39 protein-coding genes and 2 pseudogenes (1 of these 41 running past the window's edge) are annotated in these 57,671 nt (G+C 69.2%); 15 read left to right on the plus strand and 26 right to left on the minus strand.

Annotated features, from left to right (window positions below):
* Nucleotides 1-134: 134 nt before the first annotated feature.
* Together AC1DYP_RS10755 and AC1DYP_RS10760 are read left to right on the plus strand one after the other, a co-directional pair.
* A complete protein-coding gene (locus tag AC1DYP_RS10755) occupies nt 135-920 on the plus strand; it encodes a DUF1295 domain-containing protein (protein ID WP_477046320.1) in 786 nt (261 codons plus the stop codon).
* Between the two features lie 63 nt (nt 921-983).
* The gene (locus AC1DYP_RS10760) at nt 984-1,892 is read left to right on the plus strand and encodes a hypothetical protein (RefSeq protein ID WP_477046321.1); all 909 of its coding nucleotides are present in this window, start codon (nt 984-986) and stop codon (nt 1,890-1,892) included.
* Between the two features lie 159 nt (nt 1,893-2,051).
* On the opposite strand, the gene AC1DYP_RS10765 is transcribed toward AC1DYP_RS10760, so the two are convergent.
* Nucleotides 2,052-3,509, minus strand: coding sequence for a carotenoid oxygenase family protein (locus tag AC1DYP_RS10765; RefSeq protein ID WP_477046322.1), 1,458 nt, complete (start codon nt 3,507-3,509; stop codon nt 2,052-2,054).
* A gap of 166 nt (nt 3,510-3,675) precedes the next feature.
* On the opposite strand from AC1DYP_RS10765, the gene AC1DYP_RS10770 reads away from it, so the two are divergent.
* Complete coding sequence (locus tag AC1DYP_RS10770; protein WP_477046323.1) at nt 3,676-5,688, plus strand: TonB-dependent receptor; 2,013 nt, start codon at nt 3,676-3,678, stop codon at nt 5,686-5,688.
* Nucleotides 5,689-5,825: 137 nt separating this feature from the next.
* On the opposite strand, the gene AC1DYP_RS10775 is transcribed toward AC1DYP_RS10770, so the two are convergent.
* Nucleotides 5,826-6,923, minus strand: a complete 1,098-nt coding sequence (locus AC1DYP_RS10775) for a L,D-transpeptidase family protein (protein WP_477046324.1) — start codon at nt 6,921-6,923, stop codon at nt 5,826-5,828.
* A gap of 92 nt (nt 6,924-7,015) precedes the next feature.
* Here AC1DYP_RS10775 and AC1DYP_RS10780 point away from each other — a divergent pair, with 92 nt between their 5' ends.
* A complete protein-coding gene (locus tag AC1DYP_RS10780) occupies nt 7,016-8,143 on the plus strand; it encodes a D-alanyl-D-alanine carboxypeptidase family protein (protein WP_477046325.1) in 1,128 nt (375 codons plus the stop codon).
* A 55-nt stretch (nt 8,144-8,198) separates the two neighbouring features.
* On the plus strand, nt 8,199-8,870 hold the full coding sequence (locus tag AC1DYP_RS10785; protein ID WP_477046326.1) for an arylesterase: 672 nt from the start codon (nt 8,199-8,201) through the stop codon (nt 8,868-8,870).
* On the opposite strand, the gene AC1DYP_RS10790 is transcribed toward AC1DYP_RS10785, so the two are convergent.
* The 14 genes and pseudogenes from AC1DYP_RS10790 to AC1DYP_RS10855 all read right to left on the minus strand — a co-directional run bounded on the left by AC1DYP_RS10790 (nt 8,863) and on the right by AC1DYP_RS10855 (nt 24,478).
* Nucleotides 8,863-9,972 (minus strand): YeiH family protein, encoded by a 1,110-nt coding sequence (locus AC1DYP_RS10790; RefSeq protein ID WP_477046327.1) that lies wholly within the window; start codon nt 9,970-9,972, stop codon nt 8,863-8,865. The genes AC1DYP_RS10785 and AC1DYP_RS10790 overlap by 8 nt on opposite strands.
* Before the next feature lie 136 nt (nt 9,973-10,108).
* Nucleotides 10,109-13,240 carry an efflux RND transporter permease subunit gene (locus AC1DYP_RS10795; protein ID WP_477046328.1) on the minus strand — a complete coding sequence of 1,044 codons (3,132 nt, stop codon included), beginning with the start codon at nt 13,238-13,240 and terminating at the stop codon, nt 10,109-10,111.
* A gap of 9 nt (nt 13,241-13,249) precedes the next feature.
* Nucleotides 13,250-14,353: an efflux RND transporter periplasmic adaptor subunit gene (locus AC1DYP_RS10800; RefSeq protein WP_477046329.1), complete on the minus strand. Its 1,104-nt coding sequence runs from the start codon at nt 14,351-14,353 to the stop codon at nt 13,250-13,252.
* 142 nt (nt 14,354-14,495) lie between these two features.
* Nucleotides 14,496-14,933, minus strand: coding sequence for a hypothetical protein (locus AC1DYP_RS10805; RefSeq protein ID WP_477046330.1), 438 nt, complete (start codon nt 14,931-14,933; stop codon nt 14,496-14,498).
* Nucleotides 14,934-15,071: 138 nt separating this feature from the next.
* Nucleotides 15,072-15,428, minus strand: a complete 357-nt coding sequence (locus AC1DYP_RS10810) for a hypothetical protein (RefSeq protein WP_477032019.1) — start codon at nt 15,426-15,428, stop codon at nt 15,072-15,074.
* A gap of 188 nt (nt 15,429-15,616) precedes the next feature.
* Nucleotides 15,617-15,958 carry a hypothetical protein gene (locus AC1DYP_RS10815; protein WP_477046331.1) on the minus strand — a complete coding sequence of 114 codons (342 nt, stop codon included), beginning with the start codon at nt 15,956-15,958 and terminating at the stop codon, nt 15,617-15,619.
* Between the two features lie 184 nt (nt 15,959-16,142).
* Nucleotides 16,143-16,343, minus strand: a pseudogene (locus AC1DYP_RS10820) (helix-turn-helix domain-containing protein); the annotation flags it as partial.
* A gap of 41 nt (nt 16,344-16,384) precedes the next feature.
* Nucleotides 16,385-17,401, minus strand: coding sequence for an L-glyceraldehyde 3-phosphate reductase (mgrA, locus tag AC1DYP_RS10825; protein WP_477046401.1), 1,017 nt, complete (start codon nt 17,399-17,401; stop codon nt 16,385-16,387).
* A gap of 115 nt (nt 17,402-17,516) precedes the next feature.
* A complete protein-coding gene (locus tag AC1DYP_RS10830; RefSeq protein WP_477046332.1) occupies nt 17,517-18,518 on the minus strand; it encodes a glycoside hydrolase family 5 protein in 1,002 nt (333 codons plus the stop codon).
* A gap of 99 nt (nt 18,519-18,617) precedes the next feature.
* Nucleotides 18,618-19,346 carry a FadR/GntR family transcriptional regulator gene (locus tag AC1DYP_RS10835; protein ID WP_477032264.1) on the minus strand — a complete coding sequence of 243 codons (729 nt, stop codon included), beginning with the start codon at nt 19,344-19,346 and terminating at the stop codon, nt 18,618-18,620.
* Between the two features lie 185 nt (nt 19,347-19,531).
* Nucleotides 19,532-21,088 carry a sodium/sugar symporter gene (locus AC1DYP_RS10840; protein WP_477046333.1) on the minus strand — a complete coding sequence of 519 codons (1,557 nt, stop codon included), beginning with the start codon at nt 21,086-21,088 and terminating at the stop codon, nt 19,532-19,534.
* Nucleotides 21,089-21,136: 48 nt separating this feature from the next.
* Nucleotides 21,137-21,763: a 2-dehydro-3-deoxy-6-phosphogalactonate aldolase gene (locus AC1DYP_RS10845; RefSeq protein WP_477032015.1), complete on the minus strand. Its 627-nt coding sequence runs from the start codon at nt 21,761-21,763 to the stop codon at nt 21,137-21,139.
* Nucleotides 21,750-22,682 carry a 2-dehydro-3-deoxygalactonokinase gene (locus tag AC1DYP_RS10850; RefSeq protein WP_477046402.1) on the minus strand — a complete coding sequence of 311 codons (933 nt, stop codon included), beginning with the start codon at nt 22,680-22,682 and terminating at the stop codon, nt 21,750-21,752. The genes AC1DYP_RS10845 and AC1DYP_RS10850 overlap by 14 nt, the downstream gene beginning before the upstream one ends.
* Before the next feature lie 8 nt (nt 22,683-22,690).
* On the minus strand, nt 22,691-24,478 hold the full coding sequence (locus tag AC1DYP_RS10855) for an IlvD/Edd family dehydratase (protein ID WP_477046334.1): 1,788 nt from the start codon (nt 24,476-24,478) through the stop codon (nt 22,691-22,693).
* 297 nt (nt 24,479-24,775) lie between these two features.
* On the opposite strand from AC1DYP_RS10855, the gene AC1DYP_RS10860 reads away from it, so the two are divergent.
* From AC1DYP_RS10860 to AC1DYP_RS10880, 5 genes are all read left to right on the plus strand, one after another.
* Entirely contained in the window at nt 24,776-27,673 is a 2,898-nt protein-coding gene (locus AC1DYP_RS10860; RefSeq protein WP_477046335.1) for a TonB-dependent receptor, read from the plus strand.
* Between the two features lie 183 nt (nt 27,674-27,856).
* Nucleotides 27,857-29,374: a tryptophan halogenase family protein gene (locus AC1DYP_RS10865; RefSeq protein ID WP_477046336.1), complete on the plus strand. Its 1,518-nt coding sequence runs from the start codon at nt 27,857-27,859 to the stop codon at nt 29,372-29,374.
* 7 nt (nt 29,375-29,381) lie between these two features.
* Nucleotides 29,382-30,914 carry a tryptophan halogenase family protein gene (locus tag AC1DYP_RS10870; RefSeq protein WP_477046337.1) on the plus strand — a complete coding sequence of 511 codons (1,533 nt, stop codon included), beginning with the start codon at nt 29,382-29,384 and terminating at the stop codon, nt 30,912-30,914.
* A gap of 86 nt (nt 30,915-31,000) precedes the next feature.
* Complete coding sequence (locus tag AC1DYP_RS10875; protein ID WP_477046338.1) at nt 31,001-32,647, plus strand: DUF5597 domain-containing protein; 1,647 nt, start codon at nt 31,001-31,003, stop codon at nt 32,645-32,647.
* A 178-nt stretch (nt 32,648-32,825) separates the two neighbouring features.
* The gene (locus AC1DYP_RS10880) at nt 32,826-35,669 is read left to right on the plus strand and encodes a TIM-barrel domain-containing protein (RefSeq protein WP_477046339.1); all 2,844 of its coding nucleotides are present in this window, start codon (nt 32,826-32,828) and stop codon (nt 35,667-35,669) included.
* A gap of 165 nt (nt 35,670-35,834) precedes the next feature.
* Here AC1DYP_RS10880 and AC1DYP_RS10885 read toward each other — a convergent pair whose 3' ends face one another.
* The 6 genes and pseudogenes from AC1DYP_RS10885 to hutI form a co-directional block, all read right to left on the minus strand.
* Nucleotides 35,835-36,500: a M23 family metallopeptidase gene (locus AC1DYP_RS10885; protein WP_477046340.1), complete on the minus strand. Its 666-nt coding sequence runs from the start codon at nt 36,498-36,500 to the stop codon at nt 35,835-35,837.
* A gap of 132 nt (nt 36,501-36,632) precedes the next feature.
* Nucleotides 36,633-37,217, minus strand: a complete 585-nt coding sequence (locus tag AC1DYP_RS10890) for a HutD/Ves family protein (RefSeq protein WP_477046341.1) — start codon at nt 37,215-37,217, stop codon at nt 36,633-36,635.
* Nucleotides 37,218-37,371: 154 nt separating this feature from the next.
* Complete coding sequence (hutU, locus tag AC1DYP_RS10895) at nt 37,372-39,048, minus strand: urocanate hydratase (RefSeq protein WP_477046342.1); 1,677 nt, start codon at nt 39,046-39,048, stop codon at nt 37,372-37,374.
* On the minus strand, nt 39,045-39,857 hold the full coding sequence (hutG, locus tag AC1DYP_RS10900) for an N-formylglutamate deformylase (protein ID WP_477046403.1): 813 nt from the start codon (nt 39,855-39,857) through the stop codon (nt 39,045-39,047). The genes hutU and hutG overlap by 4 nt, the downstream gene beginning before the upstream one ends.
* 82 nt (nt 39,858-39,939) lie before the next feature.
* Nucleotides 39,940-41,355 (minus strand): annotated as a pseudogene (gene hutH / locus AC1DYP_RS10905) (histidine ammonia-lyase); the annotation flags it as partial.
* Nucleotides 41,356-42,561 (minus strand): imidazolonepropionase, encoded by a 1,206-nt coding sequence (gene hutI, locus AC1DYP_RS10910; RefSeq protein WP_477046343.1) that lies wholly within the window; start codon nt 42,559-42,561, stop codon nt 41,356-41,358. It lies immediately after the preceding pseudogene.
* Nucleotides 42,562-42,647: 86 nt separating this feature from the next.
* On the opposite strand from hutI, the gene AC1DYP_RS10915 reads away from it, so the two are divergent.
* Both AC1DYP_RS10915 and hutC read left to right on the plus strand, forming a co-directional pair.
* Nucleotides 42,648-44,168, plus strand: coding sequence for a formimidoylglutamate deiminase (locus AC1DYP_RS10915; protein ID WP_477046344.1), 1,521 nt, complete (start codon nt 42,648-42,650; stop codon nt 44,166-44,168).
* Entirely contained in the window at nt 44,165-44,887 is a 723-nt protein-coding gene (gene hutC, locus AC1DYP_RS10920; protein ID WP_477046345.1) for a histidine utilization repressor, read from the plus strand. Before AC1DYP_RS10915 ends, hutC begins: the two co-directional genes overlap by 4 nt.
* 133 nt (nt 44,888-45,020) lie before the next feature.
* On the opposite strand, the gene AC1DYP_RS10925 is transcribed toward hutC, so the two are convergent.
* From AC1DYP_RS10925 to AC1DYP_RS10940, 4 genes are all read right to left on the minus strand, one after another.
* On the minus strand, nt 45,021-45,782 hold the full coding sequence (locus AC1DYP_RS10925; RefSeq protein WP_477046346.1) for an SDR family NAD(P)-dependent oxidoreductase: 762 nt from the start codon (nt 45,780-45,782) through the stop codon (nt 45,021-45,023).
* Nucleotides 45,783-46,003: 221 nt separating this feature from the next.
* Complete coding sequence (locus AC1DYP_RS10930; protein WP_477046347.1) at nt 46,004-47,629, minus strand: alpha-L-fucosidase; 1,626 nt, start codon at nt 47,627-47,629, stop codon at nt 46,004-46,006.
* 8 nt (nt 47,630-47,637) lie between these two features.
* Nucleotides 47,638-49,830, minus strand: a complete 2,193-nt coding sequence (locus AC1DYP_RS10935; RefSeq protein WP_477046348.1) for an exo-alpha-sialidase — start codon at nt 49,828-49,830, stop codon at nt 47,638-47,640.
* A gap of 12 nt (nt 49,831-49,842) precedes the next feature.
* The gene (locus AC1DYP_RS10940) at nt 49,843-51,792 is read right to left on the minus strand and encodes a glycoside hydrolase family 97 protein (protein WP_477046349.1); all 1,950 of its coding nucleotides are present in this window, start codon (nt 51,790-51,792) and stop codon (nt 49,843-49,845) included.
* A 187-nt stretch (nt 51,793-51,979) separates the two neighbouring features.
* On the opposite strand from AC1DYP_RS10940, the gene AC1DYP_RS10945 reads away from it, so the two are divergent.
* The 3 genes from AC1DYP_RS10945 to AC1DYP_RS10955 form a co-directional block, all read left to right on the plus strand.
* Nucleotides 51,980-54,460, plus strand: coding sequence for a glycoside hydrolase family 3 protein (locus tag AC1DYP_RS10945; RefSeq protein ID WP_477046350.1), 2,481 nt, complete (start codon nt 51,980-51,982; stop codon nt 54,458-54,460).
* 30 nt (nt 54,461-54,490) lie between these two features.
* On the plus strand, nt 54,491-56,425 hold the full coding sequence (locus AC1DYP_RS10950) for a sialate O-acetylesterase (protein WP_477046351.1): 1,935 nt from the start codon (nt 54,491-54,493) through the stop codon (nt 56,423-56,425).
* Between the two features lie 113 nt (nt 56,426-56,538).
* Nucleotides 56,539-57,671: the 5' portion of a DUF1254 domain-containing protein gene (locus tag AC1DYP_RS10955; protein WP_477046352.1), read on the plus strand. 220 nt of this gene lie beyond the right edge of the window; the window shows 1,133 of its 1,353 coding nt (coding positions 1-1,133); it begins with the start codon at nt 56,539-56,541; its stop codon lies off the right edge, out of view.

Consider the following 57,671-nt stretch of genomic DNA (forward strand, 5'->3'; position numbering starts at 1 on the left):
GTGGGGGAGGTGTCGGCGCAGCCGACGGAGGGGGGAGTAGCGGTGAGGTGGGACCACTCCCCCCACCGGCGCCTTCGCGCCGCCTCCCCCACAGGGGGAGGGCCTTCCTTCCGTCGTCTCCGAAAGTTTCGCCTGTGCCCCTGCTGACCCTCCTCCTGATCAACGCCGCCGTCTCCGCCGTCGCCTTCGTGGCCCTCTGGCTGGTCGGCCTCCGCCTGAGGGACGTCAGCTTCGTCGACGCCTGGTGGAGCGTGGGCATGGCGATGATCGCCTGGACCACGCTGATCCAGGTCGGCGCCACGCCGCACGGCGTGCTGCTGACCGGGCTCTGCACGGCCTGGGCCATCCGCTTGGGCGGCTACCTGCTGTGGCGCTGGCGCAAGCAGGGGCCGGACCGCCGCTACGTGACCATGATGGCCCACGCCGAGACGACGCGCGGCTGGAGCTTCGCCAAGGCCTCGGGACTGATCGTCTTCCTGCTGCAATACCTGCTGCAGGTCGTCGTGGCCCTGCCGGTGCAACTGGGTCAGGTGATCTCGGCGCCGCTGGGCTGGCTGGCGGTCGCTGGAACGGTCCTGACCTTGATCGGCCTCTGCTTCGAGAGCGTGGGCGACTGGCAGCTGGTGCGCTTCAAGGCCGATCCCGCCAACGCCGGCAAGGTGCTGGACACCGGCCTGTGGCGCTACACCCGCCATCCGAACTATTTCGGCGACGCCTGCGTGTGGTGGGGCCTGTACCTGATCGCCGCCGAGACGGGCCTGGGCGCCTGGGCCCTGCCGGGGCCGATCCTGATCACCTTCCTGCTGACCCGCTGGAGCGGCGTGCCGACCGTCGAGGGACGGATGCGCCGCAAACGCCCGGACTACGAGGCCTATGTCGCCCGCACCTCGGGCTTCGTGCCGTGGTTTCCCAAGGGCTGAGCCGCACTGTACTTTCAGGCGAACGCATGTAACCCTCGATTGAATAATCAGGGAGGTATCGTCATGCGTAAGCGTTCGATGGCTTTGGCGGTCGCGGCCGCCTCGATCCTGCTCGCGCCCCAGGCGCTCACCCCGCGGGCCCAGGCCTTCGGCACCATCCGCAGCCTGGGCCAGAACGCCGAGCACGAGCGCATCACCCGCTCGGGCCTGGCTACGTTCGGGTTCGGCGCGGACTCCATGAGCGAGATCGCCGGCAAGAACGGCACCTGGGGCGCGGTCGGCGCGCCCGACAACCCGACGCGGGGCCTGATGAGCAGCAAGGCGGCCCATTGCGACGGCGGCGACTTCTTCGCCCCCGGCGCCTATCCGCAGAGCGCGGCCACCGCCCAGAGCATCCTGACCTCGTGCCGCACCTACATCCTCAACAACATCAACGCCGCGGTGACCGACGCCGCCGGTCTGGTGAAGCCGAACCTGCAGCTGGACAGCACCAGCATCTGGGGCGGCTGCACCTTCAACGGCGCTAAGGGTCGGGCCAAGTGCAACGTCTTCGAGGACATGGGCATGGCCTTCCACGCCGCCCAGGACTTCTACTCGCACAGCAATTGGATCGACGCGCCGCGCGCCACGCCGTCGATCGCCAATCCGCAAGGGCTGAACAACACCGGACCGGCGCCCTGGCTTGGCCCCACGCCGGTGACGTTCCCGACCGGCCTGATCAGCGGCTGCTACGACGGCTTTCCGGAGTCGCTGTATTGCGGCGGGCGGATCAAGCACGCGACGCTGAACAAGGACACCGCCGGCGCCGCCCGCGGCGCGGGCGGGGCCTACACCCGCGCCATGAACGTCGCCGCCCTGGACACCCGCAACAAGTGGGCCTTCTTCGAGACCCGGCTGGTCGCCGTCTACGGTCCGGCGCGGGCCGCCAAGATGATCTGCGTGCTGAAGCGGGATAATCCGGGGAGCTGCTAGGAGCCAGGATCCTTCTCCCCTTGCGGGAGAAGGTGTCGGCATAGCCGACGAATGAAGGGGTTAAGGCGCCTGACGGCGTGCAGGCAGGGCGTTCGAAGAAAGCGTTGGCGGCGTAACCCCTCGCCCTCCCATCGCTTCGCGACGGGCCCCTCCCTCTCCCTATGGGAGAGGGTTCAGGAGATGCCGCCCGGCCCACACCGCGTGCGTCCCGCTGCTGATCTTGTGCGGCAGGGCGATCCGGCAGGTCGGGGTCATGGTCCGGGCGTCGACCACCAGGCACTCCGACGTCCCCCGGTTCTCGTCGATGATGAAGCTGACCAGATAGCCGTCGTCCTCGGTCGTCGCGCCGACGCGCGGCGCGAACGGAGCCTCGCTGGCGTAGCGGCCGGGCTCCAGCGGCAGGGACCAGCTCACGCCCGTCTCCAGGTCGTGCTTGACGAAGCCGTTGAACAGGAACCAGCCCGGCTTGGCGGTGGTGGAATAGGCGTAGCGGTAGGGCCGCCCCGCATAGGCCTGGTTGAACATCCCGAACTCCAGGATCCGCTCGTCCAGGTGCCGCTCGGTGGTCTCGCCGGTCGCCAAGTTGAACCGCCAGCGATGCAGCCGGGGCCGGAAGCTGTGCTCGTCCAGATAGGCCATCAGGTGGCCGTGGCCCTCGGGCGCGTCCTCCAGCGGGCGCGGGGTGGGGTTCTCCTGGAAGTAACCGTCGAGCACGATCTCGTCGCCGTCCTCATAGGCATTGAGCCAGTGCAGCACGTAGGTCGGGGCGGCTTCGAACCAGCGGACCTCGCCGCCGTGGCGGGGGACGATGCCGAACCGCGAGGGCACGCCCTTGTGCAGGCGCACGGCGTGGATGTCGCGCTCCAGCAGGCCGGCGTCCCAGAACACCGGCAGGTCGTTGAGGATCGACCAGTTGGCCGTGAACGCCATGTCGTGCGGCAGGCGCGGGCCGGGCAGGTCGATCGGCTGGTAGACCGTGCGCCGGCCCGAGGCGTCGACCACGCCGTAGTGCATGTAGGGCGCGTGCTTGGAGTAGTTGAAGAACAATAGCTCGCTGGTGGCCTCGTCGACCTTGGCGTGGGCCGAGACGCCGTCCAGCGGGGCCCAGGCCGCGACGCCCAGGTTCTCCAGGGTCAGGGGATCCAGGCGATAGGCCTCGCCGCACTGGTAGAAGGTGGCGATCGCCTCGCCGCGATGGACGACGATGTCGGTGCTGGCGGTGTCCTTCAGGCTTCCATGGGCGCCGAAGCCCGGCCGCTTGGACGTGCCCGGGCTGTCGGCCAGCCCGCCCCACAGGCTCTCGCCCGCCTCCTGCTCGGCCTCGAAGCCGCGGGTGCGGATGAAGCGGTTGCGGTAGCTGGCCGCGCCGTCCTTGAATTCGATCTGATGCACCATGCCGTCGCCGTCGAACGGGTGATAGCGGCCCAGCGGCTGGTGCACGGGGTTCTCGGTGTTGCGCAGGTAGACGCCGTCCAGGTCGGTCGGGATCGCGCCTTCCAGCACCTCCAGATCGACCGCGTCGACCTCCTCGTGCAGCGGCGTCCAGGCGCCGGTCATGTAGGGATGGTTGGTCGGCTGGAGCGAGGTGCGGACCGGCGGCAGGCGATCAATCTTCATGGCGTGCTCCAGCGTCCCAGCGTCGTTCCGCGCCTTGGTTCGAGCTTAGGAAGGTCAGTCTTACTGTGCAAGCGACAGAAAGAAGTTGCGCCGTCGCGCGCCGCCATTCTTTCGTCGCGCCAACGGTTCAGCTGGTGCCCAGCGTTCGCCCGAGTGAGAGTCTCGCATGCCCTTCGACAGCCCGCCTCCCGCCGAAGCGCCCTATGTCGAACAGGTGATCGTCACCGCCGCCCGCTTGCCGCCGGCCGCGTCCGAGGCGGCGTTCTCGGCGGTGCATCTGAGCGAGCGTGACCTGGCCAAATCCCAGCGGGTCGACGAGGCGGTCGGTCAGACGCCGGGGGTCTCGCTGTTCCGGCGCACTTCCAGCCTGTCGGCCAATCCGACCACGCAAGGGATCAGCCTGCGGGCCATCGCCCCGTCGGGCGCGGGCCGGACCCTGGTCACCCTGGACGGCGTGCCGCTGAACGATCCGTTCGGCGGCTGGGTGATCTGGTCGCAGCTGGCGCCGGAGTCGCTGAGCGGCGTCGACATCGTGCGCGGGGCGGGGGCGGGGCCCTACGGGGCCGGCGCCCTGACCGGCGTCATCGGCCTGAAGGAGCGCGACGCGGGCATCGCCGGCGACGTCTCGGTCGGCGAACTGGGCTCGCGACGCGCCTCGGCGGCGGCGGTCTCGACCCTGGGGCGGTTCGAATTCTTCGGCGCGGCCTCCTACGACAAGTCCGACGGCTACGTGCCGGTGCGAGGCGACGCCCAGGGCGCGGCCGACACCCGGACCGACCTCGAGGCCAAGAGCATCTCCGGCCGCGTCGACATGGCCACGGGCCTGGGCCTTCTGTCGCTGCGCGGCGGGTTCTTCGAGGAGGATCGCGGGGCGGGCCTGGCCGGCGCGCGCGCCAACGCCTCGGGCAACGTGTTCAGCGCCACCCTGGTGCGCACCCCGCGCGGCGACGCCCTGGGCTGGCGGCTGCAGGCCTGGCGACGGACCAGCGACCTGTTCAACAGCTCGGTCTCGGTGGCCGCCAACCGCTCGGCGACCACGCCGGCCAACAGCCAGGACAAGACGCCGGCCACCGGCTGGGGCCTGAACGGCGCCCTGCGCCAGAAGATCGGCGGCGTGGAGTGGGAACTGGGCGCCGACGCCCGCCTCAACGACGGCGAGGAGCGCGAGCGCTACAGCTATTCCGGCGGCGCCTACACCCGCAACCGCGTGGCGGGCGGCAAGACCTCGGTGGTCGGGGCCTATGCCGACGGTTCGTGGACGCAGGGTCCGTGGCTGGTGGCCGGCGGCCTGCGGCTCGACCATTGGGAAAACACCGACGGCTTCCGCGTCGAGCGCAACGTCCTGACCGGGGCGGTGCTGCTGGACCAGCGCCCGGCCGACCGCGACGGCGAGGTGGTCAGCGGCCGCCTGGGCGTCACCCGCGAGATCGGCGACGGGACCACTGCGCGGGCGGCCGGCTACACCGGCTTCCGGCCCGCCAGCCTCAACGAGCTCTACCGCCCGTTCCGGGTGGGCAACGACGTCACCGAGGCCAATGCGGGGCTGAAGCCCGAGCGGCTGCAGGGACTGGAGGCGGGCGTCTCGCACAAGGGCGCCAAGGGGCTGGTCGAGGCCACGGCGTTCTGGAACCGGATCGACGATCCGATCGTCAACGTCACCCTGGGCGCCGGTCCCGGGACCTTCCCGATCGGCGGCTTCGTCCCGGCCGGCGGCGTGCTGCGCCAGCGCCAGAACGCCGGGACGATCGACGCCTTCGGGCTGGAAGGCCGCGCCGAGCGCAAGGTCGGGGTCGTGACCCTCAGCTCGGCCCTGTCGGTCACCGACGCGCGGCTGGACGGCGGTTCGACCGCCCCGCAGCTGACCGGCAAACGCCCGGCTCAAGCCCCGATCTGGAGCGCCACGGCGGGGCTGTCGGCCGAGCTGACCGAAAAGCTGACCTTGGCCACCGACCTGACCTGGGAGGGCAAGCGGTTCGAGGACGATCTCAACAGCCGCGTGCTCGACCCGGCCTATCGGCTGGACGCGCGGCTGGACTGGCGCGTGCGGCCGCTGGTGACGGCCTATGTGGCGGGCGACAACCTGCTGGACGCGAACATCCAGACGTCACGGACGGCGGATGGGGTGGCGGGGTATGCCGCGCCGCGTGTGGTGCGGGTGGGGTTGCGGGTGGCGATCTAGCGGCTCACCCACTTGCCCCCACCTGACCGTTTCGCGGTCTGTCCGCCCCCAAAGGGGGCGGAGGGTTGCCGATGCACCGCGCCCTCTTCCCCCCGTGGGGGAAGACGACCGCGCAGCGGTCCGTAGGGGGCAAGTGCTCACCGCACCGGCTTGCCCCGGAACACCACCTTCGCCCCCTTCTGCACGGCCTTGCCCAGCTCCGCCGCGTCCCAGTTGGTCAGGCGCACGCAGCCATGCGAGGCCCGCTTGTTGACCAGCCTCGGATCGGGCGTGCCGTGGATGCCGAAAGTGTCCTTGGTCAGGTCGATCCAAGTCGAGCCCACCGGATTGTTTGGCCCGGCCTTGATGGTAAGCTTGCCGGTCGGCTTGCCGAACGTCAGGCGCGTGGGGTCGTAGGTGTAGGTCGGGTTCGGGGCCAGCGTGTTGACCGCCCATTCGCCGACCGGGGCCGGGCGCTCGGTGCTGCCCACCGTGGCCGGATAGACCGCCAGCAGCTTGTCGCCGTCGGCATAGGCCTTCAGCGTCCCCTTGGCGTTGTCGATCTCGATGCGGGTGACCTTGCCGTCCAGCCCGTCGGGGCCGAGCGCGGCGACGATGATCGTGGTCCCGGCCTTGGCGAAGTCGACGCCGGGATTGAGGGCCTGCAGCAGCGGCTCGTCCATGTGGAACTTCTCGGCCAGCAGCTCCATCGGCGTGCCGTAGTTCATGGCCGGCAGCTTGGCCATCGCCTCGTAGTCGTCCTTGGGGATGTCCGGGGTGAACGGGCCGGCGACGTCCTGCTCGGTGATCACGTAGTCGGTCAGGGCCGGAGCGGCGTCGGCGGCCAGGGCGTCCCAGGTCGCGGGGCTCAGCTTGCCGTCGACGGTCAGGCGATGGGCCTCCTGGAAGGCGCTGAGCGCCAGGGTCAGATTGTTGCCCTCCTGGCCGTCGATCACGCCGGGCGAGAAGTGGGCGCGGTCCAGCAGCACCTGGGCGCGGGTCAGATAGGCCTTCTTGGCCTCGGGCGTCGTGGCGGCGGGGTCGAAGGCGGCGGCGTTGACCGCCTGGGCCATCGGCGAGGGCGCGGCCGGAGCCGGGGCGGGCGGGGCGGCGACCAGGGGCGGCGCGGGCTGCGGCGCGGGAGCGGCGGGCTTCGACGCGGCCGGCTTGTCCTGCGGGGGCGCGGGGTCGGAACAGGCCGTGGTGGCCATCATGCAGCCGAGCAGCAGAACGACGGGACGCAGGGTCGAGGGCATGTAACAACTCCGAGGCGGGAACGCCTTGCCCCTCTCAAGCCTTCAGCCATGGCGAAGTTCCACGGCGGTCCTCAGGACCAAGGAGCCACCGGTTGAAGATCCTGCGTCGGCTGATCTGGGTTGTGGGGGTGCTGCTCGTCCTCGTCGCGGCGTTCCTCGCCTGGGTGATGTGGCCCAGCCGTCCCCCGCCGGCCATGCCGCCGCCGTCGGTCTCGGCGCCGCGCGAGCCGCTGGCCTACGAGCCGCCGACCTATCTGCCGTCGAACGATCCGCCGGCCAACCCGACCTTCGGGGCGGCGCCAAGCGGCTCGCCCGAGGACTGCAACGCCGGCGGGGCCTCGGCCAGCGCCGCGCCGGTCAACGCGGCCTCTCTGACCACCATGGTCTGGACGCCGTTCGGACGCCCCGAGACCGGGTGGGAGATCTACGCCCCCCGCGTCACCTACGAGATCCAGACGGCCTGCGCGCCGGGCACGCCCCGCTTCGCCGCCGCCCTGGCGCGCTGGCAGGGCGGGCATGGGCTGAAGTCGACCGGGACCTTTGATCCGGAGACCTTCAAGGTCATGCTGGTGCGCTGGCATAGGGCGCGGCCGTTCGTGAAGGTCAACGGCGAGGGGATCTGCCCCGGCGCGCCGTCGGTGGCGACCCTGTCGACCGCCAAGCCCGAGGAGAGCTACGGCGGCAAGACCATCCAGCTGCGCCCGGGCGCGATGGACGCCTATCGCCGGATGGTCGCCGAGGCCAAGGCGGCGGGGGTGGTGCGCGATCCGCGCGTGCTGACCCTGTTCTCCGGCTTCCGCGACCCGGCCGCCGACGCCGCCCGTTGCGCGCGGGACAACAACTGCCAGGGCGTGTCGCGCACCATCTGCTCGGCCCACCGCACGGGCCTGGCCATGGACCTGTTCATCGCCGCCGCGCCGGGCTTCGGGCCGGACTCCAGCGCCGATCCCAACCGGCTGGCGATGAGCCGCTCGGACGCCTATCGCTGGATGGTCGCCAACGCCGGGCGGTTCGGCTTCGTCAACTACGTGTTCGAGCCCTGGCACTGGGAGTGGACCGGCGAGCCGATGCTGCCGGGCGTGCCGATCAACAGCCTGCCGCTGTCCGGCTCGGGCCGTCCTGGCGACCCGCTGCTCGCGCCGCCTCCGACGCCGGCGCCGCCTGCCGCCACCAAGCCGTCGCCGCCGACGAAAGATCGTCCGCAACCGAAGCGGTCATGAAACTTCCTGATTTCGTGGACATTGTCTGCACGACAGCCACGTCACATAGGAAGCCATGAGCTTCGCCGCACCGCGCTTTCTCGACCGTCGCCGGATGCTCGCCGGCCTTCTGCTCGCCACCCAGGTCGCGGCCGGACCGCGCCCGGTCGCCAGGCCGCCGGTGATCACCGTGCTGGGCGATTCCATCACCTCGGGTCTCGGCCTTCCGGCGCGAGCCGCCATGCCCGCCCAGCTGCAGGCGGCCCTGATCCGGATGGGCGTCGCCGCCACGGTGCGGGCGGCTGGAGTGCCTGGCGAAACCAGCGGCGGCGGCTTGGCGCGGGTCAATTACAGCGTCGCGCGCGACACCGCCCTGTGCGTCGTCGCCCTGGGCGGCAACGACCTGCTGCAGGGGATCGAGCCCCGGGTGACCAAGGCCAATCTGCGCGCCATCCTGCAGAGCCTGCGCGACCGGCGGATCGGCGTGGTGCTGGTCGGGGTCGGCGCGCCGACGTTGTTCGGCCAGGCCTATGCGCGGGAGTTCAACGCCGTCTATCCGGCCCTGGCGCGCGAGTTCTCGGCGCCGCTCTATCCCAATATCCTGGCCGGGGTCGGCGGCTCGCGACAGCTGATGCAGGGCGACGGCATCCACCCCAACGCGGCGGGGGCGCGGGTGATCGGCGACCGCCTGGCGCCGCTGGTGGCCCAAGCGCTGCGGGCGATCCCCGCCCAGACGGCGGCTAGGTGAAGAACTCCACGGCGACCAGCACCACCCCGGCGATCCAGATCGTCTCGAAGACCATCAGCGCCACGGGCCGCCAGCCGGCGGTCATCAAGTCCTTGAACGAGGTCTTCATGCCCAGGCCCGCGATGGCCGTGACCAGGCACCAGCGCGACACCTCGTTGGCCGCGTCGGTGACCGGCTTGGCCAGCCAGCCCAGGCTGTTGACGATCACCAGCACCGCGAAGCCGATCAGGAACAGCGGCACGGTCGGCCTGGCGCCGCCGGTCGCGCCGGGACCCATGCGGGCCACGACGAAGGCGATGCCGAACACCACCGGCAGCAGCATGGTCACCCGCAGCAGCTTCACATAGGTCGCCACGTCGCCGGTGTGGGGCGAGATCATGTAGCCGGCGCCCACCACCTGGGCGACGTCGTGGATGGTGCCGCCCAGGAAAATCCCCGCCCGGGTGTGGTCCAGGTGCAGGGCCGCGGTCAGCAGCGGATAGGTGATCATGGCGATGGTCGACAGGGCCGTGACTGTGACGACGGCCAGGATGGTGTCGCGCTCGGCGTCCTTGCCGCGCGGCAGGACCGAGGCGATGGCCAGGGCCGCCGAGGCCCCGCAGATGCCGACCGCGCCGCCCGACAGCACGCCGAAGCTGGAGCGCAGGCCCATCCGTTTGGCCAGGAACGCGCCCAGGGCGATGGTCGAGCCGATGCCGACGATCACCGTGATGATCGGCGTCAGGCCCAGACCCAGGATCTGGCTGGCGGTGATGCGCGCGCCCAGCAGGGCGACGCCGAACCGCAGGATGGCCTTGGACGAGAACTCGATGCCCGGGATGCAGCGGCCTTCCTGGTGCAGGAAGTGGAAGGTCATGCCGAACAGCAGGGCGAACAGCATGACCGGCGCGCCGTAGTGCTGGGCCAGCCATTGCGAGGCCAGGGCGATGGTCACCGCCACCAGCACGCCGGGATAGAGCTTGATCAGGGCCGCCTGGCCGGGGAAGCGAGCCCGGGCCTTCGTCGCGACGGCGGGTTCGGGGCGCGACAGGCCTTCCATGCCCTCCAGCGACTGGAAGAGGGCCCGCGCGGCGGCGGTGTCGGTGTCGAGATCGGAGTTCATCGTAGGGCCCTGGGCCGGCGAGTCGCGCCGGCTGCTCCGATCGAGACCCGATGCCGGGGGCGGGGACAAGCCAAAAATAAACCCCTCGCCGCTGGGACGAGGGGTTTGACTTGGCGTCCGACGCTAGGGGCCGGGGTTAAAGCTCCCGGCCGCCGCCGCTGATGATCGGCTCGGGCTTGTGCCCGTGCGTGTGGCTGGGCGCGGCGTGCTGGTGCTTGAACATGTTGTCGACGATCTTGCCGGACCAGTTCTTCAGCATGTCCATGAACACGAACACCACCGGGATGTAGAGCAGCGACAGGAAGGTCGAGGTGATCAGGCCGCCGATGACCGCGATGGCCATCGGGGCGCGGAACTCGACGTCGGCGCCGAAGCCCAGGGCCACCGGCATCATGCCCGCGGCCATGGCGACCGTGGTCATGATGATCGGCCGGGCCCGCTTGTGGGCGGCGTCGAGCAGGGCCTCGCGGCGGGTCATGCCGCCCTTCATGGCCATGATCGCGTACTCGACCAGCAGGATCGAGTTCTTGGCCGCGATGCCCAGCAGCATCAGGATGCCGATCAGGGTCGCCATCGAGAAGCTGCTCTTGACCAGGACCAGCAGCCCGAAGGCGCCGCCGATCGCCAGGGGCAGGGCGGCCATGATGGTCACCGGGTGGGCGAAGCTGCGGAACAGCAGCACCAGCACGACGTACATCAGCAGGATGCCGGTGATCAGGGCGGCGGCGAAGCCGCTGACCATCTCCTGGATGAACTCGGCGTCGCCGGCCGCCACTTCCTTGACGCCGGCCGGCAGGGTCTTGACCGACGACAGCTCGTGGACCCGCTTGCTGGCCTCGCCGACCACGATGCCGTCGAGTTCGGCGGTGATCTCGGCCACCCGGGCCCGGTCCTGACGCGAGATCTGCGACGGGCCGGCGCCGTAGCGCACGTCGGCCACCGCGTTCAGCGGCACCGAACCGCCGTGGCTGGACGGGACCTTGAGGGTCTCGAGCACCGACATGTTCTCGCGCGCGTCGTCGGTCAGGCGCAGACGGATCGGCACCTGGCGGTCGCCCAGATTGTACTTGGGCAGGGACTGGTCGATATCGCCGATCGTGGCGACCCGCACGGCCTGCGAGATCGCGCCGGCCGAGACGCCGGCCCGCGCGGCCTGGTCGGGCTTGGGCGAGACGATGATCTCCGGACGGGCGATGGCCGCGGTGTTGACCACGTTGGCCAGGCCCGGGACGGTGCGCATCTGGGCCTCGACCGAGCGGGCGGCGGCTTCCAGTTGCTGGCCGTTGTCGCCGACCAGACGCAGGGTGTAGCTGGACCCGTCGCTGGGACCGCCGCCGTTGTTGCTGCCGGCCCCGATCCGCGCGCCGGGGATCGCCTTGAACTGGTCGACCATCAGGCGGCTGAAGTCGCGCTGGCTCATCCGTTCGCCCTTGGGCGTCAGGTCGGCGGTCAGCGAGGCCTTGTTGACGCCGTCGCTGCCGACCGCGGCGTAGACCCCGGTCACTTCGGGACGGGCCAGCAGGTCGCGGGTCATGCGCTGGGCGATGGCGTCGGTCTCGTTCAGCGTCGCGCCGGGCGGCAGTTCGACGCTGAACGGCGCGCGGCCGCGGTCGGCCGCCGGCTGGAACTCGAACGGCAGGCGCGTGGCCAGGAAGCCGGTGCCGATCAGCATCGGAATGGCCAGCAGGGCCACGACGACCTTGTGCGACAGCGACCAGTTCAGGCTCTTCAGATAGGGGCCCATCCACGCCGGATCCTTGTCCGGCTTGTGGTGGGCCTTGAGCATGTAGGCGCCCATCAACGGCGTCAGCATGCGGGCGACCACCAGGGAGAACAGCACCGAAACGCAAGCCGCCAGGGCGAAGGCCTTGAAGAACTGGCCGATGATCCCCGGCATGAAGCCGACCGGCGCGAACACCGCCACGATGGTGAAGGTGGTGGCCACGACCGCCAGACCGATCTCGTCGGCGGCCTCCATGGCCGCGTGGTAGGGCGATTTGCCCCCGCGCATGTGGCGGACGATGTTCTCGATCTCGACGATGGCGTCGTCGACCAGGATCCCGACGGTCAAGGACAGGGCCAGCAGGGTGACGCCGTTCAGCGACTGGCCCAGCGGCGCCATGACCGCGAAGGTCGGCAGCAGCGACAGCGGGATGGCCACGGCGGCGAGGAAGGTGGCGCGCCAGTCGCGCAGGAACAGCAGCACCACCAGCACCGCCAGCAGGGCGCCCAGGCCCAGCGCCTCGAGCGAAGCGTAGTAGCTGTCCTCGATGTATTTCACATTCGAGGTCAGTTCGACGATCTGCAGTTCGGGGTGCGCCTTGTCGAGCTTCTCGACCTCCTCGCGGACCTTCTCGGCGACCTTGACCTCGGAGGCGCCGCGCGAGCGGACCATGTTGAAGGTCACGACTTCCTGGTTGTTGAAGCGCGCCTGATCGCGCGGCTCGGCCCAGTGGTCGGTGACCTCGCCCAGGTCGCCCAGGCGCACGGTCTCGCCGTTGTTCAGCTGGACGCGGGTCTCGCGCAACTGGTCGACGGTGTTGGCCGCGCCCAGGGTGCGGATGGCGCGCTCGGAGCCCGAGACGGTCACCCGCCCGCCCGGCAGGTCGGCGTTGGCCGATTGCAGCGCCTGGCTGACCTCGGCCGCCGTGACCCCGCGCGCCGCCAGGCGATCTGGATCGAGCGCCACCTGGATCTCGCGGCTGACGCCGCCCTGGCGATTGACCTCGCCGATGCCCTTGATGGCCAGCAGGGCCCGGCTGACGTCGTGGTCGACGAACCAGCTGCGTTGTTCGGGCGTCAGCGTCGGGGCCTGGACCACGTAGGTGATCAGCGGATTGCCCGAGATGTCGATGCGCGTGACGTTGGGGATCTGCATGTCCTGCGGCAGCGAGCTCTGCAGGTTGGACATGGCGTTGCGGACGTCGTTGGTGACCCGCTCGTGGTCGACGCCCAGCTCGAACTCGATGAAGGTCGAGGAATAGCCGTCGCCGACCGTCGAGCTGATGTGGCGAACCTGGCCCAGGCCGGCGATCGAGTCCTCGATCAGCCGCGTGACCTGGGTCTCCAGCTCGGTCGGGGCCGCGCCGGGGCGCGAGGCGTTGACGATCACCAGCGGCAGGTCGACGTCCGGGTTGTCGTTGATGCGCATGCTGGTGAAGCCGGAGATCCCGGCCAGGGTGAGCAGCACGAACAGCAGGATGACGGGGATCGGGTTCTTGATCGCCCAGCGCGAGATGTTGTTGTGGTTAGGGCTCGGATTTTCCATCGCGATCCCCTAGCGCTTGGCGGCGACGGCGGGAGCCGCCCGGGCCGTCGGCGCGGCGGCGGCGATGCGCACCGCGTCGTTGTCGCCCAGGAAGCCCGCCCCGTCGACCACGACGCGCTCGCCGGCGTTCAGGCCTTCGGCCGACGTCATGTCGGCGTTGCGCGCCAGGATGTCGATGCGCCGGAAGCGGGCGTGGTTGTTGGCGCCGACCACGAACACGCCGGGCTGGTTCTGGCGGTAGAGGATGGCGGCGGTCGGGATGGTCGGGGCGGGGCGGTTGCCGGCCGCGATCTGGGCGCGGGCGAACATGCCCGAGCGGAAGCCGCCGCCGGGCGCCAGGCTGATGCGGGCCAGACCGACGCGGGTCTGGACGTTGACCTCGGACGTGACGATGCGGACCGTGCCGGTGGTCTGGCCGACCTGGTCGGAGGTTACCGTGGCGGGCATGCCGGCCTGGATGGCCAGCAGGTCGGCTTCGGGGACCTCGGCGTCCAGCTCCAGTCGGCCGTCGCGGACGATGCGGAACAGCTCGGTCCCGGCCGAGACGATCTGGCCCTTGGTGACGCTGCGGCGGCTGATCAGGCCCGAGACCGGCGCGCGGATGGCGGCCTGGCCGAGGCGGGCGGTGGTCTCGTTGCGCGAGGCGTCGGCGGCCGCCAGCTGGGCGAGGGCCGTCTGCTGGCGGGCGGTGGCGGTGTCGAGCGAGGCTTGCGACAGATAGCCCTTGGCCTGCAGCTCGCGCGAGCGGCCCAGCGCCGCCTGGGCCTCGGCCAGGGTGGCCTTGGCGCTGGCCACGGCGGCTTCCTGCTGGCGCAACTGGGCGCGCAGCATGGTGTCGTTCAGGGCGACCAGGATCTGGCCCTGGCGTACGGTCTGGCCTTCCTCGGCGTTGACCGACACGGCGGTCAGGCCGCCGGTCTCGGCGCCGACGGGCACCTCTTCCCAGGGCGTGACGGTGCCGGAGGCGTTGATGATCCGCGGCAGCGACTGGATGCTCACCACGGCGACGCTGACGGTCTGGCTGGCGGTCTGCGAGGGCTTGGGCGTCTTGGCCTTGGCCTTGTCGCCATGGTCGCAAGCGGCCAGCCCCAGGACGCCGATGCAGAGCACCACGGGTAACGCAGTCGAACGCAGGCCGCGTTGTTTGATCCGTTGATGCACGACCACCTCAGCTCCGATTATTTGAACAGCCAACGCCTTCTAGCCGAGAAACGCTGTTCACCGGATTAAATGATCGTAAGGAGGCGCGGCGAGATCAGGCCAGCCGGTCTGGACGAGGTCCGGAGCGCCGTCCGGCGTTCCAGGCGCCGATCAAAAGGGCGCCCATCACCAGGTAACTGAGCAGGCTGCCGGCCACGTAATAGGCGCGGGGGATGATCTGCCTGTCGATCGCGGCGGCCAGATGAACCAGGGCGCTGACGCCCTGGAAGGCCACGGCCGCCATGGTCCACCAGCGATCCGAGGTGAGGGCCAGGTAGAGCAGCACCAGCAGCAGCAGCATGTCGACCACCAGCACGCCGCTCTGGGCGCCGAGGGTCTGCTGGTCGTCCTGCACCAGGGGGCTGACGAACCAGGCCGCGACCATGGCCGTCGCAGCGACCCGCTCGACCCAGCGTCCGCGCCAGATGGCGAAGCCGCAACAGGTCAGCAGCACGGCGAGGCTGAACAGCTGGTCGGGGGTCTGGACGTACATCCGCGGTGTTTTCTGGGGGGCGAGGTTTCGGCAGGATAACCTGATCCGCGGCCGAAACCGATCCACCAAGTCGCGGGCCCGATCACATGTGGGGGTGCAGTGGTCGGGCCCGCGGCGCGAGGCCTGAGGGGGGAGGGTTCAGGCGACTTCGCGCGTGGTCGGCACGGCCCGCAGGCTGCCGATCAAGCTGGGGGGCGGCTTCTTGCCGCCGCCGCCGAAGGAAACGGCCGAGAGGCCGATGTCGTGCTGGGCCTTGCTGAGGCCCTGGTGGGTTTCGAGGATGTTCTGCCGGGCCACGCCCAGGGCGCGCATCGTCTCGATCGCGCTGATCAGGGCGTCCTGGCCGACCATCACCGACAGGTTGGCGGCTTCCCGCGAGGCCGGCATCAGGGTGGTCAGGGCGGCGGTGCTGGCGATGGCCGCGTCGATGGCCTTCTCGGCGGCGAACAGGGCTTCGGCGACGGCCTCGGCGGCCTGACGGCGTTCCTTGAGCATGACGGTTCTCCTCGCGCCGCCCATGTGTCTGGGGGAAGCGGCGCGTCATCGGGTGAAGTTGGAGAGCGTCCGGGACGCGACGGTCTAGAACAGGCCCCGAAGGGCGTGCAGGCCGGCGAGCAGGGATCCGAACGCGAAGGCGGTCGCGAGCATCACGGCGGCGATGAACGCCAGCCGTTGGCCGACGGTCAGGTCATTGGGGCCTCCCCAAGTTCCGAACGGCCTGGAGAGAGGAAGCTCTCGTCCATCAGGGCGCCGGCCACGCAGAGAATCTCCCGCAGCACCATTTCCGGCGGTTTGAAATTCGCCTGCTTGCGCGTCGCGCTGACCAGGTCCGACGCCATCATGGCGCTCTGGGCGGTCGCCGCCAGGCTGGCGAGCTGACGTTCCAGTTCGGTCCAGGTGAAGCCCGGAACCCGCTCGTCCTGCGAGTTGAGGGTCGGCCAGGTCTTGTGAAAGTTCAGGGCGTCGCGGCGCAGGCTGAGGGCCTGGTCGATCGCGTCCTTCTGGGAGTCCGTGAGTGGCGGCACGTGCTGTTCCTTCCTCGATATCGCGGCCTTCGACCTCGCGGTCGGTTCGCCGTGAAACCTCGACGGGGTCAAAAGACCTGGAGGGAGGATGAGCAGGGGCGGGAGGGGGGGCTAGTCCCGCCGCGTCGGACCCCGACGCGATCGGAGGGGGGGTCTGGTTGCGCGGCGAGACCAGGCGGGCGGCCTCGTAGCGGTCGGTGACGCCCAGGCGTCGCCGCGCCTTGTCCAGGTGCCAGTCGACGGTGTGCTTGGACAGGCCGAGCCGACGCGCGATCTCCTTCGAGCTGAGATGCTCGTCCACGAGACGCAGGCAATCACGCTCACGCGGCGTCAGTCGCTCCATACCGCTCACTGTCCGGTCCAAGCCGTCGGCCCCCACGTTCATGGGTTGATTGTATTCCGAAGGCGCTCCACCGCAAGGTGCGGTCAGCTCCTCGGCAAATCCGAGGCTGCCAGATTGGACGAAATCTTCCACAGGTCGATGGCGCCCTCGGTCGCGTGGCGGTCGATCTCGCCCAATTCCTCGGCGGTGAAGGCCAGGGTGTTCAGCGCCGCCAGCGAGTCCTCGAGCTGGGCCACGGTGCGCGCGCCGATCAGGGCCGAGGTGACGCGCGGGTCGCGCAGCACCCAGGCCAGGGCCATCTGGGCCAGGCTCTGGCCGCGGGCCTTGGCGATCTCGTTCAGCGCCTGGATGCGGGCGATGTTGTCGGCGCTCAGCAAGTGACCGCCCAGCGAGCCGGCCTTGGCCGCGCGGGAATCCTGGGGCACGCCGCCCAGGTACTTGTTGGTCAGCATGCCCTGGGCCAGCGGCGAGAAGGCGATGCAGCCGACGCCGAGATCTTCCAAGGTGTCGAGCAGGCTGTCCTCGATCCAGCGGTTCAGCATCGAATAGGACGGCTGGTGGATCAGCAGCGGCACGCCTTCCGACTTCAGGATGGCGGCGGCCTGGCGGGTCAGGTCGGGCGAATAGGACGAGATGCCGACGTACAGCGCCTTGCCCTGCCGGTGCAGGTGGGCCAGGGCGCCCATGGTCTCTTCCAGCGGCGTGGTCGGGTCGACGCGGTGCGAATAGAAGATGTCGACATAGTCCAGGCCCATGCGCTTGAGGCTCTGGTCGCAGCTGGCGATCAGGTATTTGCGCGAGCCGCCGACGCCGCCGTACGGGCCCGGCCACATGTCCCAGCCGGCCTTGGTCGAGATGACCAGTTCGTCGCGGTGGGCGGCGAAGTCGGCGGCCATGACCCTGCCGAAGTTCTCCTCGGCCGAGCCGTAGGGCGGGCCGTAGTTGTTGGCCAGGTCGAAGTGGGTGACGCCCAGGTCGAACGCCCGGCGCAGGATGGCGCGGCCGGTCTCGAACACGTCCGCGCCCCCGAAGTTCTGCCACAGGCCCAGCGAGATCGCCGGCAGGTCCAGGCCGCTGCGGCCGGTCCGGCGATAGGGCATGGCGTCATAGCGGGTCGGGGCGGCGACGTAGGGCTTCTGCACGGGAACATCCTGTGTGGGGAGAGCACGAGGGCGCGGATGGAATGGCCTGAAACGCGCGCCCTGTCATCCCGGATCAGCGCGGAACCAGCGCCCCGTGGATCGGCTCGACCCATGCATCCTTCTTGATGTCGTAGGCGATGAAGTCGCTGTCGAACTGCCAGTAGGCCCAAGCCCAGCCGCGGGCCTCGGCCTCGCGGGCGGCGGCGGCGGTGTAGGCGACGCGCGAGGCCGTGTCGCCCTTGTCGTAGGCGCCGAACTCGCCCAGCAGCATCGGGCGGTCGTGCGCCTTGGCCCAGGCCTGGACGCCGTCGAAGTCGGTCTTCATCCGCTGGCGCTCGGCCTCCGTGCCCCAGGTGACGCCCAGCTTGGGCGTGTCTGGATTCCACGATGCGCCCTGGTGGGTGAACTCCATGGGCAGATAGTAGTGGACGGTGGCGATCAGATGCCGGTCGGCCTCCGGCAGCTTCAGCTGGTCCAGGTGGCTGATATTGTTCCAGAAGGCCGGGCCGACCACGACGTTGCGGGTCGGGTTGGTGGCGCGGACCACCGGCAGCAGCTCGGCCACCCAGGCGTTCCACACCTCGTCGGTCAGGCCCTTGCAGGGCTCGTTCAGCAGCTCGAACACCACGCCGTCGGGGGCGTCCTTGTAGTGCTCGCCGATCTGCTTCCAGAAGGCGACCAGCTTGGGTTTGCAGGCGACGGGGTCCTCGCCGCAGACGTTGAAGTCGTGCTCGTCCAGGATGACGGTCAGCTTCTGGGCCAGGGCGGCCTGGACCACCTGGTCCAGCGTCTTCAGCCAGGTCGGGTCCAGCCGGTTGTCGGCGTCCATGTGCGAGAAGGCGTGCAGGTTCAGCCGCACAGTGTCGAACCCGCCGTCCTTGATGGTCTTGAAATGGCGCATCTGGAAGCGGGCCTTGGCCGGGTCCTTCCAGATCGGGTCGTAGCCCAGGACGTTGATCCCCCGGGTCATGGCCTTGACCTGGTCCCGCGCCGAGATCTCGCGCGCTGCGGCCGGCATGGCGACGAGGGACGACAGCACGGCGCAGGCGGCCAGAACCTTGAAGGCTTTGAGCATGGCGTTTCCTCGGGCGGCCTCTGGGGATCTTGAGCGTGACAACGCTGTCAGAATTACCCGGAAAACGCCGGCGCGCAACGCCCCATCCGGCGCCGGTCGTCAGGCGTCGCGGCGGGCGGAGGCGGACTCGGTGTCGGGCGAGGCAGCGCGGATCAGGTCCAGCACGTCGACCAGGATGATCTGCATGGCCTTCTGGGCGGCCTCGGCGTCGCGGGCGAAGATCGCGTCGGCCACGTCCTCGTGCGAGGGGATCGAGGCGGTGCGGCCCTTGATGCGGTTGGTGAAGCGGATCGAGATCCGCAGGGCGGTGTTCACCAGCTCGTGCAGGTCGCGATAGAACGGGTTCTTGGTGGCGTTGAGGATCGCCACGTGGAAGGCGATGTCGGCCGACAGCGGATCGTCCTCGCCCCCGGCGGCGGCCTTCATGCGGTTCAGCGCCTTGCGGATGCCTTCCAGCCCGGTCTCGTCGGCGTTGCGGGCGGCCAGGGCGGCGGCGGCGGGCTCGATGCCCAGTCGCATCTCGGTGAACTCGGCCAGCAGGCGCAGGGAGAACTTGCGCTCCAGCATCCAGCGCAGGACGTCGGGGTCCAGCAGGTTCCACTCGTTCTCGGGCTCGACCACGGTGCCGTGACGGGGGCGGGCGCTGAGCAGGCCCTTGGCGGTCAGCATCTTGACCGCTTCGCGGGTGACGGTGCGGCTGGCGCCGAACTGCTTGGACAGCTCGCCTTCGGTGGGGAAGCCGACCTGAGCGTATTCACCGGTGACGATGGCCTGCCCCAGGGACTCGACGAGTCCATAGGTCAGACTGAGGCCCGGCTGCGTACGGATCACCAAGTTCTCGCCCCCAAAAACGCTTCTCGAACTGTTGTCGTCGAAATAGGTCTGACCTTGTGTAGCGTGCTTCGTTCACGCCCGGAACAATCATGTCAAAGATGAAAGCCCCGCCACGGCGACCGTGACGGAGCTTTCGGTTCAGGCTTGGGCGATCATCGAGGAAAACGCCGCCCGCATCATCACCACCAGACGGCGTAGAGGGCGATCAGGATCAGGATCACGCCCAGGCCGGCGATGTTGAAGCCAGTGGTGGTCTTGTAGCTGACGCCTTCCAGCGACACGACGTTGACCACCTTCTTCTGGGGCGCGACCAGCGACACGACGATCGCGGCGGCCAGGGCCAGCAGGAACACCCAGCCGACGCGGTTCATGAACGGCATGTCCGGCATGCCGAACTTCAGGGCCAGCGACAGGATCACCGAGCCGGCCGTGGCCACCAGGGCGCTGGCGGTGGTGGCGCGCTTCCAGAACAGGCCCAGCATGAAGATCACCACGATGCCCGGGGTGAAGAAGCCGGTGTATTCCTGGATCAACTGGAACACCTGGTCGGCGCCGCCCAGCAGGGGCTTGGCGGCTATGATGCCGACAATCACCGCGACGACGGCGGCGATGCGGCCCACCAGGACGAGGTGCTGTTCCGACACGCCCGGCTTCTGCTTGGCGTAGATGTCGAGCGTGAAGATGGTGGCGATCGAATTGATCTTGGCCGCCAGCGACGCGATGATCGCCGCGACCAGGGCCGAGAACACCAGGCCCAGCAGGCCGGGCGGCAGCAGCTTCATCATCTCGGGATAGGCTTGGTCGGGCTTGAGCAGGTTCGGGGCCAGGACCAGGGCGGCCAGGCCCGGCACCACGACGATCACCGGCATCAGCAGCTTCAGATAGGCGGCGAAGGCGATGCCCTTCTGGGCCTCGGCGATGTCCTTGGCGCCGAGGGCGCGCTGGATGATGTACTGGTTGAAGCCCCAGTACGAGACGTTCATCACCCACAGGCCGCCCAGAAGCACCGACAGGCCCGGCAGCTCCTTGTAGTGCGGGCTGGTCTTGTCGAGGATCATCTTGAAGTGTTCGGGGAACTGGGCGGTCAGCTGGGTGAAGCCGCCGATCACGCCGCCGTCGCCGCCGATCTTGTCGAGCGACAGGTAGACGATGATCAGCCCGCCCATGACCAGCAGGGCCACCTGGACGATGTCGGTCAGGGCCACGGCCTTCAGGCCGCCCCACAGCTGATAGGCCAGGGCGAACACGCCGATGATGATCAGGGCGGTCATCTGGTCGACGCCGGTCACGGTGTGCACGGCGATCGAACCCAGCCACAGGATCGAGGTCAGGTTCACGAAGACGTACAGGCCCAGCCAGAACACGGCCATCAACGTGCGCACGCTGGGTCCGTACCGCTGCTCCAGGAACTGCGGCATGGTGCTGATGTTGTTCTTCAGGAAGATCGGCAGGAAGAACTTGCCGACGATCAGCAGGGTCAGGGCCGCCATCCACTCGTACGAGGCGATGGCCAGGCCGATGGCGTAGCCCGAGCCGCTCATGCCGATGATCTGCTCGGCCGAGATGTTGGCGGCGATCAGCGAGGCGCCGATGGCCCACCAGGGCAGGGCCTTGCCGGCCAGGAAGTAGTCGGTGGAGTCCTTCTTGTGCCCGCCCTTGTCGCGGGAAACCCACTGGGCCAAGCCGAAGATGGCGACGGCGTAGATCGCCAGGATGACGAAATCGATGGTTCTCACTGGGGTCCCCCCTTTAGGGCCGTATTCTTGTTCCGACGCGGACTGTTCTTACTGGGTGGTCTGTTCGGCCCAGGCCGCCACCAGGGTCCTGGCCCGCTGGCCGACCTCCTCGGCGGTGTAGCCCGGGCGATAGAGCTCGCCGCCGACGCCGATGCCGGACACCCCGGCCTCGATCCACGGCTTCAGATTGGCCGCGCCCACGCCGCCGACGGCGTAGACCGCGATGTCCTTGGGCAGGACGTCGCGCACGGCCTTGATGTGACCGAAGCCGTAGGTGCCGGCCGGATAGAGCTTCAGCGCCTTGGCCCCGGCCTTCACCGCGACGAAGGCCTCGGTGGGCGTGGCGAAGCCAGGCATGACGGTCAGGCCCAGGTTCACGGCGTGCGAGATCACCGAGGCGTCGATGTTGGGGGTGACGATCAGCTTGCCGCCGACGCCGGCCACCTGGTCGACGGCTTCCGGCGACAGGACGGTGCCCGCGCCGCAGAGAACCTTGTCGCCGAACGCGGCGCACAGCTTGCCGATGGTCACCAGCGGATCGGGCGAGTTCAGCGGCACTTCGATGGCTTCGATCCCGGCCTCGACCAGCGCCGCGGCGATGTCGAGAATCTCCTCGGACTTCACGCCTCGGAGGATGGCGACGATCGGCGGGGTGTTCGAGCTAGGCAAGGACATGAACTCCACTGTTCTGAGCTGACGACAACGTTGTCAATCCGGCCAGGACGGCGGAATCGCCGTCGACGGCCACGCTCGAGCCGCCCAGGGCGGCGATAGCTTGCGCATAGAGGGCGCTCAGGGCCGGGGCGCCGATCAGCGACACCTGGCCCAGATCCCCAAACCAGCTTGAGGTGGTTGCGGTATCACTGGCGATCAGCAAACCGGACAGGAAGCCCATGGCTTCGTCCTTGGGCAGGCCGTCCAATAATTGTCGGCTGCGGGTCTCGAAAATCAGGTGCGGCAGGCGCGCGGGGCCCTGTTCGACGATCCGGGCGACGCCGCGGGCGAATCCCTCGGGCGACTCGGGGCCGTCGCCGGGGGCGGCCTTGGCTAGGATCGAGTGCTCGCGCAGCAGGGCGTAGAGCTCGCCTACCGGGGCGGTGAGGAAACTGACGATCGCCCCGTCCTCGACCACCACCCACTTGGTGTGGGTGCCGGGCAGGGCCAGCAAGTGGCGGCCGCGCTTGAGGGCGGGGTCCAGTTCGAGGGCGCCCAGGATCTGGGTCTCCTCGCCGCGCATCACGTCAGGTCCGCCCAGGGCGTTGCGGCACGACAGGCCCGGGACGATGGCGACCGGCAGGCCGTCGGCGTCGATGTGCAGCAGCCGCTCGCGGATGTCGGCGGCGCCGGCCGGGCAGGGGGCGTAAGCCGCTTCCTGCCAGCCGTTGCGCGACCCGACCATGCCGCACAGCAGGGCCATCGAAGGGCCCGCCTCGCGCCAGTCGCCGACCAGGTCGAGGAAGGTGTCGCGCGGAGACTTGGTCAGGGCGCCGATGCCCGGCCCGTCGCGGCGGTCGAGCACGCTCTTGCCCTGGCGCAGATAGAGCCGCAGGCGCGAAGTGCCCCAGTCGCCGAAGATCGTGACCGAGCTGTCCATCGGATTCATCAGTGGGATTCTCGGGTGACGACGGAGCCGCTGGAGCCGACCAGGAAGTCCAGGTCCGCGCCCTTGTCCGCGCCCAGCACGTGGTCGATGTACAGCTTGGCGTAGCCGCGCGTCGCCTTGGGGGGCGGCGGGTTCTGACGCCAGGCGGCCAGACGGGACGCCAGCTCCTCGTCGGAGATCAGCAGGTTCAGCGACCGGGCCGGGCCGTCCAGCTCGATCACGTCGCCGGACCGGACAACGGCCAGCGGGCCGCCGGCGTCGGACTCGGGCGAGACGTGCAGGATGACGGTGCCGAAGGCCGTGCCGCTCATGCGGGCGTCGCTGATGCGGACCATGTCCTTGACGCCCTTCTCCAGCAGCTTGGTCGGCAGCGGCATGTTGCCCACTTCCGGCATGCCCGGATAGCCCTTGGGGCCGCAGCCCTTGAGCACCAGGATCGAGGTCTCGTCGACGTCCAGGTCCGGCGAGTCGATGCGGGCCTTGAAGTCCTCGATGGTTTCGAACACCACGGCCTTGCCCTTGTGGCTCAGCAGTTCGGGGCTGGCGGCGCTGGGCTTCATCACCGCCCCGCCGGGGGCCAGGTTGCCGCGCAGCACCCAGATGCCGCTGTCGGGCTTCACCGGGGCTTCGACGCTGCGGATGACCTCGGCGTTGAACACCTCGGCCTTCTCGTATTGTTCGCCGATCCGCACGCCCGAAACCGTCAGGGCCTCGGGGTTCAGGAACGGGGCCATCTGCTTCATCACCGCGGGCAGGCCGCCGGCGTAGTGCAGGTCTTCCATCAGGAAGCGCCCCGAAGGCTGCAGGTCGACCAGCAGCGGCACGTCGCGCGACAGGTTGTCGAAGTCTTCCAGGGTCAGTTCGACGCCCAGGCGGCCGGCCAGGGCCAGCAGGTGGACGACGGCGTTGGTCGAGCCGCCGATCGCGGCGTGGACGCGCAGGGCGTTCTCGAACGCGGCGCGGGTGGCGACCTGCGACATGGTCAGGCCGTCATGCACCATGCGCACGATGGTGCGGCCGGTATGGTGGGCCATCGCCGCGCGACGGGCGTCCACGGCGGGAATGGTGGCGTTGTAGGGCAGGCTCATGCCCATCGCCTCGACGATCGCGGCCATGGTCGAGGCGGTGCCCATGGTCATGCAGGTGCCGGGCGAACGGCTCATGCCGCTCTCGGCCGACATGAATTCCGGCAGGGTCATCTCGCCGGCCCGCACGGCCTCGGAGAACTTCCACACGTCGGTGCCCGAGCCTATGTCCTTGCCGCGGAACTTGCCGTTCAGCATCGGGCCGGTCGAGACGACGACGGTGGGCAGGTCGACGCTGGCCGCGCCCATCATCTGGCCCGGGGTGGTCTTGTCGCAGCCGCCCAGCAGCACGACGCCGTCGATCGGGTTGCCGCGGATCGACTCCTCGACGTCCATGGCCAGCAGGTTGCGGAACAGCATGGCGGTCGGCCGCATCTGGGTCTCGCCCAGCGACATGGCGGGGAACTCCAGCGGCAGGCCGCCGGCCTCCCAGACGCCGCGCTTCACGTGCTCGGCGATGTCGCGCAGGCCCGCGTTGCAGGGGGTGATTTCCGACCAGGTGTTGCAGATGCCGATGACCGGCCGCCCGTCGAACACGTCGTCCGGCAGGCCTTGGCTCTTCATCCAACTGCGATGGATAAACCCGTCGCGATCCAGCTTTCCGTAGCTGTGAGCGCTGCGGAATTTCCCGCCCCCGTTTCCCTGACCCATGTTCTTCCCTGACGCCACGGACCGCGGATACTCGCGCCCGATCCCTGGCATTTATAGTATAATAATGATGGTTGCAAACGTCGCGAATTCACGGGGATTTTGGTGACCGTGGCGCCAAAGCCGCGCCTTCCGGGGCAAATTGATAGCGCTATCAATTTGGTCTTGTAAGTATCACTTATATGACTAAAGGATCGGATCAGATCGTGTGACCGCCGTGTGCGGCGCACGTCACCGGCGCCTTGAGAGCGCTGGGACGGATCTCATCTGGGGGAAGGAAACCAAATGCTGCTTCGCAATTCTCGTCGCAACGTGATGCTCATGGGCGCATCGGCGTTGGCTATCGCTGTCTTGACGCCGGCCATCGCGCTGGCCCAGGACGCCGCCGCGCCGGCGGCCACCGCCGACACCGTCGACGAAGTCGTCGTCACCGGCATCCGCGCCAGCCTGACCTCGGCGCGTCAGATCAAACGCAACGCCGAGCAGATCGTCGACTCGATCTCCGCTCAGGACATCGGCGCCCTGCCAGACCGCAGCGTCTCGGAAGCCCTGCAGCGCATCCCGGGCGTGACGCTCCAGCGCACCAACGAAAACCGCGACCCCGCCCGTCTGGCCTCCGAAGGCGGCGGCGTGTTCATCCGCGGTCTGTCGTGGGTCCGCAGCGAGACCAACGGCCGCGACATCTTCTCGGCCAACAATGGCCGGGCCCTGTCGTTCGAAGACGTGTCCGCCGACCTGCTGGCCGGCGTCGACGTCTACAAGAACCCCTCGGCCGAGCAGATCGAAGGCGGCATCGGCGGCATCGTCAACCTGCGCACCCGCAAGCCGTTCGACTCGGCCAAGCGCCTGCTGGCCTTCTCGGCCGACTACAACTACGCCGACCTGCGCGACAAGGGCTACGTCTCGGGCAACCTGCTCTACAGCGACCGCTGGGACACCAACATCGGTGAGATCGGCCTGCTGCTCTCGGGCAGCATCGGCAACATTGGCAACCGCACCGACAGCGTCCAGACCGGACGCTTCGAAGAGCGCACGCTGGACGCCGCCCAGGCCGCGCAGGTCGGCAAGACGGTCGGCGACAAGGTCTACATCCCCAACTCGATCGGCTGGCGCCGGATCGACTGGCAGCAGAAGCGCACGGCCTTCGCCGGCGCCCTGCAATGGCGTCCGAACGAGCAGTGGGAAGCCACCTTCGAGGTCCTGACCGCCAAGGCCAACCCGCGTGACATCGAACGCGCCCTGGGCGACACCGACGGCGGCTATGCCGCCACCGGTCCGGGCTTCAAGTACGACGGCCAGGGCGCGATCACGGCCGGGACGATCAACAACTTCCACCTAACCGCCGACAGCCGTTACGGTGAGCAGCACAAGAAGACCGAAGACTACAGCTTCAACCTGAAGTATACGCCGAACGATCGGTGGTCGTTCAGCGCCGACGCGCAGTACATCAAGTCGCACGCCTCCGTGCTGAGCATGACCGCGTTCACCCAGATGGACCCGACGGTTCCGTCGAGCCTGACCTTCGACATCGGCGGCGACGAGCCGGTCCTGAAGCTGAGCCAGGCCACCGACACCACGCGCACCAAGTCCGCCTACTGGTGGGCGGCCGCGATGGACCACATCGAGGACAACAGCGCCGACTCCAAGGCGTTGCGCGCCGACGGCGAGTATCTCTTCGAGGAAGACAGCTGGCTGAAGTCGTTCCGCTTCGGCGTGCGCGGCACCGACAAGTCCTCGACCACCCGTCAGACGGGCTACAACTGGGGTCTGCTCAGCAACCAGTTCTGGAACGCCGGCCCGCCGGTCTATCTCAATCAAACGGGCTTCGACGCCACGCATCAAAGCCCCGGCCTGCCGCAGCAATCGGAGCTGTTCACCTACGACGACTTCTTCCGCGGCGACGTGCAACTGCCGGGCGTCGCCTGGTTCCCGACCGAAGGCCTGGTCGCCGGCGGAACGCAGCAGGCCTACGACCTCCTGAAGAACACCGAGAGCGCGGGCTGGGGCTGGGCTCCGCTGTCCGAGGCCAGCTACGCCAACTCGTCGCCGGCCGGCGACAACCCCAACGGCGGCACCAACAATCAGGGCGAGAAGACCCAGGCCATCTACGGCCTGCTGCGCTTCGGCCATGAGACCTCGCCCCTGGGCCGCATGGACGGCAACGTCGGCGTCCGCGTGGTGAAGACCAAGGTCGACGGCGGCGATGCGATCATCAAGGTCGCGGCCCTCAACGGCACGCCGGCGGCTTGCGCGGCCGTGGTCCCGGCCATTTCGTGCACGGCGTTCAACAACGCCTACGCCTTCACCCAGGGCGGCTCGATCAGCGGCGGACAGTCGTCGAACGACTACACTGACGTGCTGCCCAGCGCCAACGTGCGGTTCTTCCTGACCGACGACCTGCAATTCCGCCTGGCGGCGGCCAAGGCCGTGGTCCGCCCGACCTTCAGCCAGATGCAGTCGTACACCAACCTGGCGTTCAACTTCGAAGCCGACGGGTTCACGCCCCGGACCGTCGAGCCCTTGACCGGCAGCGGCGGCAACCCGCTGCTGAAGCCGACCAAGTCGAACCAGTTCGACGCCAGCCTGGAATGGTACTTCGGCTCGGCCAACAGCCTGACGTTCGCGGCGTTCTACAAGGACATCTCGAACTACATCTTCATGGGCAACGCCACCGAGAGCTACACCTCGGGCGGCCAGACCTATTCGTTCCTGGTCAGCCGCAACATGAACGGCTCGAGCGGCACGATCAAAGGCTTCGAACTGGCCTACACCCAGTTCTACGACTCGCTGCCGGGCCCGCTCAGCGGTCTGGGCGTGCAGGCCAACTTCACCTATGTCGACAGCAACGGCGGCAAGAACACCGCCATCAACCTCAACGAGTCGGCCCAGATCGCCGGCGCGGCGGACCAGACCCTGCCGCTCGAGGGCCTGTCCAAGACCAGCTACAACGTCGCGGTCCTGTACGAAAAGTACGGCATCTCGGCCCGCCTGGCCTACAACTGGCGTGAGCGTTACCTGCTGACCACCTCGGCCGCCAACATCCAGCGCCCGGTCTGGTCGGAAGACTACGGCCAGTTGGACGGCTCGATCCTGTACTCGATCACCGAGCAGTACAAAGTCGGCGTCCAGGCGACCAACATCCTCAACGCCCGGACCTATCTGGACGTGGGCGGCGCGAACTTCGCTCCGCGCTACAGCTGGACCGACACCGACCGCCGCATCGCGGTGATCCTGCGCGGCAGCTTCTAGTCGGAGCAAGCCCAGCTTCCGCGCCGGTCGATCCTTAGGATCGGCGGGCGCGGAGGGTCTCGCTCGAAGCTCGACCGAGGCGTCTCCGCGAGAGGGGCGCCTCGGTCGGACCTTCACACGCTCCGCGTGATTGCCGACACTGGCCGCATCGGTTCGCCGACGTGGACGGGCGGGGAGTAAGCAATGTCGCGTGAACGCATCTCCAAGGTGGTCGTCGTCGGCGGCGGTACGGCCGGCTGGATGGCCGCCTCGGTGCTGGCCCGGTTCCTGAAGAACACCCCGGCCACCGTCCAGCTGATCGAATCCGAAGAGATCGGCATCGTCGGGGTCGGCGAGGCCACGGTGCCCCTGATCCAGATCTTCAACGGCATCCTGGGCATCGACGAGCAGGACTTCGTCCGCCACACCCAGGGCACGTTCAAGCTGGGCATCGAGTTCCGCGACTGGTCGCGGCTGGGCAACGTCCATTTCCACGCGTTCGGCGACTATGGAGCCGCCATCGAGGGCGTGTCTCCGCACCATCACTGGCTGAAGCTGCGCGCCCTGGGCGACGCCACGCCGTTCGGCGACTATTCGCTGCCGGGCACGGCGGCCCGGCTCGGCCGGTTCGCGCCGCCGTCGCCCGACCCGCGCTCCGACGCCTCGTTCTACAAGTACGCCTATCATTTCGACGCCAGCCTCTATGCCCGCTACCTGCGCGGCTATGCCGAGCCGCGCGGCGTGCAGCGGATCGAGGGGCGGATCGTCGACGTCCATCTGCGGGGCGAGGACGGCTTCATCGAGGCGGTCAGCCTGGAGAACGGCCAGCGGGTCGAAGGCGACCTGTTCATCGACTGCTCGGGCTTCCGCGGCCTGCTGATCGAGCAGGCCCTGCAGACCGGCTATGTGGATTGGACGCGGTGGCTGCCGTGCGACCGGGCCATGGCGGTTCCGTGCGAGACCGGCGGCGACGGCCTGACCCCCTATACGCGGTCCACCGCCCGGGCGGCCGGCTGGCAATGGCGCATCCCGCTGCAGCACCGCACCGGCAACGGCTACGTCTATTGCAGCCAGTTCATCGGCGACGACGAGGCGGCCTCGACCCTGCTGGCCAATCTGGACGGCAAGGCCCTGGCCGATCCCCGGCCGCTGCGGTTCATCACCGGCCATCGCCGCAAGTTCTGGAACAAGAACTGCGTCGCCATCGGCCTGGCCGCCGGGTTCATGGAGCCGCTGGAGTCCAGCAGCATCCAGGTGATCCAGACGGGCCTGGCCCGACTGATCGAGATGTTCCCGGACAAGGCCTTCGATCCGGTGATGATCGACGAATACAACCGGGTGACCACCAACGAATACGAGCGGATCCGCGACTTCCTGGTGCTGCACTACCGCGCCACCGAGCGCGACGACGCCCCGTTGTGGGACTACTGCCGGACGATGAGCATCCCCGACACGCTGCGGCACAAGATCGAGGTGTTCAAAAGCCTGGGCCGCGTGCCGATGCTGACCGAGGAATCCTATGCCGAGCCCAGCTGGCTGGCGATCCTGCTGGGACAGCACGTCTATCCCGACCGCTACGATCCGCTGATCGACTCCATCCCGGACGACAAGCTGCGGATGGGCATGCGCCACCGCCTGGAGGGCGTGCGGCGCATCGCCCAGGCCATGCCGACCCACGGCGAGTTCATCGCCCGTCACTGCCCCGCCGTCGCAGGAGCTTGAGCTGGTCATGACCGACAACCGCATCCGCAAGGTCGTCATCGTGGGCGGCGGCACGGCCGGCTGGATGGCGGCGGCGGCCCTGGCGCGGGTGCTGCGCGAGCATCAGCCCGACCCGCTGAAGGTCGTCATCCAACTGGTCGAGTCCGAGGAGATCGGCACGGTCGGGGTGGGGGAGGCGACCATCCCGCCGCTCGTCCTGTTCAACCAGATGCTGGGCGTGAACGAGGACGAGTTCATCCGCGAGACCCAGGCGACCTTCAAGCTGGGCATCGAGTTCGTCGACTGGACCCGCGTGGGGCACCGCTACATCCACCCGTTCGGCCGCTACGGCGCCGACCTGGCCACCAGCGCCTTCCACCAGTACTGGCTGAAGTTGCGGTCGCTGGGCGACACCACCGACTTCGGCGACTATTCGCTGCCGACCCTGGCCGCCGGCATGCGTCGCTTCGACCGGCCGACCACGGCGTCGGGGTCGATCATGTCGACCTATTCCTACGCCTTCCATTTCGACGCCGGCCTCTACGCCAGGTTCCTGCGCCGCTACGCCGAGGCGCGGGGCGTCGAGCGGGTCGAGGGCAGGGTCGTCGACGTCGCCCTGGGCGGCGAGGACGGCTTCATCCGGTCGATCACCCTGGCCGACGGCCGGGTGGTGGAGGGCGACCTGTTCATCGACTGCTCGGGCTTCCGGGGGCTGCTGATCGAGGAGGCCCTGAAGAGCGGCTACGAGGACTGGTCCAGTTGGTTGCCCTGCGACCGGGCGATGGCCGTCCAGAGCCAGAGCGCCCCGGACCTGACGCCGTTCACCCGCTCCACCGCCCACGCCGCCGGCTGGCAGTGGCGCATTCCGCTGCAGCACCGCGTCGGCAACGGCTACGTCTATTCCAGCGCCTTCATCAGCGACGACGAGGCCCGCGCGACCCTGCTGGGGACGCTGGACGCCGAGCCCTGCACCGATCCGCGGATCCTGAAGTTCACCGCCGGCCGCCGGCGACGGTTCTGGAACAAGAACTGCATCGCCCTGGGCCTGGCCAGCGGGTTCATGGAGCCGCTGGAATCGACCAGCATCCACCTGGTCCAGACCGGGATCACCAAGCTGATCCAGCTGTTCCCGGATCGGACCTTCAGCCCCGTGCTGCTGGACGAGTACAACCGCCTCACCGACCAGGAATACGAGAAGATCCGCGACTTCCTGGTGCTGCACTACCACGCCAACGAGCGGACGGATCCGCTGTGGCGGCAGGTCCGCGAGATGGCGATCCCCGACAGCCTGGCGCACAAGATGGAGCTGTTCCGGCGCACCGGGCGGCTGGCCTCGATGGGCCAGGACCTGTTCCAGGAGCCCAGCTGGCTGGCCGTGCTGATCGGCCAGAACGTCATGCCGCGCGACTACGACCCGCTGGTGGACCTGATGGATGTCGGCGTGGTGGAGCGGAACCTGCGGGCCATGAGGACGGCGTTGCGGCAGGCGGCGGAGGCCATGCCCACGCACCGGGACTTCATCGCCGCCCACTGCGCGGCCCGCCCCGTGGAGCCGGCCTGAACGACGGCTTTCGAAGACTACTGGCGAATTGTCATACTTATAGTGATGATAGCGCTATCAAGAAAACAACGAAACGGGAGGCAGCCTTGACGACCGGAAAGACCGAGACCTTTCAACGCCTGCGCCTGGCGGCCGCCGGCGCGATCGCCGTCCTGGGCCTGGCCGCGACGCCGGTCGCCGCCGCCGATCTGCCCAAGCTGGTCGCCAAGGACGGTCGCCACGCGCTGATGGTCGACGGCGCGCCGTTCCTGATGCTGGGCGTCCAGGCCAACAACGCCGCCAACTATCCCTCGCAGCTGCCCAAGGTCTGGCCGTCCGTGAAGGCCATGCACGCCAACACCCTGGAGATCCCGGTCGCCTGGGAGCAGATCGAGCCGGTCGAGGGCCAGTTCGACTTCTCGTTCGTCGACGTGCTGCTGAAGCAGGCCCGCGACAATGACGTGAAGCTGGTGCTGCTGTGGTTCGGCGCCTGGAAGAACAACGGCCCGCAGTACGCGCCCGAATGGGTCAAGCTGGACGACAAGCGTTTCCCGCGGGTGGTCAACGCCAAGGGCGAGGTCAAGAACTCGCTGTCGCCGGTGTTCCGCTCGACGCTCGAGGCCGACAAGAAGGCCTTCGTCGCCCTGATGCGCCACCTGAAGGCGGCCGACCCGGACCACACCGTGATCATGGTCCAGCCCGAGAACGAGACCGGCACCTACGGCGCGATCCGCGACTATTCGCCGACCGCCCAGAAGCTGTTCGACGGCCCGGTTCCGGCGTCGCTGGTCAAGGCGATGAAGAAATCGCCGGGGACCTGGAGCCAGGTGTTCGGCAAGGACGCCGACGAGTTCTTCCACGCCTGGCACATCGGCCGGTTCGTCGACGAGGTCGCCGCCGCCGGCAAGCGCGAGCTCCCGCTGCCGATGTACGTCAACGCCGCCCTGCGCGACCCCTTCAAATGGCAGGACCCGTTCACCTATTCGTCGGGCGGGCCGACCTGGAACGTGCTGGACGTCTGGAAGGCGGCGGCCCCGTCGATCGACGCCCTGGCCCCCGACATCTACATGCGCGAGAGCGCCAGCGTCCGGAAGACGCTGGAGCAGTACGGCCGTCCCGACAACGTCCTGTTCGTGCCCGAGATCGGCAGCGACAAGGGCTTTGCGCGCTACATTTACGATGTGCTGGGCCATCAGGGCATCGGCTTTTCGCCCTTCGGCCTGGATCAGACCGGCTATTCCAACTACCCGCTGGGCGCCAAGACGGTCGACGCCCAGACACTGGAGAATTTCGGCGTCCACTACCGCCTGCTGGCCCCGATGGCCCGCGAGTGGGCCAGGCTGTCGTTCGAGAGCAAGGTCTGGGGCGCCGGCGAGGCCGACGACCGCAAGGCCGAGACCCTGAAGCTGGGCGACCGCTGGACCGCGACGGTGTCATACGGCGAATGGCAGTTCGGCTCGATCGACGCCCCGTGGATGGGCAAGGCCGAGAAACAGCCGGGCCGCGAAATCCCCGACGGCGGCGCCCTGATCGCCCAGCTGTCGCCCAACGAGTTCCTGATCACCGGCTATCGCGCCCGCGTCACCTTCGGCTCGGCCAAGGGCGAGCGGTTCATGCTCTCGCGCGTCGAGGAAGGCCACTTCGAGAACGGCAAGTGGGTGTTCGACCGCCTGTGGAACGGCGACCAGGTCGACTACGGCCTGAACCTGACGACCCTGCCGCAGGTGCTGAAGGTCAAGCTGGCCACTTACTAGAGCCTTTCAAAATCCGCTCATCCCGGCGAATGCCGGGACCCAGATGGAATGGCTTCGAGGCTGACGCCACGAGCTCCGAGGCCCTCCAATCAGCCGCTCCGCTATGGGATCTGGGTCCCGGCATTCGCCGGGATGAGCGGAGACAAAAACAAGATTCAAAGGGAAGAACCCAATGCGCATGCTGCCGAAAACCTTCGCCGCTGGCCTGGCCCTCGCCCTCCTGGCCTCGACCAGCGCTTTCGCGCTGCCGGGGGCCCTGGACGGCGCGTTCGAGAAGACCGCCGACGGCGTGATCGTCACCCCCGCCTCGGGACCGGCCAGGAAGGTGCGGCTGCAGGTGATGGGCGAGCGGATCATCCACGTCACGGCCACCCCGACCGACAGCCTCGATACGCCCGAGAGCCTGATGGTCACGGCCAAGCCCCAGGCCAGCGGCTTCACGGTGACCGAGGTCGGCGGCAAGCTGGTGCTCAAGACCGCCAAGGCCACTGCGGAAATCTCGCTGGCCGACGGCACGGTCGACTTCAAGGACGCCCAGGGCAGGACCGTCCTGGCCGAGCGCGACCGAGGCGCTTTCAAGCCGGTGAAGGTCGACGGCCAGGACTTCTACGAGGTTCGCCAGCAGTTCAATCCGGGTACGGACGAGGCCTTCTACGGCCTGGGCCAGCACCAGAACGGCCAGATGAACTACAATGGCCAGGACGTCGAACTGCTGAACTACAACCGCACCGTCGTGGTGCCGATGTTGCTGTCCAGCCGGGGCTACGGCCTGCTGTGGGACAACAACTCGATCACCCGCTTCGGCGACCCGATCCCCTACGACGTCGCCTCGCGCGATCTGAAGATCACGGGGCTGGACGGCAAGCCGGGCTTCACAGCCAAGTACTATGTCGGCGGCCAGCTGAAGCTGACCCGCACCGAGCAGGACATCGACTACCGGTTCCTCAAGGACCTGCCCAACATGCCGGCCGAGCTGAACGGCCCGGACGGCAAGCCGCTGCCGGACAAGAAGGTGGTCTGGGAAGGGACGATCACCGCCGACCAGGCGGGGGTGCACCGGTTCAAGCTCTATTCCAGCGACTACGCCAAGGTCTGGATCGACGGCAAGCTGGTCATCGACCGCTGGCGGCAGAACTGGAACCCCTGGTACCACAACTTCGACGCCGCCCTGACCCCGGGCAAGGCCCACAGGATCAAGGTCGAGTGGCTGCCGGACGGCGGCTATATCGGCCTGCTGCACAACAACCCGATGGCCGCGCCCGACCGCCATTCGCTGCAACTGACCTCCGAGGTCGGCAAGGCGATCGACTACTACTATGTCGGCGGCGACGACCTGGACCAGGTGGTGGCCGGTTATCGCGACCTGACCGGCAAGTCGACGATGATGCCGCGCTGGGCCTACGGCTTCTGGCAGAGCCGCCAGCGCTACGAGGACGCCGGCCAGATCGTCGGCGTGGTCAAGGAGTACCGCAAGCGCGGCCTGCCGCTCGACAACATCGTCATGGACTGGCGCTACTGGACCGACCCCACCTGGGGCAGCCACAAGTTCGACGCCTCGCGCTTCCCCGACCCCAAGGGGATGGTCGACGAGATCCACGCGAACAACGCGCACTTCATGATCTCGATCTGGCCGAAGTTCTATCCGACCACGGACAACTTCAAGGAGCTGGACGCCAAGGGCTTCATGTACAGGCGCAACATCGAGCAGGGCGCCAAGGACTGGGTGGGTCCGGGCTACCTGAACTCGTTCTACGACCCCTATCCGAAGGAAGCGCGCGACATCTACTGGCGCCAGGTGAAGGAGAACCTGAAGGTCATCGGCATCGACGCCTGGTGGATGGACGCCTCCGAGCCCGACATGCACTCCAATCTCGACGTGCCCGAGCGCACAAAGCGCATGGGCCCGACGGCGATCGGTCCGGCGGCCGAGTACTTCAACAGCTACTCGCTGCCGCACACCCAGGGCGTCTATGAGGGCGAGCTGGCGCTGAACCCGGACGTGCGTCCGTTCATCCTGACCCGTTCGGGCTTCGGCGGCCTGCAGCGCCATGCCTCGGCGGTGTGGAGCGGCGACGTGGTGGCGCGCTGGGACGACTTCCGCGACCAGATCTCGGCCGGCGTGAACCTGTCGATGTCGGGCATCCCCAACTGGACCACCGACATCGGCGGCTTCTCGGTCGAGAACCGCTACACCAACAAGGACCCGGCCCACTGGGCCGAGTGGCAGGAGCTGAACCTGCGCTGGTTCCAGTTCGGGGCGTTCTCGCCGCTGTTCCGCAGCCACGGCGAGTTCCCGTTCCGCGAGATCTACAACCTCGCCGACGAGGGGACCGAGGTCTACAAGAGCCTGGCCTGGTACGACGAGCTCCGCTACCGGCTGATGCCTTACATCTACACGCTTGCAGCAGATAGTTATCAGCGGGACGGCAGCATCATGCGCGGCCTGGTGATGGACTTCCCGGCCGACAAGGCCGCGCGGAACGTCGACGACGAGTACCTGTTCGGCAAGGCGTTCCTGGTGGCGCCGGTCACCCAGTTCAAGGCGCGCTCGCGGTCGGTCTACCTGCCGTCGGGCGCCACCTGGTACGACTTCGAGAGCGGCAAGGCGTTCAAGGGCGGCCAGACCATCAAGGCCGACGCGCCGCTGTCGCGCATGCCGCTGTTCGTGAAGGCCGGCTCGATCGTGCCGACCACCGTGGTCCAGCAATATGTCGGCGAGAAGCCGGACGCCCCGCTGACCGTGGTGGTCTATGCGGGCGCCGACGGCACGTTCGAGCTCTACGAGGACGACGGTCTGAGCAACGGCTACGAGCGCGGGGCGTGGAGCCGCATCCCGATGAGCTACGACAACGCCACGGGACGGCTGACGATCGGGGCGCGGTCGGGGTCGTTCAAGGGGATGCTTGAGAACCGGACGATCAAGGTGCGGTTCATCGGTTCGGGCGCCAAGCCGGTCGACTTCGACGCGGTGGATCAGACGGTGGAGTATTCGGGCCAGCCGGTGGTGGTGATGCGGAAGTAGGGGCGAAGCCGCCGGACCTAGATCCTCCCCCTGTGGGCGAGGTGTCGGCGAAGCCGACGGAGGGGGGAGTGTCTGGCCGATGGCCAGATCCAGGATCGACGATCCTAAAACTCCCCCCACCGATCGCTGCGCGATCGCCTCCCCCACAGGGGGAGGGACTGAATCCTACGCTTGAACCACCAGCTTCCGCACGATCAGCTCCGCGGCGTTCACCCGCTCGCCGCCTGGCTCCATCACTTCCAGGTGCACGTGGTTGGTGATCCCCGGATAGTGCTTCTGCAGGCTCTCGACGCGGCCGATGGTCTCGCCCAGGCGGACGGTCTGGCCCAGCTCGACGCCGGGCGTCACGTAGAAGGCGCGGGCGACGTAGCCGAGGGCCGGGTTGCTGATCTCGACGAACTTCAGGTCGCTGGAGCCGGCATAGGCGTAGCCGATCTTGGTGACGTAGCCGGAGATCGGGGCCTGGACGTCCTGGCCGGCCCTGGCCACGTAGTCGACGCCCTCGTGCTCGCGCGTTCCGCCGTCGCGGCGGGCGCCGAACTGGCCGTCGCCGAACTCGTCGTGGCCGCGCGGGGCGCCGCCGGTCGGGTTGGCGAAGTCGGGCGCGCCGTCGCCGTCGATATCCGAACCGCTCCAGACCAGTTCCTTGCGGACCGGCTTCTGCGGCTTGGCGGCCATCTCGGCCAGCAGGCGCTGCATGACCGGCGAGGGGCCGCGCGGAGCCTTGTGCGGGTTCTCCATCGCCGCCACCACCATCGGAGCGAAGACCAGGGCCAGACCCAGCGCGCCGCGCGCCAGAGGGGCGAGTTTCTTCGCTGTCGATGCGTGCATTAATTCGTCCTGGATCGTTTTGAGGCCTGAAGCGTTGGCCCGACTAGCGACCAGATAAGGCGAAGACGTGGCGAACCCAGTGCGACGGGAGGTCGCGCGCTGTTTTGTCGATGTCCGAGGCTATACGAAGCTTTACTTTAAAATGTGCTCCGGATCGGCCGTGATCTCGGCGATCAATGTTCGGCCTCGACCTTCCAAGCTCAAGTGTGAGTGACCGTGTTCAAGCAGGACCGCGTCCAGCGGCGCCAGGTCGATCTCGCCGCCGGGCCGAACGATGCGCAGCGGGTCCAGCGCCAGGACCAGGGTCGCCCGCGCCCTGGCGGCCACGTCGCTGGCCCCGGCGACGGTCAGTCGGCGGGTCCGCGCCCGCCAGACGCCTCGCCGCACCATCACGTTCAGGTCGCTGATCGGTCCGTCGGTCAGGCGCGCGGTGACCTGGGCCTCGCCCGCGAAGGCCAGGGGCGGGGAGGCGGCGTCCAGCGCCAGCATGCGGTCGTCGACCGTCATCATGAGGCCCGCGCCGCTGATCACCGTCAGCACCCGGTCGATCCCCGGAAAGGTCGAGAACGGTCCGTCGGCCTCGATCTCCGCCAGGCTGATCCGCCACTCGAAGGCGTCCAGGTCCGCGCCCGGCGGAAAGGCGGCCACCTCGCGCGTGACGCCGCCGCCGTTCTTCCACGGCGTGGCGATCCGGTCGGCCGCTCTCAGGACGCGCATCTATTTGATCCGCTCATCCCGGCGAAGGCCGGGACCCAGATGGAATGGCTTTGAGGCTGACGCCATCGACGCTGAGCACTTCCAATCATCCACACCGCTAAGGGATCTGGCTCCCGGCATTCGCCGGGACGAGCGGAGAAGGGGGAAGTATGGCTTACAAAATCCCCGGCAGGTCCAGCCCGTGCTCTCGGGCGCAGTCCTTGGCGATCTCGTAGCCGGCGTCGGCGTGGCGCATGACGCCGGTGGCCGGGTCGTTCCACAGCACCCGCGCGATCCGCTTGGCGGCGGCGTCGGTGCCGTCGCAGACGATGACCATGCCGGCGTGCTGCGAGAAGCCCATGCCCACGCCGCCGCCATGGTGCAGCGACACCCAGGTGGCGCCCGAGGCGGTGTTGAGCAGGGCGTTCAGCAGCGGCCAGTCCGACACCGCGTCCGACCCGTCCATCATCCCCTCGGTCTCGCGGTTGGGCGAGGCGACCGAGCCGCTGTCCAGGTGGTCGCGGCCGATCACGACGGGAGCCTTCAGTTCGCCCGACGCGACCATCGCGTTGAACGCCAGGCCCAGCCGGTGGCGGTCGCCCAGACCGACCCAGCAGATCCGGGCCGGCAGGCCCTGGAACTTGATCTTCTCGGCGGCCATGTCGAGCCAGTGGTGCAGGTGGGGATTGTCGGGGATCAGTTCCTTGACCTTGGCGTCGGTCTTTCGGATGTCCGCCGGATCGCCCGACAGGGCCGCCCAGCGGAACGGCCCGATGCCCCGGCAGAACAGCGGGCGGATATAGGCGGGCACGAAGCCGGGGAAGTCGAAGGCGTTGGCCACGCCTTCCTCCAGCGCCATCTGGCGGATGTTGTTGCCGTAGTCGACGGTCGGCACGCCGGCGGCCTGGAAGTCGAGCATGGCTTTCACATGCACGGCCATCGAGGCGCGGGCGGCGCGGTTGACCGTTTCCGGTTCGCGCTCCTTCGCCGCCGCCCATTGGTCCAGGGTCCAGCCGGCGGGCAGGTAGCCGTTGATCGGATCGTGGGCGCTGGTCTGATCGGTGAGCAGGTCGGGGCGGACGCCGGCCGCGAACATCGCCGGCAGCAGTTCGGCGGCGTTGCCCAGGAGGCCGACCGAGATGGGAGTCTTGTTTCGACAGGACGCCTCGATCCAGGCCAGGGCCTCGTCCAGGCTTTCGGTCGCCTTGTCCAGATAGCCGGTGCGCAGGCGCATCTCGATCCGCGAGGGCTGGCACTCGATGGCCAGGCACGCAGCGCCGGCCATCACCGCCGCCAGCGGCTGGGCCCCGCCCATGCCGCCCAGGCCCGCGGTCAGCAGCCACTTGCCGGCCAGGTCGCCGCCATGGTGCTGGCGGCCCATCTCGACGAAGGTCTCGTAGGTGCCCTGAACGATGCCCTGGGCGCCGATATAGATCCACGAGCCGGCGGTCATCTGGCCGTACATGGCCAGGCCCTTGCGATCCAGTTCGTTGAAGTGCTCCCAGGTCGCCCAGCGCGGCACCAGGTTGGAGTTGGCGATCAGCACCCGGGGCGCGTCGGGGTGGGTGCGGAACACCCCCACCGGCTTGCCGGACTGGATCAGCAGGGTCTCGTCGTCCTCCAGCCGGCGCAGGGTCTCGACGATCTTGTCGTAGCTCTCCCAGTCGCGGGCGGCGCGGCCGATGCCGCCATAGACCACCAGCTCCTCGGGCCGCTCGGCGACGTCGGGGTGCAGGTTGTTCATCAGCATCCGCAGCGGGGCCTCGGTCAGCCAGCTCTTGGCGGTGAGCTCCGGGCCGGTGGCGGGGCGGATGACGCGGGTGTTGTCGATACGCGTTGTGGGACGGGTCATGCGGCGGCTCCGAAGGCCACGCAGGCCTTGAGGACATCGGTGAGGGCGGCGCGCAGCGAGGCGGCGCGGGCGGGGTCGTAGGGCGTGGGCCAATTGTCCGAGGTCAGCGCCGCCGGCTCGTCGATGTAGCCGCGGCAGGCCAGCTCCATCTGGACGGCATGGACGCCCTGGGCCGGCTGGCCGTAGCGACGGGTGATCCAGCCGCCCTTGAACCGCCCGTCGGTGACGCGCGGCAGGCCCGTGGCGTCGCAGGCGGCCTCGACCTTGCGGGTCAGGCTCGGCGCGCAGGACGCCCCGCCGTTCGTGCCGATGTTGAACTGCGGCAGCTCGCCGTCGAACAGCCGTGGGGCGCGCGATCGGATCGAGTGGGCGTCGTACAGCACCACCTTGCCGTGGAGGGCGACCAACCGGTCGAGCTCGGCCTCCAGCGTGGCGTGGTAGGGATCGAAGAACGTGACGCGACGCCGGGCGATCTCGGCGGCGTCCGGCTCCTGGCCGTCGACGTACAGCGGCTCGCCGTCGAAGGTGTCGACGGGGCACAGGCTGGTGGTGGCCTGGCCGGGATACAGCGACACGCCCGACGGATCGCGATTGACGTCGATCACCGTGCGCGACACGCCGGTGCGGACCACGGTGGCGTCCAGGGCGTCGGCGAAGGCGTAGAGTTCGCCCAACCACCAGTCGGCGTCCTTGCGGGCCAGCCAGGGCGAGGCCAGCCGGGCCTCGATGTCGGACGGGATGATCGTGCCGGCGTGCGGAATGCTGACGACCAGCGGGGCCTCGCCGCAGGTGACGTGGAGCCAATCCATCCCACTCATGCTGTCATCCCGGACAAGCGAAGCGCCGATCCGGGACCGCCGGAAGCGCCTGCGTTCACGCGTCGGTCCCGGATACCTGCGCCCGCAGGATGCGACGCACGCCTTCCAGGGCGGGGCTCGAGGTCAGGGGCGCGTGGAAGTCGCAGCCCTGGACGGCGGCCAGCAGCTCGATGCCGATCACCGCCTCGGCCGCCTCGACCATGGCCAGCAGGCGCCGGGCGCCGTGGGCGGCCATCGAGACGTGGTCCTCCTGGTTGGCCGAGGTCGGGATGGAGTCGACGCTGGCCGGATAGGCCTTCTGCTTGTTCTCCGAGACCAGGGCGGCGGCCGTGACCTGGGGGATCATGAAGCCGGAGTTCAGGCCCGGCTTGGGGGTCAGGAAGGCGGGCAGGCCCGAGCAGGCCGGGTCGACCAGCATGGCGATCCGCCGCTCGGCGATCGAGCCGATTTCGCAGACGGCCAGGGCGATCATGTCGGCGGCGAAGGCGACCGGCTCGGCGTGGAAATTGCCGCCCGACAGGGCCTCGTCCGTTTCGGGAAAGATCAGCGGATTGTCCGACACGCCGTTGGCCTCGGTCGACAGCGTGACGGCCGCTTGGCGCAGGATGTCCAGCGCCGCGCCCATCACCTGCGGCTGGCAGCGCAGGCAGTAGGGATCCTGCACCCTGGTGTCGCCTTCGCGGTGGGAGTCGCGGATCGCCGAGCCGGCCATCAGGCCGCACAGGGCGGCGGCGGTCTCGATCTGGCCGGGCTGGCGGCGCAGGACGTGGATGCGCGGGTCGAACGGCGTGTCCGAGCCCTTGGCCGCCTCGGTCGCCAGGGCGCCGGTGACCAGGGCCGACTGGAACAGCCGCTCGGCGTCGAACAGGGCGGCCAGGGCRTTGGCGGTCGAGAACTGGGTGCCGTTCAGCAGGGCCAAGCCTTCCTTGGGACCCAGCGTCAGGGGCTTGAGGCCCGCTTCCATCAGGGCCTGCACGGCCGGCAGGCGCTGGCCGTCGACGAAGATCTCGCCGACCCCGATCATGGTCGCGGCCATGTGGGCCAGCGGGGCCAGATCGCCCGAGGCGCCGACCGAGCCCTGGCAGGGGACGACCGGCGTCAGGCCTTTCATGAGCATGGCTTCCAGCAGGTCGGTGGTCGCCGGCCGCACGCCCGAGGCGCCCTGGGCCAGGCTGGCCAGCTTCAGGGCCATCATCAGCCGGACCACCGGAACCGGCGACGGCGCGCCCGTGCCGGCGGCGTGGGACAGGACGATGTTGCGCTGCAGGGTTTCCAGGTCCTGGTCGCCGATGCGGACGCTGGCCAGCTTCCCGAAGCCGGTGTTGATCCCGTAGACCGGCGCGCCCTTGGCCAGGATGCGTTCGACGGCGGCGGCGCTTCCTGCAATCAGCGCGGCAGCACTTGCAGGCAAACGGGCGGGCGCGCCGCGATAGACGGCCTTCCAGTCCGAAAGACTGACTTCACCGGGGTTGAGGACGACTTCGATCACTTACAGACCCTTCCAGACGCGCGCATGGAGCGGGTTGAAGCCCATGCGGTAGACAAGTTCGGCGGGACGCTCGATGTCCCAGATGGCGAGGTCGCAGGCCTTGCCGGCCTCCAGCGTCCCGATGCTTTCAAGCCGTCCGATCGCCCGCGCGGCCTCGCGCGTGACGCCGGCCAGGCATTCGTCGACGGTCATCCGGAACAGGGTGGCGGCCATGTTCATGGTCAGCAGCAGGCTGGTCAGGGGCGAGGTGCCGGGGTTGCAGTCGGTGGCCAGGGCAAGCGGGACGCCGGCGTCGCGCAGGGCCTGGATCGGCGGCAGCTTGGTCTCGCGCACGAAGTAGAAGGCCCCGGGCAGCAGCACGGCCGTGGTGCCGGCCTTGGCCATGGCGGCGATCCCGGCGTCGTCCAGGTGTTCCAGGTGATCGGCCGACAACGCCCCGAACTCGGCGGCCAGGGCCGCGCCGTTCAGGTTCGACAGCTGCTCGGCGTGCAGCTTGACCGGCAGGCCGTGAGCGCGGGCGGCCTCGAACACCCGGCGGGTCTGGGCGGGGGTGAAGCCGATGCCCTCGCAGAAGGCGTCGACCGCGTCGGCCAGGCCCTCGGCAGCGACGGCGGGGATCATCTCGCGGCAGACCAGGTCGACATAGCCGTCGGGATCGCCGGCGAATTCCGGCGGCAGGGCGTGGGCGCCGAGGAAGGTGGTGGTCACCGACACTTGGCGGGCGTCCGCCAGGGCGCGGGCGACGCGCAGGCTCTTCAGCTCGTCGTCCAGCGACAGGCCGTAGCCGGACTTGATCTCGATGGTCGTCAGGCCCTCGGCGATCAGGGCGTCCAGGCGGGGCAGGGCGTTGGCCGTCAGCTCGGCGCGCGAGGCGGCGCGGGTGGCCTTCATGGTCGAGACGATGCCGCCGCCGGCCCGGGCGATCTCCTCGTACGACGCGCCGGCCAGCCGCAGCTCGAACTCGTGGGCGCGGTCGCCGCCGAACACCAGGTGGGTGTGGGGATCGATCAGGCCCGGCGTGATCCAGCGGCCTTCGCAGTCGAGGGTTTCCAGCGCCTCGAAGGCGGGCGCGTCGGCGGCCGGGCCGGCATAGGCGATGCGGCCGCCGGACGAGGCGACGACGCCGTCCTCGACCACGCCGATACCCGCGCGATCGGTGGCGAAAGTCGCCAGGCGGGCCTTGCTCCACACCCGATCGCAGCGCATGGCCTGGGATCTCCCAATGCCGGTCCGGTCTCTTGCCGACGGCTTCAATATGTATAGACATATTCGCGCGACCCGAGGATTGTCCAGTGACCGACGACGAGTTTCCGTCAGAAGCCCAGGCCCCCCATGATCTTGGCGACGAGCCGATCTACACGCCGCCGCAGGACGTCGCGGCCGAGGTCGAGGCCGCGCCTCAGGCCGACACAGAGCGTGAACCCGAGCGTGTCGCCCAGACGGCGCCTGTGGCCGGCCCCCAGACCCTGTGGTTCGAGCAGGCCCTGCTGTCCGACGGCTGGGCCAAGGACGTGCGGTTCACGATCACCGACGGCATGATCAGCCGTATCGACACCGACGTCGCCCGCCAGTCCGGCGAGACGGCCAACGGACCGTGTCTGCCCGGTCTGCCCAACCTGCACAGCCACGCCTTCCAGCGCGCCATGGCCGGGCTGACGGAGACACGCGGACCCACCGGCGACAGCTTCTGGACCTGGCGCGAGCTGATGTACCGCTTTGTCGACCGGCTGGGTCCCGACGAGGTCCAGGCGATCGCCGCCCTGGCCTACATGGAAATGCTGGAGACCGGCTCGACCCGGGTCGGCGAGTTCCACTACCTGCACCACGACAAGGCCGGTTCGCCCTATGCCGACCCGGCCGAGATGGCGGCGCGGATCGCGGCGGCGGCCGAGGAGACGGGGATCGGCCTGACCCTGTTGCCGGTGTTCTACGCCCATGCCGGCTTCGGCGGCGTCGCGCCGGGCGAGAGCCAGCGGCGGTTCGTCCATGATGTCGACGGCTATGGCCGGCTGATCGAGGCCAGCCGCGCGGCGGTGGCCGGTTTGCCAGACGCGGTGGTCGGCATCGCGCCCCACAGCCTGCGCGCGGTGACCGGCGAGGAGCTGACGGCGATCCTCCCGTTGGCCGGCGGAGGCCCCATCCACATCCACATCGCCGAGCAGACCCAGGAGGTCGACGACTGCCTGGCCGCCACCGGTGCGCGGCCGGTGCGCTGGCTGATGAACAACGCCCCGGTCGACAAGCGCTGGTGCCTGGTCCACGCCACCCACCTGAACGCCATGGAGACCGAGCGCCTGGCCAAGACCGGGGCGGTCGCCGGCCTGTGCCCGATCACCGAGGCCAACCTCGGCGACGGCGTCTTCCCGGCCCACGACTATCTGGCGGCCGGCGGCGCGTTCGGGATCGGCTCGGACAGCAACGTGCTGATCGACGCGGCCGAGGAGCTGCGCACCCTGGAATACGCCCAGCGCCTGACGCGGCGCGCCCGCAACGTGCTGGCCAACGCGCCCAAGAGCTCGACCGGCGGCGAACTGTTCCGCGCGGCCGTCAACGGCGGAGCCCAGGCCCTGGGCGTGGCCGGCGGTCTGCGCCGGGGACGTCCGGCCGACTTCGTGACCCTGGACCGCGCCCATCCGGCGATGATCGGCCGCGACGGCGACGCCCTGCTGGACAGCTGGGTGTTCGCCGGGCGACACGGGGCCATCGACGGTGTCTGGCGCGGCGGCCGTCAGGTCGTCAGCGGCGGTCGCCACCATGCGCGCGAGGCGATCCTCGCCCGCTATCGGACCGCCCTGGGGAGCGTGCTGGCTTGACGGGTTTGAACGGCGGGACGCTCTACCAGCGCATCCGGGGACAGATCGAGGACCTGATCCGCTCGGGCGCCTGGGCCCCGGGCCGCAAGGTGCCGTCCGAGGCCGAGCTTATGGCCCAGTTCGACTGCTCGCGGATGACGGTCAACAAGGCGATGTCGGCCCTGGCCGAGGAGGGGCTGATCGTCCGCCGTCGCCGCGCCGGTTCGTTCGTGGCCCGGCCGCGCGTGCACTCCACCGTGCTCGACATCCCCGACATCCAGGCCGAGATCGTGGCGCGCGGCGAGACCTATCGCTTCGACCTGCTGGAGCTGAAGCGGCGCAAGGCCAAGGCCGGCGACGCCGACGAGGTCGCCCTGGCGGCGGGCGGCGAACTGCTGGTGCTGCGCGGCCTGCACGTCGCCGGCGACCGGCCGTTCGCCCTGGAGGACCGGCTGATCAGCCTGGCCGCGGTGCCGCAGGCGGCCGAGCTGGACTTCGCCGAGGAGTCGCCCGGCGCCTGGCTGCTGCACCACGTGCCCTGGACCGAGGCCGAGAACCGCATCAGCGCCGTCGGGGCCGACGCGGCGACCGCCGACCTGATGGCCTTGGACCTCGGAACGGCCCTGCTGGCGGTCGAGCGCCGCACCTGGCGGGCGGGCGAGCCGGTCACCTGGGTGCGCCAGCTGTTCCCGGGCGAGGCGTATGACCTGGTGGCGCGGTTCGGCCGGGCCCGTCCTTGAATCCCGCTCATCCCGGCGAATGCCGGGACCCAGATGGAATAGCGGTGTGGCTGACGCCATGAGCGCTGAGCCCCTCCAATCAGCCTCTCAGCTATAGGATCTGGGTCCCGGCATTCGCCGGGATGAGCGGATTTTATAGGGACTGCCCGTCGTCGACGGTGATCACCGACCCGGTCACCGCCCGCGCCGCGTCCGACGTCAGGTACAGCGCCATGGCCTCCAGGTCGGAGGTCTCCATCAGCCGCTTGCGCGGGAAGGTGGCGACCAGCTTCGCGCCGCCGTCGCTGTCGAACCAGTCGTCGTTCAGCTCGGTCCTGATGTAGCCGGGACACAGGACGTTGACGTTGATCCCCTTGCGCGCCCACTCGCGGGCCAGGCTCTTGCCCATGTGGGCGGTGGCGGCCTTGGAGGCGGCGTAGGCGGTCAGGCCGGGCAGCACCTTGTGCGCGCCGATCGAGGCCACCAGCAGGATGCGGCCGCGCTCGCTGGCCGGGCTGCCGGCCTTGATCATCCGCCGCGCGCCTTCGCGGGCGGTCAGGAAGACGCCGCGGGTGTTGACGTTCAGGACCTTGTCGAAGTCCTCGATCGCGATGTCGAGGGCCGAGCCCTCGATGTTGATCCCGGCGTTGGCGATCACCGAGTCAGGCGCGCCGAACGCGGCTTCGATCGCGTCGTAGCCGGCGATGACCGAGGCTTCGTCCTCGACGTCCATCGTGAAGGCCTGGGCGGCGCCGCCGGCGGCCGTGATCTCGGCGACCAGGGCTTCCAGCTTGTCGGCCCGGCGCGCGGCGGCCGCGACCTTGGCCCCGGACTTGGCGGCGGCGCGGGCGAGGGCGGCGCCGATGCCGGAGGAGGCGCCGGTGATCAGGAGGGTGCGGCCGGTGAGGTCGGTCATGGCGTTTCCTTTTCCGGCCAGTCTGGAAGGCTGCCGTAGAGGGCGTCAATGTTTCCGCGAGGCGAACCCGTGCCGCCAAGGCCCTCCCCCTGTGGGGGAGGTGTCGGCGAAGCCGACGGTGGGGGGAGTGATCGGCAGACGGCCACAACCCGGATCGAGCAGCCCTACAGCTCCCCCCACCGATCGCTGCGCGATCGCCTCCCCCACAGGGGGAGGGATTTCTAGACCAAGCCAGGTCCCGAGATTTTCACCACCGGCGTGAACGCCGGCCGCACGCTCGGCAGCGTCACCCGCAGCCCCTTGCCGTCGCGCTTGAACGCCAACGGCTCGGGCGAGCCCAGCAACTCCACCCGCCGCACGTCGCCGGCGCTCGTTGGCCCCGACGTCGCCAAGCTCTCGATCACCAGCTCGCCGTCCGGCCACGCCATCGGCAGCGCGTACAACTCCCCGCCCTTGGTCACGAACCGGATGTCCGCCGCCTCGAAGGGCTTGGCGTCGCCCTCGTTCTGCATGCCCTCGACCAGCCGCGTCGGCCCCTCGCCGTAGATCCGCCAGGGCCGGGAGGCGTAGATCGCCGGGCCGTTGACGGCGATCCAGCCGGCCATGCCTTCCAGCACCTTTTCTTCCTTGTCGTCGATTGTGCCGTCGCCGCGCTGGGGGATCGAGACCATCAGGCAGCCGTTCTTCGACACCACGTCGATCAGCCGCTGGATCACGTCCTTGGCGCTCTTGTAGCCGTCGCGGTCGTAGAGGCCGCGGTCGTAGTGCCAGTTGCCGATGCAGGTGTCGGTCTGCCAGGGCTCGGGCCGCAGGCGGTCGGAGAAGCCGCGCTCGACGTCCTCGACGATCCCGCGCCGCTGCAGGGGGCTGAGCTTCTTGCCGGTCACCACCACGTCGGTCGCGCCGCGCGCCGCCAGGGCCTGGTTGTAATAGTGCGCCGTCGCCGCCAGGCCGGCCTGGCCGAGCGGCAAGCCGTAGTTGTCGAAATAGACCATGTCGGGCCGGTAGCGGTCGACAAGGTGGTTCTGCCGCGCCAGCCAGCTCCGAATGAAGCCGGAATTGTTCGGCGGCGGGGTCTCCAACCACTCGCCGTCATGGGCGTCGTGCCAGGCGTTGGCGGTTTTGATGCTGTCGATCCCGTCGGGGATCACCATGTTGCGGCCCGTGTAGAGCTCCTGCGGATCCAGGCCCTGCCACCACTTGCCCTTGCCGTCGGCCTTGGTCAGCTGGAAGGCGTCGTAGCGCCGGCCCTTCAGCGGGCCCTCGGCGTCATAGCCGTAGGCGGTCTGCCACCAGTGCCAGGCGTGGGCCGAGTGGTTGGAAACCCCGAACCGCATGCCGTGGGCGCGGGCGACCTGCTCCCAGGTCCCGACGATGTCACGCCCCGGACCGACGCGGACCGTGTTCCAAGCGTGGTGGCGGCTGGCGTACATGTCGAGGTTGTCGTGGTGGTTGGCCATCGACATGAAGTACTTGGCCCCGGCGGCCTGGTACTTCTTCATCAGCCCTTCCGGATCCCAGCGCTCGGCCTTCCAGCGCGGGATGAACTCCATGAAGCCGAACTTCGTGGGGTGGCCGTAGGTCTTGACGTGGTGCTCGTAGAACGGGTTGCCCTGGATATACATCTGGCGGCCGTACCAGTCGCCGTATTCGGGCACGCATTGCGGACCCCAGTGCGACCAGATGCCGAGCTTGGCGTCGCGGAACCAGTCGGGGGTCTTGTAGCCGTCGGCCAGGGACTCCCAGCTGGGCTGGAACGCGGATTTGGACCCGGCGAAGGCGGGCGCGGCCGAGGCGGCGGCCAGGCCGGCGCCGAGGTTCAGCAGGTCTCGACGATTGAAGCTCATGGAAGTCCCTACTGCTGAGCCGGCGCCAAAGCGGGTGCTTGGGGATCGCCGTAGAGGATGCCCCGGCCGTGGACGCCGAGATAGACGCGGCCGAAGCGGTTCGGGTCGCCGGTCAGGGCCCGCAGCTCGGCGAAGCCCCAGCGATCGTCGTGGATCTTGATCCAGGTCTTGCCGACGTCGTCGGAGCGGAACACGCCTTCGACCCCGCCGACCTTGCCCCAGACAAACACCGCCGGATGGGTCTGGCCCGGCGCGGCCTTGCCGAAGCCGACCAGGCCGGCGTCGTCGACGCCGCTGACGGCCTTGAAGCCGGCGCCGCCGTTGGTCGAGCGCATCAGGCCCCGGGCGGTGGGCAGCCAGACCTCGCCCTCGATCCCAGGAACGGCCTTCAGCGGACCGCCCCCGGACAGGTCGCGGGCCGTGACCTTGAACGTCTCGCCGCCGTCGGCGCTTGCCAGCACCGCGCCCTGGGCGGCGTCGTAGACGTAGAAGCGCAGCGGGTTCACGCGGTCCGACGCGGGGGTGAAGTTCGGCTGGTCGCCTTTGGTCACGCCCTGGACCGGCCGCCAGGTCTTGCCGTCGTCGCTGGAGACGTAGGGGGCGGCGTCGCGCATGGCCCAGACCATCCGCTTGCCGTCGGCCGACAGGGCGATGCGGCCGGTGTGGATGTGAGCGTCGCGGGGTGGGGAGGCGGCGAAGGCGATCCAGGTCTTGCCGCCGTCGGCCGAGCGGAAGCCGGCGGTGGGCGTCGGGTCGCTGGTTCGAACGACCAGGTCGGGCCGCAGTTCGGCGTAGTCGAGGCCGCGATTAGTGCCGCCGTGCGGGTCGAAATAGCGGCTGTTGGCGGCGGTATCGAGGTCGTTGTGGCGGAAGCCGCCGATGTCGCCGATGGTGCTGATCAGGGGCCCGCCCGGCGGGCTGACCAGTTCCAGCGCCACCGTCTCCTCCAGCCCCTCGTCGTCGAACCGCCAGTGCGTGCGGCCCGAACGGTCGGCCTCGGTCAGGTTCTTCGTCCGCCACAGGCCGTAGCCGGTGACATAGATCGCCTCGTCGGGATTGGTCGGGTCGATGTCGATGTCGCCGATCCAGTGGCCCATGGCCCGGCCGGCCTTGCCCTCCAGGCTGCGAACCCAAGGCGCGCGGCCGGTGTCGTGCTCGGATCGGTCGCGAAGGGCCTTCCAGGTCTTGCCGCCGTCGGTGCTGCGGAAGACGTCGTCGCCCTTCACCCAGCGGTCCAGGGTCGAGACCACGACGGTCCCCGGGTGGGCCGGGTCGAGGCTCAGGCCGCCATAGCCGAACACGTCGTTCCCGCCGGGTCTGACGGGCGTGATGTCGGTCCAGGCGCCGCTGTCGGGGTCCAGCTTCCAGACCGCGCCGCTCGTCACGCCGTTGGGGCCCAGGCCGTTGCCGTAGGCGACATAGACCCCGCCCTTTGAGTCCAGCGCCAAGTGGTGCGGGACCAGGCCCTCGGGCTGGCCGTTGACCAGGCCCCAGGTCGCGCCGCCGTCGGTGCTGACCAGCAGGCCGCCGCCCTTGGCAGCGGCGAACCCGGCATAGACGATCGCCGTCTCGCCGGCCTTGGTTTTAAGGACCGGATCGAAGGCCACCAGGGTGACGTGGACCTTCGGAAAGGCCTCGACCCGCGACCAGGTCTCGCCGTGGTCGGCGCTGCGATAGAGGCCGTCCTTGGCGCCCAGCAGCAGCACCGCGCCCTGGGCGGGATCGACCATCAGCCGCTCGCCGGTGTTGCGGCCGTCCTCGTTGCCGCCGATCTTCACCGGCAGCTCGCTCCTGGCCCAGGTCGCCCCCTGGTCGGTGGAGCGCAGGACGGCCCCGCCGCGCGCGCCGTCGCGGGTGTATTCGCCGGCCGCCATGTAGAGCCGGTTCGGATCGTGCGGATCGACCGCCAGGCTCAGGGCGCCCGCCAACTGGCCGTCGGCGCGCTTGAGGCCGTCGTTCAGCGCCACCCAGCGGCTGGTCGCGCGGTCCAGGCGATAGGCGCCGCCGATGTCGGTGCGGATATAGACCAGGCCCTTCCGCGTCGGGTGATAGACCACGCCGCTGACGAAGCCGCCGCCCAGCACCTCGACGGTGTTCCAGCTGTAGGGCTGGACGGTCGGCGGCGCGGCGAGGGCGGGCGCGGCGACAGCCAGGACGCCCGCGGCGGCCGCCAGGACGAGGAAGCGTTTGAACCGGGACACGTACGCTTCCGTCTAGCGGGCGGGCGTCAGGCGAACGGCCGCGCCGCCGCTGGGAGCCAGCTTCAGGGTCAGGACGTCGCCGGCCTTCACCGTTTGCTTGCTGACGGCCAGGTCGGTCGGCGCCGCGCCGTCCTGGCGGATGTCGGCGGTGAACGCGCCCCCGCCCAGGAAGCCCAGCGGGACCTTCACGGTCCGCCCGGCCTCGTTGGTCATGGCGCCGATCCACCAGTCCGCGCCCTTGCGGCGGGCCAGCACGATCGACTGGCCGACCTCGCCCGTGATGAACCGCGTCTCGTCCCAGGTGGTCGGGGCGGCGCTGACGAAGTCGAGGCCGGCGGGGCTTTCGCGATAGGTGTCGGGGCTGTCGGACACCAGGCCGAACGGGCTGTCATAGACCACGTACATGGCCAGGGCCTGGCCGCGCGTGGTCTGGACGAACGGCAGGTCGTTGCGCGGACTGAAGGCCGCCGGCGCCACGTTGCGGAAGCCGCCGGGCGTGTAGTCCATCGGACCCAGCAGCATGCGGGTGTAGGGCAGGGTGACGTTGTGGGTGGCGGTGATCCGCCGGCTCCACTTGTTGTACTCCGCGCCCAACACGCCTTCCTGGGTCAGGTAATGCGGATAGGTGCGGATCAGGCCCGTCGGATGCTCGGCGCCGTGCAGGTCGACCATCAGATGGTGTTCGCCGGCCTTGGTCAGCAGGCGGTGGTAGTAGTCGACCATGGCTTGGTCGTCGCGGTCCATGAAGTCGACCTTGATCCCCTTCAGGCCCCACTTTTCATAGAGCGCCAGGGCCTCGTCCATCTGGTCGTCCATCGACTTCCAGTGGGCCCAGACCCACAGCCCGACCTTGCGCTGGGCGGCGTAGGCGACCAGGCCGGGCATGTCGATCTCGGGGATGGTCCTGGTGATGTCGGCGCCCGGTTTCACCGCGCCGCCGCCGCCGCTGTTCCTGTACCAGCCGTCGTCGATCAGCATGTATTCCAGGCCGTTGGCGGCCGCGAAGTCGATATAGGCCTTGATAGTCGCGTCGTTCATCCCGGCCTTGGGCACGCCCGAGACCACCGGACCGTTCCACCAGTCCCAGGCCGCCTTGCCGGGCTTGATCCAGCTGGTGTCGGCCAGGGCGGTCGGCGGATTGAGCGTGGCGACCAGGTTGCTTTCGATCAGCTTGCCGGCGGTCGGCGCGACCATGATCGTCCGCCAGGACGAGACGATGTCGACGCCGGGCTTGCCGCGCACGGCGACGTCCGGCCCGTCCGGCCGGGGCGACAGCTTGACCTGCACGCCCAGCCCGCCGTCGCCGCGTCCGGTCAGGTATAGGCCGGCATAGTCCTTCAGGTCGGCCTCGGTGATCGCGAAGGCCGCATTGGCGCCCTCGCAGACCAGCGGGGCGTCATAGAGATTGTGTTCGCGCAGCCTGGAGGCCTGGACCGGATCGAACTCGCCCTCGTGGCTGCTGCCGAACTTGCCCAGGTTCAGGCCCCAGCAGCGATAGTCGGCCGGGAAGTCGAAGCGGGTCTCCTCGTTGCGGACGCTGACCGCGTCGAGCCCCGGCTGCTGGGGCAGCACGTAGCGGAAGGCGACGCCGTCGTCATAGGCGCGGACGATCACCCGCAGCCGGCGCTTGCGGCCCTCGGGCTCCTGGAAGTCGACGCTGAGCTGGTTGTAGTGGTCGCGGACCGTCCGGGCCTTGCCGGCCACCAGGTCGTAGGTCGTGTCGTTGGTCGACGGGACCGCGCCGGTGATCTTCAGGCCGTGGCTGAGAGGCCCGCCGGCGCTGAGCACCAGGCCCAGCGGGGAGGGCGCCAGCAACGACTTGCCCTTGTAGGCGACGGCGTAGCGGGCCTGGCCGTCGCTGTCGGAAACCGTGACCTTGAGGGCGCCGTCGGGGGAGGAGAGCTGCTGTTCGGCGGCGCTGGCCGGACTGGCCACGAAAACCGCCAGGGCCGCGCCGGACATCAGACTCGCCGCAAATCCCCGCATGCCTTCGCTCCCCATCGCCTCTTGGGCGTTTCTATTTGTCACACAAATTAGACCGTGTATGGATCGCCGTCGAGCTTTTAGATACCGGTACCAAGAACGGTGTTCGGATTGCCCCGATCGCGTCGGCGTGCGACTGACAACGTTGTCGGAATTCAACGATAAAATGTGGGGAGTTATGAACACCAAGGCCTTCTGCGCCGCGTTGCTGGCGAGCACCCTCCTGACTGGCGCCCCTCTGAAGGGGATAGCGTTCGCCGCGGAATCCAAGAGCACCGCCCATCCGGCCCTGTGGCCCGCGGCCAAGAGCCAGGGCCTGGTGGACCCCCAGACCGAAGCCTTCGTCGATTCCCTGATGTCCAAGCTGACCCTCGAGGAGAAGGTCGGCCAGATGATCCAGGGCGACATCGGCTCGGTGAAGCCGGAAGACCTGAAGACCTATCCCCTGGGCTCGATCCTGGCCGGCGGCAGCTCGCCGCCGCTGGGCGCGCCCGACCGCTCGCCGATCGGCCCGTGGGTCAAGTCGGTCGAGACCTTCCGCGCCGCCGCCGCCCAACGCCAGGGCGGCACGCAGATCCCGCTGATGTTCGGCATCGACTCCGTGCACGGCCACGGCAACGCCGTCGGCGCCACGCTCTTTCCGCACAACATCGGCCTGGGCGCGGCCCGCGATCCGGAGTTGATCCGCAAGATCGGCGCGGCCACCGCCCAGGAGACCGCCGCCAGCGGCTTCGACTGGGCGTTCGGCCCGACCCTGACCGTGCCGCGCGACGACCGCTGGGGCCGGACCTACGAGGGCTATTCCGAAGACCCCGAGATCGTCCGCCAGTACGCCGGCCAGATGATCCTGGGCCTGCAAGGCGCGGTGTCCCAGGGCGGCGTGATCCAGCAGGGCCATGTCGCGGCCAGCGCCAAGCACTTCCTCGGCGACGGCGGCACCCACGAGGGCAAGGACCAGGGCGACACCCAGGTCTCGGAATCCGAGCTGATCCGCCTGCACGCCCAGGGCTACGTGCCGGCCATCAACGCCGGGACCATGACCATCATGGCGTCGTTCAACAGCTGGAACGGCGAGAAGATGCACGGCAACAAGAGCCTGCTGACCGACGTGCTGAAGGGCAAGATGGGCTTCGACGGCTTCGTCGTCGGCGACTGGAACGGCCATGGCCAGGTCGCCGGCTGCACGCCCAAGAACTGCGCCCAGGCCGCCAACGCCGGGCTCGACATGTACATGGCGCCCGACAGCTGGAAGGACCTCTACGCCAACACGCTGGCCCAGGCGAAGTCGGGCGAGATCCCGATGGCCCGCATCGACGACGCCGTGCGCCGCATCCTGCGCGTGAAGGCCAAGCTGGGCCTGTTCCAGCAGGCGCGTCCGCTGGAGGGCAAGGAAGCCCTGATGGCCTCGGCCGAGCACAAGGCCATCGCCCGCCAGGCGGTGCGCGAGTCGCTGGTGCTGCTGAAGAACAACGGCGTCCTGCCGGTGAAGGCCTCGGCCAACATCCTGGTGGCCGGCTCGGGCGCCGACGACATCGGCCAGCAGGCCGGCGGCTGGACCCTGTCGTGGCAGGGCACCGGCAACACCAAGGCCGACTTCCCCAACGCCCAGTCGATCTATTCGGGCCTGAAGGAGACGGTCGAGGCCTCGGGCGGCAGCGCGACGCTCAGCGTCGACGGCGCGTTCGACAAGAAGCCTGACGTCGCCATCGTGGTGTTCGGCGAGACGCCCTACGCCGAGGGCGTGGGCGACATCAAGACGCTGGAATACCAGCCCGGGAACAAGACCGACCTGGCCCTGCTGAAGAAGCTGAAGGCCGCCGGCGTGCCGGTGGTGGGCGTGTTCCTGTCGGGCCGCCCGCTGTGGGTGAACCCCGAGATCAACGCCTCGGACGCCTTCGTCGCGGCGTGGCTGCCGGGCTCGGAAGGCGGCGGCGTCGCCGACGTCCTGATCGGCGACAAGGCCGGCAAGCCGCGCACCGACTTCCACGGCAAGCTGTCGTTCAGCTGGCCCAAGACCGCCGGCCAGTTCACGCTGAACCGCGGCGACAAGACCTACGACCCGCAGTTCGCCTACGGCTACGGCCTGACCTACCCCAGCAAGACGCGCGTCGGGACGCTGTCGGAAAAGCCGGGCTTCACGATCGCCACCGACAACGTCAGCAACTACTTCGTGGGCGGCAAGACGCCGTCGCCGTTCGAGTTCAAGCCGTCGCCCAGCACCGCGGTGCAGATCCGGCCCGTGGACGCGGGCAACGTGCAGGAAGCCGGGCGTCAACTGACCTATTCCGGCGACAAGCCGGCCACGGTCTCGCTGGCGGCCGACAAGGCGTTCGACCTGTCTTTCCACACCAACGCCGAGATGGACCTGCTGATCGACTATCGCGTCGACGCCAAGCCGACCGCGCCGGTCACCCTGTCGATCGGGGCGGGCAAGCTGGACGTCACGCCGGTGCTCGAAGCCTCGCCGGTTGGCGAATGGAAGAGCCTGAAGGTGTCGCTCAAGTGCTTCCAGGCGGCGGGAACCGACGTCACCAAGGTCACCGCGCCGTTCGCGCTGTCGACCGCCGGCAAGCTGACGGTGACGCTGCAGAGCGTGAAGCTGACGACGGATCCGGCCGGAGCGGTGTGTCCGGGGAAGGCTCAATAGCAACTCGGGCGGAGATTTGAGGTGGTGTCCATGCGTTCGACAGTCCTTGGTCTGCTGGCCGCCACCGTCCTGACGACCTCCGCCCAAGCCGCGCCCGTCCTGGCCCCGGTCTTCACCGACCACGCCGTCCTGCAACGCGGCCAGCCGATCCGGGTCTGGGGCTGGGCCAAGCCCGGCGAGGTGGTCGAGCTGTCGCTGGGCGAGGCCAAGACCAGCGCGACGACGGACGCCGAGGGCCGCTGGGCCACGACCTTCCCGGCCCGCGAACCCGGCGCGGCCCTGACCCTGACGGCCCAGGCCGGGGGCGAGCGCCAGACGATCTCGGACCTGCTGGTCGGCGACGTCTGGCTGTGCTCGGGCCAGTCGAACATGGAATACCCGCTGCGCCGCTCCCTGGCCGGCGAGGCCGAGGCGGCCAATTCGGCGGACCCGAACATCCGCCTGCTGCAGACCGGCCGCACCAGCCTGCCCACCCCGACGACCGCCCTGCCCAAGGAGGCGGCCTGGCGCGCGGCGACCCCGGAAACGGCCAACAATTTCAGCGCCGCCTGCTTCTTCATGGGCCGCGAGATCAAGAAGACCACCGGCGTTCCGATCGGCCTGATCGACGCCACCTGGGGCGGTTCGATCATCCAGGACTGGATCAGCCGCGAGGGCCTGCAGGCGCTGGGCGGCTATGACGAGAGCCTGGCCGTGCTGGCCGACTGGGCCCGGTCGCCGGAGGCGGGGGTGACGCGTTGGGAGACCCAGCTGGATCGCTGGGCCGCCAAGGCCGAGCCCCAGGCCGCGGCCTGGAGCCGCCCGGACTTCGACGACCGCGACTGGAAGACCATGCCGGCCGAGCAGTTCTGGGAGACCAATCCCGGGCTGGAGACCTTCGACGGCACGATCTGGCTGCGGGCCACGATCACCCTGACCGAGCAACAGGCGGTCCAAGGTGCGACCCTGTCGCTGGGGCCGGTCGACGACCTGGACACCACCTTCGTCAACGGCCGCAAGGTCGGTTCGTCGCAGGGTTGGGACACGCCGCGCGACTACAAGATCGCGCCCGGCGTACTGAAGGCGGGCCCTAACCTGATCGCCGTGCGAGCGATCGACGCCGGCGGCGGCGGCGGGGCCTGGGGCCCGGCGGCCCAGAAGGGTCTGAGGTTCGACGACGGTTCGTTCGCCCCGCTGGGCGCAACCTGGCGCTACAAGATCTCGACCACCCTGGCTCAGACCGGCCTGCCGCCGACCGCCCCGTGGGTGGGGGCCAGCGGCCTGTCGACCCTTCGCAACGGCATGATCGCGCCGTTGATCCCCTACGGCCTGAAGGGCTTCGCCTGGTACCAGGGCGAGGCCAATGTCGCCGAGCCGGCGGCCTACGCCCGCCTGCTGCCGGCCCTGGTCGCCGACTGGCGCCGGTGGTTCGACGCGCCGGACGCGCCGTTCCTGGTGGTGCAGTTGGCCGACTTCGGGCCGCGCCAGACGACGCCGGTCGAGTCCGGCTGGGCCGGCGTGCGCGACGTCCAGCGCCGCACGGCCGCCGCCGATCCCAAGGTCGGCCTCGCCTCGGCGGTCGACATCGGCGACATCTACGACATCCACCCGGCCAACAAGCAGCAGGTCGGCCATCGCCTGGCCCTGCAGGCCCGCAAGCTGGCCTATGGCGAGACCACCCTGGTCGCCGCCGGCCCGGCGCCCCTGTCGGCGACCCTGACGGGCGGCGCGGTGGTCGTGCGGCTGGACCAGCCGGCGGTGGTGCAGGCCGACGTCCGGCCGGTCGGCTTCGAGCTGTGCGATGCGGCCGGCGCCTGCCGTTTCGCGGATGCGGCCCTGGCCGGCGATCAGGTCCGGCTGACGGTCCCAGCCGGCTTCGCGCCGGTCAAGGTGCGTTTCGCCTGGGCCGACAGTCCGATCCTCAACCTCTATGGACGGACGGGTCTGCCTGCGACCCCGTTCGAGCTGGCGGTGACGCCCCGCTAGGGCGCGCCGGCCTCCGGTGTTCTCCGCGCCGCGTCGAGGGTTCGGCCCCATGTCGGTTTGCCGGCGCCGCCCTTAGGGTTCGCCGGTTCAGTTCCGCTGGCCCAGGACGCCTCATGGCTCAATCCGCCACGCTCGACATCGACGGCGCCGTCACGCCGGACGAGGCGCGGAGCATCGCCAAGGAGGCCTATGTCTACGGCGTGCCGATGGTCAGCATCTACGGCACGCTCCACGCCTTTTCGGTCGACAAGGGCGGGCGCGAATACAAGGGGCCGTTCAACACCGTGCTGAACGTCGCCCGGGTGTTCACGCCGGACGACACGGCGTTCGTGACGCCCAATTCCGACACGCCCTACACCTTCATGGGCCCCGACCTGCGGGCCGAGCCGATGGTGATCACCGTGCCGCCCATCGAGGAGGACCGGTATTTCGTCTTCCAGCTGATGGACCTCTACACGTTCAATTTCGACTACATCGGCACGCGGGCCACCGGCAACGGCGGCGGCGACTTCCTGCTGGTCGGGCCGGACTGGAAGGGCGAGGCGCCGTCGGGGATCACCAAGGTCATCCCCTGCGAGACCGAGATGGTCAATGTCGTCGGCCGCACCCAGCTGTTCGATCCCGGCGACCTCGACAACGTCAAGGCCATCCAGGCCGGCTACCAGTTGCGGCCGCTGTCGGCCTTCCTGGACCAGCCCGCGCCGCCGCCGGCTCCGGAGCTGAATTGGGTCAAGCCGGTCCCGCCGGCCGAACTGCGCACCTCGCTCGACTTTTTCAATGTCCTGAGCTTCGTGCTGCAACTGGCGCCGACCCATCCGTCCGAGATCGAGCTGCGCGCCCGCTTCGCCAAGATCGGCGTGGTGCCGGGGCGAAGCTTCGACGCCGCCGCTCTGTCGCCCGAGATCCAGGACGCCCTGAAGGCCGGCATGGCCGACGGCCAGGAGGAGATCGACGCGCGCCGCGCCAGCCTGGGCGGCAAGAGCGACCAGCTGTTCGGGACGCGAGCCTTCCTGAACAACGACTACGTCACCCGCGCGGTGGGGACCCAGGTCGGGATCGGGGCCAATTCGCGCGAGGAGGCCCTGTATCCGATCTACGAGGCCGACGCCGACGGCCAGCCCCTGGACGGGGCGGCGGCGAACTATCGCCTCCGTTTCGCGCCCGGCGCCTTCCCGCCCGTCAAGGCCTTCTGGTCGCTGACGATGTACGACAAACAGACCCAATTGCTGGTCGCCAATCCGATCGA

The organism is Caulobacter sp. P1_D6 (assembly GCF_056406095.1).

Bases quoted from the DNA above. Each gene is read 5' to 3' on its own strand.
- AC1DYP_RS10760 (WP_477046321.1), top strand. From the start codon at position 984: ATGCGTAAGCGTTCGATGGCTTTGGCGGTCGCGGCCGCCTCGATCCTG.
- AC1DYP_RS10765 (WP_477046322.1), bottom strand. From the start codon at position 3,509: ATGAAGATTGATCGCCTGCCGCCGGTCCGCACCTCGCTCCAGCCGACC.
- AC1DYP_RS10770 (WP_477046323.1), top strand. From the start codon at position 3,676: ATGCCCTTCGACAGCCCGCCTCCCGCCGAAGCGCCCTATGTCGAACAG.
- AC1DYP_RS10775 (WP_477046324.1), bottom strand. From the start codon at position 6,923: ATGCCCTCGACCCTGCGTCCCGTCGTTCTGCTGCTCGGCTGCATGATG.
- AC1DYP_RS10785 (WP_477046326.1), top strand. From the start codon at position 8,199: ATGAGCTTCGCCGCACCGCGCTTTCTCGACCGTCGCCGGATGCTCGCC.
- AC1DYP_RS10790 (WP_477046327.1), bottom strand. From the start codon at position 9,972: ATGAACTCCGATCTCGACACCGACACCGCCGCCGCGCGGGCCCTCTTC.
- AC1DYP_RS10795 (WP_477046328.1), bottom strand. From the start codon at position 13,240: ATGGAAAATCCGAGCCCTAACCACAACAACATCTCGCGCTGGGCGATC.
- AC1DYP_RS10805 (WP_477046330.1), bottom strand. From the start codon at position 14,933: ATGTACGTCCAGACCCCCGACCAGCTGTTCAGCCTCGCCGTGCTGCTG.
- AC1DYP_RS10810 (WP_477032019.1), bottom strand. From the start codon at position 15,428: ATGCTCAAGGAACGCCGTCAGGCCGCCGAGGCCGTCGCCGAAGCCCTG.
- mgrA (WP_477046401.1), bottom strand. From the start codon at position 17,401: ATGCCCTATCGCCGGACCGGCCGCAGCGGCCTGGACCTGCCGGCGATC.
- AC1DYP_RS10830 (WP_477046332.1), bottom strand. From the start codon at position 18,518: ATGCTCAAAGCCTTCAAGGTTCTGGCCGCCTGCGCCGTGCTGTCGTCC.
- AC1DYP_RS10845 (WP_477032015.1), bottom strand. From the start codon at position 21,763: ATGTCCTTGCCTAGCTCGAACACCCCGCCGATCGTCGCCATCCTCCGA.
- AC1DYP_RS10850 (WP_477046402.1), bottom strand. From the start codon at position 22,682: ATGGACAGCTCGGTCACGATCTTCGGCGACTGGGGCACTTCGCGCCTG.
- AC1DYP_RS10855 (WP_477046334.1), bottom strand. From the start codon at position 24,478: ATGCCAGGGATCGGGCGCGAGTATCCGCGGTCCGTGGCGTCAGGGAAG.
- AC1DYP_RS10865 (WP_477046336.1), top strand. From the start codon at position 27,857: ATGTCGCGTGAACGCATCTCCAAGGTGGTCGTCGTCGGCGGCGGTACG.
- AC1DYP_RS10870 (WP_477046337.1), top strand. From the start codon at position 29,382: ATGACCGACAACCGCATCCGCAAGGTCGTCATCGTGGGCGGCGGCACG.
- AC1DYP_RS10880 (WP_477046339.1), top strand. From the start codon at position 32,826: ATGCTGCCGAAAACCTTCGCCGCTGGCCTGGCCCTCGCCCTCCTGGCC.
- AC1DYP_RS10885 (WP_477046340.1), bottom strand. From the start codon at position 36,500: ATGCACGCATCGACAGCGAAGAAACTCGCCCCTCTGGCGCGCGGCGCG.
- AC1DYP_RS10890 (WP_477046341.1), bottom strand. From the start codon at position 37,217: ATGCGCGTCCTGAGAGCGGCCGACCGGATCGCCACGCCGTGGAAGAAC.
- hutU (WP_477046342.1), bottom strand. From the start codon at position 39,048: ATGACCCGTCCCACAACGCGTATCGACAACACCCGCGTCATCCGCCCC.
- hutG (WP_477046403.1), bottom strand. From the start codon at position 39,857: ATGGATTGGCTCCACGTCACCTGCGGCGAGGCCCCGCTGGTCGTCAGC.
- hutI (WP_477046343.1), bottom strand. From the start codon at position 42,561: ATGCGCTGCGATCGGGTGTGGAGCAAGGCCCGCCTGGCGACTTTCGCC.
- AC1DYP_RS10925 (WP_477046346.1), bottom strand. From the start codon at position 45,782: ATGACCGACCTCACCGGCCGCACCCTCCTGATCACCGGCGCCTCCTCC.
- AC1DYP_RS10930 (WP_477046347.1), bottom strand. From the start codon at position 47,629: ATGAGCTTCAATCGTCGAGACCTGCTGAACCTCGGCGCCGGCCTGGCC.
- AC1DYP_RS10940 (WP_477046349.1), bottom strand. From the start codon at position 51,792: ATGTCCGGCGCGGCCCTGGCGGTTTTCGTGGCCAGTCCGGCCAGCGCC.
- AC1DYP_RS10945 (WP_477046350.1), top strand. From the start codon at position 51,980: ATGTGGGGAGTTATGAACACCAAGGCCTTCTGCGCCGCGTTGCTGGCG.
- AC1DYP_RS10950 (WP_477046351.1), top strand. From the start codon at position 54,491: ATGCGTTCGACAGTCCTTGGTCTGCTGGCCGCCACCGTCCTGACGACC.